At 33.7% G+C, this 57,671-nt stretch carries 58 protein-coding genes (2 of these 58 cut by a window edge); 22 read left to right on the top strand and 36 right to left on the bottom strand.

Annotated elements, in window-relative coordinates:
• The 3 genes in view from SJY30_RS14930 to SJY30_RS14920 are tightly spaced (at most 11 nt apart) and all read left to right on the top strand, a layout consistent with a single transcriptional unit that may run on beyond the window.
• Positions 1-1,252 carry the 3' end of a SusC/RagA family TonB-linked outer membrane protein gene (locus SJY30_RS14930; protein ID WP_396632933.1) on the top strand. 1,838 nt of this gene lie to the left of the window's left edge, so 1,252 of the gene's 3,090 nt are visible here — the last part of the coding sequence; the start codon falls outside the window, past its left edge; its stop codon occupies positions 1,250-1,252.
• 10 nt (positions 1,253-1,262) lie between these two features.
• Positions 1,263-2,990 (top strand): RagB/SusD family nutrient uptake outer membrane protein, encoded by a 1,728-nt coding sequence (locus tag SJY30_RS14925; protein WP_396632932.1) that lies wholly within the window; start codon positions 1,263-1,265, stop codon positions 2,988-2,990.
• An 11-nt stretch (positions 2,991-3,001) separates the two neighbouring features.
• Positions 3,002-4,600 carry a hypothetical protein gene (locus SJY30_RS14920; protein WP_396632931.1) on the top strand — a complete coding sequence of 533 codons (1,599 nt, stop codon included), beginning with the start codon at positions 3,002-3,004 and terminating at the stop codon, positions 4,598-4,600.
• Positions 4,601-4,990: 390 nt separating this feature from the next.
• On the opposite strand, the gene SJY30_RS14915 is transcribed toward SJY30_RS14920, so the two are convergent.
• Positions 4,991-6,574: a hypothetical protein gene (locus SJY30_RS14915; RefSeq protein ID WP_396632930.1), complete on the bottom strand. Its 1,584-nt coding sequence runs from the start codon at positions 6,572-6,574 to the stop codon at positions 4,991-4,993.
• Between the two features lie 388 nt (positions 6,575-6,962).
• Between SJY30_RS14915 and SJY30_RS14910 the strand changes: the two genes are divergently transcribed.
• Positions 6,963-8,219, top strand: a complete 1,257-nt coding sequence (locus SJY30_RS14910) for a glycoside hydrolase family 117 protein (protein WP_396632929.1) — start codon at positions 6,963-6,965, stop codon at positions 8,217-8,219.
• A 551-nt stretch (positions 8,220-8,770) separates the two neighbouring features.
• Here SJY30_RS14910 and SJY30_RS14905 read toward each other — a convergent pair.
• Genes SJY30_RS14905 through SJY30_RS14895 form a run of 3 tightly spaced genes read right to left on the bottom strand, consistent with a single transcriptional unit; the run spans position 8,771 to position 10,723 of the window.
• On the bottom strand, positions 8,771-8,932 hold the full coding sequence (locus SJY30_RS14905; protein WP_396632928.1) for a hypothetical protein: 162 nt from the start codon (positions 8,930-8,932) through the stop codon (positions 8,771-8,773).
• Between the two features lie 2 nt (positions 8,933-8,934).
• Positions 8,935-9,795, bottom strand: a complete 861-nt coding sequence (locus tag SJY30_RS14900; protein ID WP_396632927.1) for a beta-agarase — start codon at positions 9,793-9,795, stop codon at positions 8,935-8,937.
• Between the two features lie 19 nt (positions 9,796-9,814).
• Positions 9,815-10,723 carry a DUF1080 domain-containing protein gene (locus SJY30_RS14895; RefSeq protein WP_396632926.1) on the bottom strand — a complete coding sequence of 303 codons (909 nt, stop codon included), beginning with the start codon at positions 10,721-10,723 and terminating at the stop codon, positions 9,815-9,817.
• 305 nt (positions 10,724-11,028) lie between these two features.
• Here SJY30_RS14895 and SJY30_RS14890 point away from each other — a divergent pair, with 305 nt between their 5' ends.
• Positions 11,029-11,580, top strand: coding sequence for a VOC family protein (locus tag SJY30_RS14890; RefSeq protein ID WP_396632925.1), 552 nt, complete (start codon positions 11,029-11,031; stop codon positions 11,578-11,580).
• Between the two features lie 172 nt (positions 11,581-11,752).
• On the opposite strand, the gene SJY30_RS14885 is transcribed toward SJY30_RS14890, so the two are convergent.
• Both SJY30_RS14885 and SJY30_RS14880 read right to left on the bottom strand, forming a co-directional pair.
• Positions 11,753-12,481, bottom strand: coding sequence for a hypothetical protein (locus tag SJY30_RS14885; protein ID WP_396632924.1), 729 nt, complete (start codon positions 12,479-12,481; stop codon positions 11,753-11,755).
• 295 nt (positions 12,482-12,776) lie between these two features.
• Positions 12,777-13,037 (bottom strand): GIY-YIG nuclease family protein, encoded by a 261-nt coding sequence (locus tag SJY30_RS14880; RefSeq protein ID WP_396632923.1) that lies wholly within the window; start codon positions 13,035-13,037, stop codon positions 12,777-12,779.
• A 525-nt stretch (positions 13,038-13,562) separates the two neighbouring features.
• Here SJY30_RS14880 and SJY30_RS14875 point away from each other — a divergent pair.
• Together SJY30_RS14875 and SJY30_RS14870 are read left to right on the top strand one after the other, a co-directional pair.
• Positions 13,563-14,816 carry a phage integrase SAM-like domain-containing protein gene (locus SJY30_RS14875; protein ID WP_396632922.1) on the top strand — a complete coding sequence of 418 codons (1,254 nt, stop codon included), beginning with the start codon at positions 13,563-13,565 and terminating at the stop codon, positions 14,814-14,816.
• Positions 14,817-14,941: 125 nt separating this feature from the next.
• The gene (locus tag SJY30_RS14870; RefSeq protein WP_396632921.1) at positions 14,942-15,544 is read left to right on the top strand and encodes a hypothetical protein; all 603 of its coding nucleotides are present in this window, start codon (positions 14,942-14,944) and stop codon (positions 15,542-15,544) included.
• A gap of 107 nt (positions 15,545-15,651) precedes the next feature.
• Here SJY30_RS14870 and SJY30_RS14865 read toward each other — a convergent pair whose 3' ends face one another.
• The 3 genes from SJY30_RS14865 to SJY30_RS14855 all read right to left on the bottom strand — a co-directional run bounded on the left by SJY30_RS14865 (position 15,652) and on the right by SJY30_RS14855 (position 18,845).
• A complete protein-coding gene (locus SJY30_RS14865) occupies positions 15,652-17,187 on the bottom strand; it encodes a hypothetical protein (protein WP_396632920.1) in 1,536 nt (511 codons plus the stop codon).
• A gap of 31 nt (positions 17,188-17,218) precedes the next feature.
• On the bottom strand, positions 17,219-18,094 hold the full coding sequence (locus tag SJY30_RS14860) for a hypothetical protein (RefSeq protein ID WP_396632919.1): 876 nt from the start codon (positions 18,092-18,094) through the stop codon (positions 17,219-17,221).
• Between the two features lie 226 nt (positions 18,095-18,320).
• Entirely contained in the window at positions 18,321-18,845 is a 525-nt protein-coding gene (locus tag SJY30_RS14855; RefSeq protein WP_396632918.1) for an outer membrane beta-barrel protein, read from the bottom strand.
• A 213-nt stretch (positions 18,846-19,058) separates the two neighbouring features.
• On the opposite strand from SJY30_RS14855, the gene SJY30_RS14850 reads away from it, so the two are divergent.
• From SJY30_RS14850 to SJY30_RS14790, 13 genes are all read left to right on the top strand, one after another.
• Entirely contained in the window at positions 19,059-21,308 is a 2,250-nt protein-coding gene (locus tag SJY30_RS14850) for a lantibiotic dehydratase family protein (protein ID WP_396632917.1), read from the top strand.
• Positions 21,292-22,161, top strand: coding sequence for a thiopeptide-type bacteriocin biosynthesis protein (locus SJY30_RS14845; RefSeq protein WP_396632916.1), 870 nt, complete (start codon positions 21,292-21,294; stop codon positions 22,159-22,161). The genes SJY30_RS14850 and SJY30_RS14845 overlap by 17 nt, the downstream gene beginning before the upstream one ends.
• A complete protein-coding gene (locus tag SJY30_RS14840; RefSeq protein ID WP_396632915.1) occupies positions 22,115-23,842 on the top strand; it encodes a helix-turn-helix domain-containing protein in 1,728 nt (575 codons plus the stop codon). The genes SJY30_RS14845 and SJY30_RS14840 overlap by 47 nt, the downstream gene beginning before the upstream one ends.
• Positions 23,843-23,931: 89 nt before the next feature.
• The gene (locus tag SJY30_RS14835) at positions 23,932-24,087 is read left to right on the top strand and encodes a hypothetical protein (RefSeq protein ID WP_396632914.1); all 156 of its coding nucleotides are present in this window, start codon (positions 23,932-23,934) and stop codon (positions 24,085-24,087) included.
• A gap of 76 nt (positions 24,088-24,163) precedes the next feature.
• Complete coding sequence (locus tag SJY30_RS14830) at positions 24,164-25,825, top strand: S8 family serine peptidase (RefSeq protein ID WP_396632913.1); 1,662 nt, start codon at positions 24,164-24,166, stop codon at positions 25,823-25,825.
• Positions 25,826-25,830: 5 nt separating this feature from the next.
• Positions 25,831-28,017: a peptidase domain-containing ABC transporter gene (locus SJY30_RS14825; protein ID WP_396632912.1), complete on the top strand. Its 2,187-nt coding sequence runs from the start codon at positions 25,831-25,833 to the stop codon at positions 28,015-28,017.
• A gap of 1 nt (position 28,018) precedes the next feature.
• Positions 28,019-29,311, top strand: coding sequence for an HlyD family secretion protein (locus tag SJY30_RS14820; protein ID WP_396632911.1), 1,293 nt, complete (start codon positions 28,019-28,021; stop codon positions 29,309-29,311).
• 771 nt (positions 29,312-30,082) lie between these two features.
• Entirely contained in the window at positions 30,083-30,436 is a 354-nt protein-coding gene (locus SJY30_RS14815) for a single-stranded DNA-binding protein (RefSeq protein ID WP_396632910.1), read from the top strand.
• An 86-nt stretch (positions 30,437-30,522) separates the two neighbouring features.
• On the top strand, positions 30,523-30,972 hold the full coding sequence (locus SJY30_RS14810) for a RadC family protein (RefSeq protein WP_396632909.1): 450 nt from the start codon (positions 30,523-30,525) through the stop codon (positions 30,970-30,972).
• 17 nt (positions 30,973-30,989) lie between these two features.
• Complete coding sequence (locus SJY30_RS14805) at positions 30,990-31,187, top strand: hypothetical protein (RefSeq protein WP_396632908.1); 198 nt, start codon at positions 30,990-30,992, stop codon at positions 31,185-31,187.
• Between the two features lie 377 nt (positions 31,188-31,564).
• On the top strand, positions 31,565-32,125 hold the full coding sequence (locus tag SJY30_RS14800) for a BfmA/BtgA family mobilization protein (RefSeq protein ID WP_396632907.1): 561 nt from the start codon (positions 31,565-31,567) through the stop codon (positions 32,123-32,125).
• A gap of 2 nt (positions 32,126-32,127) precedes the next feature.
• Positions 32,128-33,147, top strand: a complete 1,020-nt coding sequence (mobB, locus tag SJY30_RS14795) for a MobB family relaxase (RefSeq protein ID WP_396632906.1) — start codon at positions 32,128-32,130, stop codon at positions 33,145-33,147.
• 14 nt (positions 33,148-33,161) lie between these two features.
• Entirely contained in the window at positions 33,162-34,748 is a 1,587-nt protein-coding gene (locus SJY30_RS14790) for a type IV secretory system conjugative DNA transfer family protein (RefSeq protein WP_396632905.1), read from the top strand.
• 141 nt (positions 34,749-34,889) lie between these two features.
• On the opposite strand, the gene SJY30_RS14785 is transcribed toward SJY30_RS14790, so the two are convergent.
• From SJY30_RS14785 to SJY30_RS14705, 17 genes are all read right to left on the bottom strand, one after another.
• Positions 34,890-35,477, bottom strand: a complete 588-nt coding sequence (locus SJY30_RS14785) for an ASCH domain-containing protein (protein ID WP_286827718.1) — start codon at positions 35,475-35,477, stop codon at positions 34,890-34,892.
• Positions 35,478-35,542: 65 nt separating this feature from the next.
• Positions 35,543-36,073: a hypothetical protein gene (locus SJY30_RS14780; protein WP_396632904.1), complete on the bottom strand. Its 531-nt coding sequence runs from the start codon at positions 36,071-36,073 to the stop codon at positions 35,543-35,545.
• 57 nt (positions 36,074-36,130) lie between these two features.
• Positions 36,131-36,406: a hypothetical protein gene (locus SJY30_RS14775; RefSeq protein WP_396632903.1), complete on the bottom strand. Its 276-nt coding sequence runs from the start codon at positions 36,404-36,406 to the stop codon at positions 36,131-36,133.
• Between the two features lie 222 nt (positions 36,407-36,628).
• Entirely contained in the window at positions 36,629-37,249 is a 621-nt protein-coding gene (locus SJY30_RS14770) for a hypothetical protein (RefSeq protein ID WP_116772499.1), read from the bottom strand.
• A 173-nt stretch (positions 37,250-37,422) separates the two neighbouring features.
• The gene (locus tag SJY30_RS14765) at positions 37,423-37,656 is read right to left on the bottom strand and encodes a hypothetical protein (RefSeq protein WP_116772498.1); all 234 of its coding nucleotides are present in this window, start codon (positions 37,654-37,656) and stop codon (positions 37,423-37,425) included.
• A gap of 519 nt (positions 37,657-38,175) precedes the next feature.
• Complete coding sequence (locus tag SJY30_RS14760; RefSeq protein ID WP_394799853.1) at positions 38,176-38,346, bottom strand: hypothetical protein; 171 nt, start codon at positions 38,344-38,346, stop codon at positions 38,176-38,178.
• Positions 38,347-38,452: 106 nt separating this feature from the next.
• On the bottom strand, positions 38,453-38,896 hold the full coding sequence (locus SJY30_RS14755) for a nuclear transport factor 2 family protein (RefSeq protein WP_396632902.1): 444 nt from the start codon (positions 38,894-38,896) through the stop codon (positions 38,453-38,455).
• Between the two features lie 17 nt (positions 38,897-38,913).
• Positions 38,914-40,125, bottom strand: coding sequence for a DUF6596 domain-containing protein (locus SJY30_RS14750; RefSeq protein ID WP_396632901.1), 1,212 nt, complete (start codon positions 40,123-40,125; stop codon positions 38,914-38,916).
• The gene (locus tag SJY30_RS14745; RefSeq protein WP_396632900.1) at positions 40,115-40,462 is read right to left on the bottom strand and encodes a YciI family protein; all 348 of its coding nucleotides are present in this window, start codon (positions 40,460-40,462) and stop codon (positions 40,115-40,117) included. Before SJY30_RS14745 ends, SJY30_RS14750 begins: the two co-directional genes overlap by 11 nt.
• Before the next feature lie 246 nt (positions 40,463-40,708).
• Positions 40,709-40,912 carry an antitoxin Xre/MbcA/ParS toxin-binding domain-containing protein gene (locus tag SJY30_RS14740; protein ID WP_396632899.1) on the bottom strand — a complete coding sequence of 68 codons (204 nt, stop codon included), beginning with the start codon at positions 40,910-40,912 and terminating at the stop codon, positions 40,709-40,711.
• A gap of 50 nt (positions 40,913-40,962) precedes the next feature.
• Positions 40,963-41,382, bottom strand: a complete 420-nt coding sequence (locus SJY30_RS14735) for a hypothetical protein (RefSeq protein WP_396632898.1) — start codon at positions 41,380-41,382, stop codon at positions 40,963-40,965.
• A gap of 3 nt (positions 41,383-41,385) precedes the next feature.
• A complete protein-coding gene (locus SJY30_RS14730; protein ID WP_396632897.1) occupies positions 41,386-41,544 on the bottom strand; it encodes a hypothetical protein in 159 nt (52 codons plus the stop codon).
• 72 nt (positions 41,545-41,616) lie between these two features.
• A complete protein-coding gene (locus tag SJY30_RS14725) occupies positions 41,617-41,961 on the bottom strand; it encodes a hypothetical protein (RefSeq protein WP_396632896.1) in 345 nt (114 codons plus the stop codon).
• Between the two features lie 14 nt (positions 41,962-41,975).
• The gene (locus tag SJY30_RS14720; protein WP_396632895.1) at positions 41,976-42,617 is read right to left on the bottom strand and encodes a hypothetical protein; all 642 of its coding nucleotides are present in this window, start codon (positions 42,615-42,617) and stop codon (positions 41,976-41,978) included.
• A gap of 233 nt (positions 42,618-42,850) precedes the next feature.
• Positions 42,851-43,054, bottom strand: a complete 204-nt coding sequence (locus SJY30_RS14715; protein WP_286827712.1) for an MbcA/ParS/Xre antitoxin family protein — start codon at positions 43,052-43,054, stop codon at positions 42,851-42,853.
• 283 nt (positions 43,055-43,337) lie between these two features.
• Positions 43,338-43,736: an NUDIX domain-containing protein gene (locus tag SJY30_RS14710; protein ID WP_027066603.1), complete on the bottom strand. Its 399-nt coding sequence runs from the start codon at positions 43,734-43,736 to the stop codon at positions 43,338-43,340.
• A gap of 22 nt (positions 43,737-43,758) precedes the next feature.
• Positions 43,759-43,923 carry a hypothetical protein gene (locus SJY30_RS14705; RefSeq protein ID WP_396632894.1) on the bottom strand — a complete coding sequence of 55 codons (165 nt, stop codon included), beginning with the start codon at positions 43,921-43,923 and terminating at the stop codon, positions 43,759-43,761.
• 303 nt (positions 43,924-44,226) lie between these two features.
• Between SJY30_RS14705 and SJY30_RS14700 the strand changes: the two genes are divergently transcribed.
• Positions 44,227-45,282 (top strand): IS110 family transposase, encoded by a 1,056-nt coding sequence (locus SJY30_RS14700; RefSeq protein ID WP_396632131.1) that lies wholly within the window; start codon positions 44,227-44,229, stop codon positions 45,280-45,282.
• Positions 45,283-45,655: 373 nt separating this feature from the next.
• Here the strand turns inward: SJY30_RS14700 and SJY30_RS14695 are convergent, their stop codons facing one another.
• The 6 genes from SJY30_RS14695 to SJY30_RS14670 form a co-directional block, all read right to left on the bottom strand.
• A complete protein-coding gene (locus tag SJY30_RS14695; protein ID WP_396632893.1) occupies positions 45,656-46,120 on the bottom strand; it encodes a hypothetical protein in 465 nt (154 codons plus the stop codon).
• A gap of 297 nt (positions 46,121-46,417) precedes the next feature.
• A complete protein-coding gene (locus SJY30_RS14690; RefSeq protein ID WP_396632892.1) occupies positions 46,418-47,341 on the bottom strand; it encodes a hypothetical protein in 924 nt (307 codons plus the stop codon).
• Between the two features lie 314 nt (positions 47,342-47,655).
• Positions 47,656-48,471 (bottom strand): tetratricopeptide repeat protein, encoded by an 816-nt coding sequence (locus SJY30_RS14685; protein WP_396632891.1) that lies wholly within the window; start codon positions 48,469-48,471, stop codon positions 47,656-47,658.
• Positions 48,468-48,989 (bottom strand): hypothetical protein, encoded by a 522-nt coding sequence (locus SJY30_RS14680; RefSeq protein ID WP_396632890.1) that lies wholly within the window; start codon positions 48,987-48,989, stop codon positions 48,468-48,470. Before SJY30_RS14680 ends, SJY30_RS14685 begins: the two co-directional genes overlap by 4 nt.
• Before the next feature lie 120 nt (positions 48,990-49,109).
• Positions 49,110-50,498: a carboxypeptidase-like regulatory domain-containing protein gene (locus SJY30_RS14675; protein WP_396632889.1), complete on the bottom strand. Its 1,389-nt coding sequence runs from the start codon at positions 50,496-50,498 to the stop codon at positions 49,110-49,112.
• Between the two features lie 191 nt (positions 50,499-50,689).
• Positions 50,690-51,091, bottom strand: a complete 402-nt coding sequence (locus SJY30_RS14670) for a response regulator (RefSeq protein WP_396632888.1) — start codon at positions 51,089-51,091, stop codon at positions 50,690-50,692.
• A gap of 709 nt (positions 51,092-51,800) precedes the next feature.
• Between SJY30_RS14670 and SJY30_RS14665 the strand changes: the two genes are divergently transcribed.
• Positions 51,801-53,690, top strand: a complete 1,890-nt coding sequence (locus tag SJY30_RS14665; protein ID WP_396632887.1) for an ATP-binding protein — start codon at positions 51,801-51,803, stop codon at positions 53,688-53,690.
• Positions 53,691-53,916: 226 nt separating this feature from the next.
• Here SJY30_RS14665 and SJY30_RS14660 read toward each other — a convergent pair whose 3' ends face one another.
• The 4 genes from SJY30_RS14660 to SJY30_RS14645 form a co-directional block, all read right to left on the bottom strand.
• Positions 53,917-54,525 carry a hypothetical protein gene (locus SJY30_RS14660; RefSeq protein ID WP_396632886.1) on the bottom strand — a complete coding sequence of 203 codons (609 nt, stop codon included), beginning with the start codon at positions 54,523-54,525 and terminating at the stop codon, positions 53,917-53,919.
• Positions 54,526-54,774: 249 nt separating this feature from the next.
• A complete protein-coding gene (locus SJY30_RS14655; protein WP_396632885.1) occupies positions 54,775-56,709 on the bottom strand; it encodes an OmpA family protein in 1,935 nt (644 codons plus the stop codon).
• Positions 56,710-56,712: 3 nt separating this feature from the next.
• On the bottom strand, positions 56,713-57,645 hold the full coding sequence (locus SJY30_RS14650) for a type IX secretion system membrane protein PorP/SprF (RefSeq protein WP_396632884.1): 933 nt from the start codon (positions 57,643-57,645) through the stop codon (positions 56,713-56,715).
• Between the two features lie 25 nt (positions 57,646-57,670).
• On the bottom strand, position 57,671 holds a 1-nt sliver of the coding sequence (locus SJY30_RS14645; RefSeq protein ID WP_396632883.1) for a gliding motility-associated C-terminal domain-containing protein. Its footprint extends 7,415 nt past the window's final position; only 1 of the gene's 7,416 nt is visible here; the start codon falls outside the window, past its right edge; its stop codon straddles the right edge of the window (only 1 of its three bases is visible, at position 57,671).

Raw genomic sequence — 57,671 nt, 5'->3', positions numbered from 1 at the left:
CTGGTTTAACTCCGGTACCGTAAACAATTTTAAAATTCGTGGTAGCTGGGCCCAAGTAGGTTTTAACGGTATACCTGATTACTCTTACATACCAGTAATAGAGCCTGGTGTAAATTACCCATTTGGCGCTGATGAAGATTTACAGAACGGTCTAGTACAACGTAGATTTCCTAACGTTAATGTACAATGGGAAACCCAAATTTCATCTAACATCGGTTTTGAGTTAGGCATGTTCAACAACAAGTTAAACATTACGGCAGATGTCTATAGAAATGACAAGAAGGATATGTTAATTAATGAATTATCCCCTCCTTCAGCCGGTTTATGGCAACCACGAGCACAAAGCGTTTATGGTGCCGTAGCGGTTAATGCCGGTAACATGCAGAATAAAGGTGTTGAGGTAGCCGCGAATTACAAAGGTAGCATAGGTGAAGATTTAACCTTTGGATTTTCAGGTACTTGGACACTTAACGATAACAAGATTACCAATTTAAATGGTAAAACACTTGGTGCTTCTGGCGGTACGCTTACCAATGCAGATGGTAGTACAGGTAATGAACCAACTACTTTTTTAAGCGTTGGAGACCCAGCGGGATCTTTCTACTTGATTCAGAATGACGGTGTAATTAAAACTCAAGAAGAGTTAGAAGAGTACCAACAATTAGATCTAAGCGCAGTTAGTAGCCCACAATTAGGGGATATAAAATATGTTGATGCCAACGGTGATGGTGCTATTAATGATAGTGACCGTGTCTTCTCAGGTTCTGGTATTCCACAATGGGAAGCCGGTTTAAATTTTGATTTAGGTTATAAAGGATGGGATTTTGGTGTGCAAAGTTACTTGGCATATGGTTCAGAAATTTATAACGGTGGTAGGCAAATAGCTTTTGCCGGTGGACGCCATCAAGATCAAGTATTTCAATGGACACCTCAAAACCCCGATTCTGATATTCCTACCTACAGACAAAGTGGTACCCACTCTAATGTTAGGGCATTTTCAGATTATTTCCTAGAAGATGGAACCTACCTACGTATTCGTAACATATCTATAGGATACACTATTCCAAATACACAGGATTTCGGCGTAGATAAAATAAGACTGTATTTAAATTCAGTAAACCCTTTTACGTTTACAAATTATACAGGGTATGATCCAGAAGTGGGTGGTGACAACCTATTTCAAAGAGGTGTAGATAATGGTAATTACCCTATTACGCGCCAGTTTATAATGGGAGTTCAATTAAGTTTCTAAAAAAAAGACTATGAAATCAATAAAAAAAATAATTGTAAAAAGTTTTGTTCTTCTTACGCTAGTCGGCGTTAGTTGTAACGAAAACACATTTTTAGACGAACCAAATCCAAATGCTCTTACAGAAGCTAGCTTTTGGAAATCAGAGAGCCATTTTAACTCTGCACTTACATCAGTATATGGTGCGTTGCAATACCGTTCTGTTAGTGGCTCTGAATTGGTACAGGAATTTGTAATGTCAGATTTAGCTGGTACAGAACCTTGGTATAGACCGTTTCCGTTTAGAAATTTAACCTATACAAATGGTCAAAATCACTTATCGGAAAAGTGGCAAGAGCTATATGTTGGTGTTTTTAGAGCCAATACGATACTTACTCAGTTAAAAACAGTTGACGAAGACATTTTAGATGAGTCAACTAAAACTGAAATAGAAGCTCAAGCCCGCTTTTTAAGAGCATTCTTTTACTTTCAGCTTGTACACACCTATGGTGGTGCAATGATACATGATGAGGTGGCACAATCTCTAGAAGAGTTAAGTAAAGAACTATCTTCTACGGCTGATGTAAACGCACAAATTATTATTCCAGATTTGGAATTTGCAATGAGCAATTTACCTGGAACCTGGGAAAGTGCCGCGGCAGGTAGAGCTACTTGGGGCGCTGCCACTTCACTTTTAGGTAAAGTATATCTTTATGATGAACAATGGCCGCAAGCTGCTAGTTTGTTCAAAGAAGTCATAGATTCTGGTATATATAGTTTAACCAGAAACATCGAAGATAACTTTACGCATTTCAATGAGTTCAACGAAGAATCTATTTTTGAGGTCAACTATTCTTTTGATTTAAACCCAGGAAATAGTGGTTTTGCAGAAGACGATACTTCTACCGGTGGAGCAGGTGCAGAATCTACCACACTAAGTACAGAAGTCGGTCATATTCAATATGGTGCTTTTAATACCGTATTGGCTTCGTACAACCTTCATGAAATGTTGGTAAACGATGAAGTTGATCCTGATAATTCCATCAATGACGGCAACCTAGAGTCTCGTAGAATGAACTATACCATCGCTCCAAGAAACGGTGAAGGAGATTGGTACCTAGCGCCTTTTTCCGAAGCAAAAGCAACCTGGGGCGGTGGACAAAGTGCGTACGTTAAAAAACACTCTAACTGGTATCATATGGACGGAGAACCGGTACGTGGACGTAGCGGTATCAACTTTAGACACATTCGTTATGCAGATGTTTTATTAATGTATGCAGAAGCAGTAATCAATGCTGACGGTGATTTTGCAACAGCTATTAGATACGTTGATATGGTGAGAAGTAGAGCAGGTGTTGTTACATTACAGCAATATATGGACATGAACGGTGGTATGTTTCCACAGCTTCATGTTAGTAAACAGGTAAATGGCGATCAACCAATGGTTACCGCTAACGCGCAAACTGTTTTAACACATATTCAACGTGTGGAAAGAGCTATCGAGTTATGCTTTGAAGGACATCGTTATAAAGATTTAGTGCGTTGGGGTATCGTAAAAGAAGTTTTTGATGATTTACGTGCCGATGAAATTTGGAGAGAAGAAAACCTAGATATTACAGGGCAAGGTGTAGCACCATTATTTATATCAGGAAGGGTGAGACCAGATTTTAGTCAATCATCTCAAAACTACAAACCTGAAGAGCACAACTATTTCCCTATTCCTTCAGCAGAGGTATTAAACAATCCAAACTTTAACAACTAAAATTACTAGATATGAAAAAATGTAAGTTTTTAAGTATACTTTTTGTTTTCACCTTACTTCTAGTAAGTTGCGAAAAGCAAGAAGAACTAAATTTAAATGACCCTAACCACCGAATTATCGTTACCTCTGAAATGGACTTTGAAAACAAGGTAATTGTTGGTGGAGACATTGATTTTGGAGATATTTCACGTGGTGTAGAATCTAGAACATGGACCTTACCTAGCAATGCTCGTATTGTTGGGGGAAGCGGAACAACCTCATCTGAAAAAGTCGTTAAGGCGATATTCAATAAAGCAGGAGTTTACGATGTGGTGCTAAACCAAACATTTAAGGGTAATGTATACCCTAATGATGATAGTACAGAACCTATTGACTCTAGACAGTTGGATACTACCATTGTAGTAACGGTTATTGACTCTATACAATCGGTACTTAAGGCTTTTAGAATAAACCCTGATGGTACTACCGGTGCTGAAATCAACTTGGCAGACGGTGCCGAAAACGAATTGGAGGCCAGTAACTCCATTCGTTTATCTTATACGGCTATTGGAGAGCCGCAAAGTGTAACTTGGAATTCTGTAGGTGGTAAGCCAAACGCTGTTACTATTAGCGACGATTCTGAAGTAGATATGAGATTCAATAGATTGGGATCTTGGGATATTGAATATATTGCTTCTAGGTTTAGACCAACGGATGCAGACACTCTTTCTTTTGAGAAGGTAATTAAAGTGATTCCTTCTACTGCGCCTGTTACTTTAGACAGAGTAGCGGAAAGAACCGATAAGGTTATCCTAGAATTTAGTAGAGAAATAGATGGTACCTCTATCAATTCCGATGATTTTACTGTTAGAATAGAAAACAATAGAGATGAAATGAATCCTATAGTACTTAATCCTACCGTTGTTTCTGCAACCTTAGATAAAGATGAAGCTACTATTGTTATTTTAGAACTTGATGGTGAACAGCTTTATAATGACGATCAAGTTTATGTAAGTTATACCCCAGGAGCTTTAAGAACAGTTGATGAAGTAGAGTCTGAAGCTTTTACAGATGCGTTATTAACAGAATTTGACGCACTTGACAACCTTTATACTACTTCTTCTTATGATTACGGTTTTGAAACTACAAATGTTAGTAATTATGTTTATCAAGGATGGGGAGCGCCTTGGGATGGATTTGATATAAGTATGGACTTATTGAATACCCATACCGGATCGCAAAGCCTTAAGGTGAACTTAAGACCTAATGGTGGTATGATCATTAGACCTGAGTCTGGTGGAAACCCAATTACTTTTACCATAGAAACTGGTAAAACATACGAATTTGGCTACTGGCTATACATTGAAAGTGATATATCTAATCTACCGACCGGAACACAATCTGCAGATATTCAACTTTATGCAGATGACTGGGGCGGGCCAGGTTTAATACCAACAACATTTACTTCTGACATGCCTACAGGCAAGTGGATATACCAAAAGCAAATATTCACAGCAGGAGCTGGTCGTGATATCTCTTGGTTCATTAGAGGTTATAACGAATTTCACGATAACAACCTTGTCTTCTACTTAGATGACTTTTTCTTAGCAGAAGTTCCTGTTAGACCATAAATACAATGTTGCGCCATATTAGGTGTAATTAATATGACAAGGGGCAGCCTATTTTAGGCTGCCCCTTTTTTTATGCCATAAAACAAACCTATCGATAACTAAATACTATCCAGATCTTTTCCGCAAGAAAAAAAGCCTTACTCATAAAGCCTATAATGTAATTATCAAATGCTTTATCCTAAAACTTAAAAGAGTATAATGTGATAGCATCTATTATATATCGCTCTATTTTTAGGTGAGTAACGATTTCTTAGAACCTTTATCAATGCCAGAGTTAATACATACCGATTTTAAAATCGATAAATACAACTCTACCATAATATGGAAATTTGCTTGAAAAGCATTACCTATATTAAAATATCACCCAAAAAAGTAGCAGTTAAAAAGAGATTAAATGGTGGCCATAAAATCTATAAGGTTTTCTCCTTTTTCCAATTTCAATTTCTTTCGCAACCTGTATCTTGAGGTATGTACGCTTTCTATAGTAATACCCAATAACGATGACATCTCTTTACTTGAAAACCCTAATTTAACTAAAGCACAAAGTTTTAAATCGGTTTGACCTAAATTTGGATATTTAGCTCTTATTTTTTCATAAAAGCTTTGGTTTATAGAAGTAAAACGCGCCTCAAATTCTTTCCAGTTACCTCCTGGGGTATTTTGAAAGCCTTTCAACATATTATGTATCGCTTTTGTATCTATTGCATCTCCTTTAGAGATGTTTTGCTTTAATTTGGTAATAAATTCTTCTTTTTCGATCAGCTGTAAGGCAGAGGAAGTTAGCTCTCGATTCTTTAGCATCATTACTTCATTGGTCTTTTGTTTTTCCAATTTGTGCTTTCTTCTTAAATTTCTAAAAAACAATATGCCGTACAAGAACATAAATATGACTACGACACCCATTAAGATGTTTTGTAAAAAACCTATCCTTTTTTGATCTTCCAGCTTCTCTATACGCACCTCTTTCAGCAGGGCTTTTTCCTTTTCTTTCTGAAGCCTGAACCTATCTTTTATTTCAAATAAATGCTTGTGGTTTTTACTTCTTCTACCAAAAATGTTTTCGTTTAGTTCTTGGGCTTTATCCTTGTAAAAAAATGCTTCTTTGTAGTTGTTTTGATTATAATACAACTCAGATAAAACTTCATAATTGAACAGTTTGTAGCCCAAGTGCTTATTATACATTTCTGAAAATCTAAGCGATGACTTATAGTATTCTATTGCCTGTTCAGAATCGCCTTTGAACCTATACACCTCCGCTATTAAGAAATGAATAATTGAAAGGTATGAAGGGTTTTCATTTTCAAAGAAAAGTTTTGTCTCGTTCAGTTTGCTTAAGGCCTCTTCATAATTTCCTGCTAATGCATCAAAGTACCCTTTTTCTGACTCGACATAATACGATTTTTTATTAGGATTTATCTTTTTCAAGGACAGCTCACAACTATCTAGATACGTTTTTGCCATAACAAAATTTTGGTTTACCCTATAACAGTTGACAATGGCAAAATAGTTGCTCACTACATAATCCCTACTTATCTTTTTTTCTTCTAAAAGCTTCTTTTTTAGTGCTAACGCCATGTTAAAGTAGCGTAACGATTCTTCTTCCTTTCGGTAGGCGGTATACAACCAGCCCAGTTCTTGATAAATACGCGATTTAGAAATATCGTCATTTGAAAGGTCTGCCAAAATCAATGCCTCCCAATATCCATCATAAGACTTGCCGTAGTCTAGTACATTATCATATATTCCAGACAACTGACAAAGACTATTAATTAAATTAACGGTATCCTTCTCAATTGAATAATGATCAATCCCCTTTTTTAAATGATAGATAGCGCTATCTAAATTTTTTGCAGTGAGTTCGTTGGCTTTTTCAATGTATTTATTTGTGCCATAAGGCTCTTGAGACCTAAGGCATAAACAGAAAAGCAACGCAATAACATTTACCAATAATTGACACTTTGAACGTCTATTCATAACATGAAAAAAAATTAACTGAAAGATTTAAACAGACTAAACACTTTAAAATTATGACTGAACATACAAGAACGTGTACCTGTTAATTTCAATATAGTATTTGCTCAGCTTTAATACATCTAAAATGGCTCGATTTTTAGGTATGTTCAGTTTTTATTCATTAGTAAATAGCATATTTTAAACACATATAGCCAATATTTGTCAATATAAAGGCGACATATTTATTAAATCAATATTTAATCGTTCAAGATTGTAAATTATTACAATTGCATACAGATATGAAAAACGAAATCAAAAGATATGATCTCATATGCTGTTCAAGTCATATCAGTAAAATAGAATTGCATTAAAATCTTAATAAAGCACCAAAACATATAACATATCATCTATGATGTACAACCTAACAAATCAAATAACCAGAAATAAAATGATGTCAAAAACAAAAACAATCTTATATACCTTTCTTTTTATTGTCGTGCTTACCTACCAAGGTATTGCCCAGGGCGTAACCTATGACCAAAGTACATTAGACTCTTTAGGTGTAACACAAGAACAAATAGACCATTTGGGAATAACCGATATCAACCACTTAAGTGCCGCTTCTAAAAGAGCTTTAAAATGGCGTGTAGACTTAGGAAACGAATGGTTTATTCAGTTTTCTAACTTACAACCATTAAAAGGAGATCTAGCATACGAAGAAGGTGTTGTACGTAGAGATCCTAGTGCCGTAATCAAGGAAAATGGAAAATACTACGTATGGTACTCAAAAAGTACGGGCCCTACACAAGGATTTGGAGGAGATGTTGAGAATGACAAGGTATTTCCGTGGGACCGTTGCGACATTTGGTACGCTACTTCAGAAGATGGTGAAACTTGGAAAGAAGAAGGCCTGGCCGTTGCTAGAGGCAAAGCCGGAGCTTATGATGACAGATCTGTTTTTACAGTTGAAATCATGAAGCATGAAGATAAATATTACTTAAGCTACCAAACGGTAAAATCTCCATACACCGTACGCGTTAAAAACCAAATTGGTTTAGCCTGGTCAAATTCTCCTGATGGTCCTTGGACTAAAAGTAAGGAGCCTATACTTAGCCCTGCTGACAATGGTATTTGGAAAGGTGAAAAACAAGACAGATTTGCCGTTGAGCGAAAAGGTGACTTTGATAGTCACAAGGTACACGACCCTTGTATCATCCCCCTAAATGGCAAGTTTTACCTGTATTATAAAGGCGAGCAAATGGGTGAGGAAATTACGTTTGGTGGAAGACAGATAAGACATGGTCTTGCCATTGCCGATAAACCTGAAGGACCGTACGTTAAAACTCCATACAACCCTATTAGCAATAGTGGTCACGAAATTTGTGTTTGGCCATATAATGGCGGGGTTGCTGCCTTGATTACGACCGATGGTCCAGAAAAGAACACCATTCAATGGGCTGCAGACGGTATTAATTTTGAAATTATGTCTGTTATACCAGGCGTTAGCGCACATGCCATTGGATTAAACAGAAGTGCCGATACCGAAAAGGAACCAACGGAAATATTGCGTTGGGGATTATCGCACATGTACAATAGCTGGGATTACCAAAGTATTATGAGCTTTACCTCTGAAAGAAAGACCCAACATAGGGCTAAAGGAGAATAAAACAATAGTTGAGTTTGTTTAGATTAGGACAGTACGCTACATGTAGATGCTGTTCTTTTTGATAAGTGGAATTTATGAGTAAAGCGTATTACCAATATAAACACCACCCCAGGAAAAGGCATTACTTGGGGAATTAGCCACGAATTGTACCCTAATTATCATTTTGTACGTTTTGAGTGTGACTTGTAATTAGAGAAGGCAACAGAGTTTTGAAAGAATACCAGATGGTAAAAGATTATATGAAAAATAAATCTTATGATTATCACCCAAAATTGGATAGCACTAACTAGTAGCACCCTATAGCTTACTATGTTTTTTAAGGAGTTATTCAGTAGCTACGTATATTCTACATGCAGTATGCAATACGGTTTTACTGTGTAAGAAATAGCTTTGGAACATAGCTGAAGTAACCTTTAATCCTACTAACTATATAAATTAACACCAATACCGAAGGGTGTTGACCCAACCTGCTTGAAAAAGGGATCAAATAGGAAAAGGCACAGTATTAACCATGCCCCTGTTCCATTTTAAACTAACAAACTGCTTCCTTATTACCTAGTCTTTACGAGAGAGTTAGAGTTGATATTTGATTCTAGTTTCCAAGTACGTATCCAATCTACACGCATCGTATTTTTAGAGTCATCATTTAGCTCTTCCTTTTGTGGTAATCCTCCTAAATAACACTCTTCTGATGTCCATAAATCAAATATCAACTCTAACTCTCTCGTAAAATCTTGGTTTGTGGTGACTCTGCAGGTTCTCCATTTAAATAAAATTGAACCGTTCTTTCATCTTTCCACCAAGCACCGACTATGTGGTACGTTTCATCCCAAGTCTTTCCCTTGTTAGGGTTTGCATCCGACAGCATTCTGGTATCAAAATTATCTTCATGCCTTTCAGTTACCCCTCCCTTTGCAATAAAGAACTGAGAGTTCATTTGGGTAGAAAAATCCCACGGTGTCCAAGGGTAATTACTGGGCTTGGTTGTCTGATCACTACATTCTTCCGTTGGGTTGGCATTGCTTTCAACAATATCGATCTCATCTCTATCATTTATATCGCCATTGTTCAACCAAAATGTATTGAACGCAGAAATGCTAGAAGTTTTCATACTACATTCTGTATACATTGGGTAACTTATTTTGGTCTTAGAATGTACTCTTGCCGTTTGAAACCATTGAGAACTATTTTCATCTAATGTAGCCTGTATATTAAGTTTACCATCTACAACGCTAGAGTTTTCACTGCGCATTGAAACTGGAGTATTACCGTAATTCCAAAAAGAATTAAACCACTTTTCGTCGTTCCATTTGTCGAACTCATCAGACATTGCTTCGACCTTTACCCATTCCATATCTTCTGGAGTTTCGTCTACCACAGAAACAAAAGAGGGTAGATTTGGGTCTAAATCAGCAAGTTCAAATGGCTCGATCGCATCTTCCATGTCCTCATCCTTATCATCTACTTGTTCTAGATTTTCTGGGTCTTTTTCCGTTTCTTCATCATCACCAGAATTTGACGAACAAGCCACAAATGCACTGACAATACTTAAAATTAGATATACCTTAAATTTCATATGACGCTAGTTTTATATGTTAAACTGATTTAAAAAGTGATTTTTGCTGTTGTGTTAGCGAATCTATCTGCCTTATTTTTATGTCCTTGAAAAATACCTCTGCAGCTTCGCTTTGTAATTGGATCTTTCCTTGAATAAGTGGTATTTCCTTACCGCTTTCATCAACATACCTTGAATCTTTAAGTATCATTACCACCTCACCGTTCACGATATGCAAGCTTTTACCCTCATAGCAAACTAATTCAAGGGTATTCCATTCATCATCTGGTTTTTCATAATTACCGCTACGCAAACAATAATTGTTGTATGGACTACCCATGCCAATCGGTAAAAACTCTTGCGATTCATGCGCAAGCGGATCTAGAACAGATTCTGGTTTGTATGCCTTGATATCTATTAAAGAATTAGCTTGGCTCCAAAAATCTCCGGTATGCCCTTCCATAATCTGAAATTCTTGAGAAAGTATCCAAGAGCGCCAGTACTCAACGGCCATTGGGCCTACTGAATGGTATAGTATACCTGAATCTTTTAATAATTCCTTACGGTAAGCATACGTTTTGTCTCCCCATTTGTACTTTAACTGAAAATGGTAATTCTTATATTCATTTTTTGTTATAAGACATCCGTAATATTCTCCCGTGTTTTTTATAATAGTATCTTCTCCATCTTGTATGGTTGAAAAAACGGTATAATCACTATTGTTAAGACCAATAGGTGCAATTTCTTCTCCGTTTTCGTCTAGTGGTACAGAGCCATCGTAACCTGGCTGGTGCTGATAGCTTAGATAAGTATCCCATTGGGTTAGGTTTTGATTTATCAGCTCTTCCCACTCTACTGTTTCTTCCTGATTTTTTTGCTCCTCTTTTTTTACCTGAGAACAAGAAATCACAAGAAAGAACAGGGGTAAATAAAGTGTACATTTTTTCATATAAATTGTTGTTGATTATAGTTGTTCGCCTTGAAGATTACCAATTGAAAATGTGAACGTGTTACACTTAAACAATGGGTTTAATGAATCTTTCAAAGCATGTGAGTATTGTAATTTTACAAAGAAATATTTATCAAAAGATAAGATTGAACAAGCAAAACTTCATTGTTCAGTTTTTATTGAAGCTCTCAGCAAAATGGCAATGAACAACAGTAATAGGGATTATCAATGTTCAGTTTTTGTTAAGCTATTTTGAGCCTAAGGTTATCGCTTAATATCATAGTTTTAACAAAACGATTTTTATTATGAAACTTAAGCATAACCACAGCACAAAAAACCACAATTTTCAACGTCTAATCTGGAAAACGAGCTTTCTTCTTGTTTTTGCTTTAACAAGCTTAAATTTTGGTTTTGCGCAAACATCCAATTCATTGCCAAATGAAATTGAAAATGTAAATTCTGAGAAGGCAAGGGTTACAGGTTTAAAGTACCTTAGTGTACATGTACTGGAACTTGAGAAAACCTTAAAACTTTATCGTGAAATACTTGGTTTTAAAATGGCTGATGCCGAAGTACTTCACGGACCCGGACTTGAAGGTATGTTGGTAATGAAATTAAAGGCAGATGACCTAACCATAGGACTATCACTTACCGCACCTGAATTTATTGATACCATAGGGCCAATAGGAAACACTAACCATAACCACTTTATGCTAAAGGTCAATGATATTGGCCCCATTGGTGATAAATTGAAAAAAGAAGGTTACGAATTGGAAAATGAAAACTATGCTCGTGACAAATACACTTTTTTTGTAGGACCAAACGGAGAAATAATCGGTCTTTCTGGATGGGATTGATTTAGAATAGCACTTTAACCATTGGTCGGTTTAAGTTTATTCATTTTCGTTTATGATTTTAATAAAAATAACGAAATGCATACAGTAAATAATAAATAGTTTACCAAATAACCAACTAAAAAGGCTCCCAAAACTGGGAGCCTTTTTTAATATATTTTTAAAAACCATTTATCTAATTGCTAGCATAAACCGCTTTATTACCAGAGTAATTTGTAAAATATAATAATCCATCTTGTTCTATCTCTACTACCAAATCTTGTGTACTGTTCTGGTTCACTGGGTAATTATCTGGGCTAGGTTGTATAGTTACTAATTCCAAATAATCATTTCCAAGTAGTCTAAAGTGTAATTGATATGCTACTCCGTCATACGTTTCATATGAAGTAGCCGTATATTCTTTGTTAATGGACAAAAACAGTTTATCCGTTCTTTCTTCATTTTCATTATTGATTTGTTCATAGGATAAAAAAGACCAATTACCCACAAACCTTCTATGATCCGTCATGTTCACCGTAGAATAAGACTCATTGGTGTCTGTAGGAGAAAACTTTATACTATTAGAAGCGTCTAAATCTAGATTTATTACTTCCCAATTACTTAATACTTTATCTTCTGTATAAATATCTACATAGTAACTCTTTTCTTGTAATTCTTCTGAAATTGATATTTTGCCCGTAGCGTCTATGTTACCGGAAAAAACAGCGTTTACTTCATTGAAATAATCTTCTTTAGAACTATATACCTTAACTATAAAGTCTGTATACTCATAATCATTTGAGTACTCCTCTACTTCACTTAAGTCTATTTGAATATTAATAGCGCTTAATTGTTCTTCTGCTTCATCTGTCGCGCAACTAAATAAACAAACAACAAATAGATAGATGAAAATAATTTTTTTCATGTTAATATTTTTCTTTTGTGGGTTGTACATATCATCAATAATCATGTACTAATAACTTTTTAATCACCCTGATATTGTATAGCTGAAAAAATGTAAAATAGCTTAATGTGAGAGTATATGTGTAGAGTATTGTTTTGTAAATGGATTTTATTACAGAAAAACTCTATTCTTTTGTAATCCCCTGAAATTATATTTATGATATTATCTCTGAAGTATTGTAAAATAAAAAAGACTTCCATTTTGGAAACCTTTTGTTTGGAGAACCGGTGACCTTCCCGAAAGCCTTCGGGACGCTTTATTCCTTCTTATCAATCGAAATTAAATACTCAATATATTTTCGGCTTTTCTTCTTTTTAATTAAATGCTCTAAAGAAGAAGCTTCAGATCTAGTTTCAAATTCACGTTTCCAACTAAGTTCCCAATCTTTAGCCTTTTTCGTATATGTTGATCCATTACCCTTATTATGTCGAATAAGTCTATCATTAATATCTGCCGTACTCCCAATATAATAACGGTCTAAAGTCTGACTATAAATAATGTATGTAGTAAATGACATATCTAAAAATAATCAAATAAAAAAGACTTACATTTTAGAAGCCTTTTGCTTGGAGAATACCTGATTCGAACCAGTGACCTTCCCGAAAGCTTTCGGGACGCTATTCCTATGATAACGAAACTTACTCTGAAGTATAAAAAAGCCTTCACTTTCGTGAAGGCTTAACTAATTTGTGGAGAATACCGGATTCGAACCGGTGACCTTCCCGAAAGCTTTCGGGACGCTCTATTCTTTTAATATCTGATCAATTTAATACGATCAATAATCGCCTAATGACTACAAATAAAAAAGCTTCCAAAATGGAAGCTTTGCGTGGAGAATACCGGATTCGAACCGGTGACCTCTTGCCTGCCAGTCTTGAAATTACAATTAGTTAAAAAATAAAATTGCGTATATATTATTGATATTCAGTTATTTATGATTTTTAATTTTATTTGAAATCATTTGATTTCGTTTGATTCCAAGAAAAAGTGTGCAAAAAGTGTGCAATTTTTTGACTAACTTAATAGAAGAATAGAACGAAAAATGGCTATCGCAAGAGTAGTATTAGACACTAGAAATAATTCAAAAAAAAAGGATGGAAGTTATCCAATAGCATTGCGTGTTCATCATAAAAAGACAAGATACATTGCACTTGGATATTCAACTTCACTACATGGATGGGATGATAGAAATGGTAGGTTGAAAAAATCTGATATCTGTAATCAGTTTAAGGACTATGATTCTATAGAAGATGAGATTCATGACAAATTATATCTTGCCAAAAAGAAAATTAAAAACTTTGGAGACGACATTAATAAAATTGATGTTAGCCAACTCGTTAGAGAAATAAAAAATTCGTGGGACAAGCAGATTCAAACAACCGAAAGACATCGAATTGACAATAGCATTAGTTTGGTAGAATGTGGAAATAAAATTATTGAAAGAAAGCGGAAAATGAATTCTCCTTCCACGGCAGAATGGTATCAGAGCTGTATGAACAGGTTTTTAAAGTTTATTAAATCCGAAGATATTCGACTTGATGAAATTACCGTTAGTATATTAAAAGATTATGAAGTTGAATTTGTTTCTAGAGGAAATAAGCCTGGCACAATTAATTCATATATGCGCGGAATACGTGCCATCTATAATAAAGCCATTGAGGAAGACGAATTCAAACCTTTGAGTAATCCTTTTAAAAAATATCGAATACCAACTAGCAAGAACACAAAAAAAAGAGCTACCTCAAAGGATAATTTTTTAGAAATTAGGAATTTGAGGTATCCCGAAGACTCTATACTTTGGCATGCCAAGAATTATATTTTGATAATGTTTAATTGTCGCGGAATGAACCTTGTCGATTTAGTAAAACTTAAATTAAAAAATATAAACGGGGATAGACTATATTACGGTAGAAGTAAAACCGGTGACCCACTTTCAGTAAAAATCACGTCTGAACTATCAGACATTATAAGCTACTATATTATTAATAAAAATTCGGAAGATTACTTATTTCCTATCAATTATGACGGGAGTACAGAACATTACGAAAAATATAAATCTATACGCCGCCGTGTGAATGAACGTTTAAAAATAATCGCAGCAGATGCAGGTATCGAAGAAAAATTTACAACATATACCATAAGACATTCTTGGGCTACAATCGCAAAATATTTAGGTATTTCTACTGAGTTAATTAGTGAAGGTCTTGGACATAATTCTTTGAGGACTACAGAAGTTTATTTAAAGAGTTTTGAAAATGAAAAATTGGATAATGCTAATGAAAAAATTGTAAATTGAACAGTTTTACCAACTTCTAAAAATTTTAAAATATACTTTGACAAATAATACCATCCTGTGTTTAAACATAATTAATACATCAACAAAAAGCTTGCACCCTAACATATACACTAAATTTTATTTACATGAAAAACCTGTTTAAATGTTCTGTATTTTTATTTTTAGTAATTTCTTGCAATACTCCAAAATACACTTATTATTTCGATACTGGTAAGTACTTAGATTTTTCTCAAGGAAAATGGTTACTGAATAAATCAAAGTCAAATTCTACAATATTTGATAAAGAATTATATCAACGCTCAAAGGAAGAGTTTGAAGTGATACTTGGTGACTCTTTAGTTGAAATTAACGATTTGAGAGTTGATAAGTTAATACCTTCAAAAATTGATTTTGAAATTACAAAACAAGAGTTAAATGAGTTATACAGTCTAACTGAATGTACATACTTAATCAACATAAAAGGAAATATAATTACGGAAGGACTTGGGTCAATAGCCGTTTCTAATTCAGATTTAAGTACTAGTAATCAAGCATCTGTTTTTATTTGGATTTACAATTTAAAAGTTGGGGAATTAATTTCTTCTTCCCAAGTATATGCAGAAGTAAACAGTCAAGATTCACAATTTGATAATAATTCAAAATGGAAATTATCCACTAGTTCACACACTGGCATGGTAAATGGAGTCAAGAAATTAATAGGAAGGTATAATAAATATAAAGCAAAGTGAGAGTTTTCCAATCCCTCATTTTGCTTTATATATTTAAAACCATAAAGGTATTTTCATTTCACTATTTATAATCTTAAAGTTCTGAAAATACAACACCTAAAATTGAATTAATCTACTTTGCCTCTTATTTTTTTGCCTTTCCATACATTATTTCTAAGAGCTGCACCGTACATATCAATTTCAATTTTATCATATTTCTCAGCATTTAATTGATTTGCTACTGTTTGAAAAACACCAGAGGAACCCGAATTAAAACTGAGTAAAAAATTAAAGTCAAAAGTTTTCTTTGCTTTAGAGCTATTTTTTAAAAGTATATCTGTTTGAGTAACTTTAAAAGAACTTGGTAGAAATTTAACAATTTGGACTCCTACTTTATCGTTATTCATATCATTTGATAAGCCTCTAATAGCACCTCTTGCTTGACTTAAAAGATCGTTTATAGTTTTATTTGCTTCTTTGCCAGTTAATGGGAAATATTGATCATCACCGAATATATAAATTTCAATTGCTCCTAAGGTTTCATTTTGAGGAAATGGCCACGCGCTGGAGTTTATAGGATAACTTGTGACTACATTCCCATATTGATTGTAATTAACTCCCTTATATTTAAAAATCACTCTTTTAGGATCTACAGCATTATATGGACTTACTGAAGAATTATAAGTGTATATCGCGTGATTAATTCCTAACCTTACTCCATCAGAAGTTGATGATTCTGACCAACCAATCAATCTTTTTTTCTGATATTTAGCAGATGCACCTACTGAAGCCCATAATAACCAATTCTCATTCCAAACTTTGGTTTGAATTCTATGAGTACTATCGTGATAATCATTACACGTAACCGTATTACCAAATATTTGTTGAAATATACTGTTTTCAGTATATGAACAACTTCCAAAGTTTTGAGGTACAAGTAAAGGTACGGTTGTAGAAGTTGTAGTACCGCCACCTGTGCTTCCGCCACCTGTGCTCCCTCCTCCACCTCCGCAAGAAGAGAAGAAATTAATGTCTTCATCAAGAGCAATAATACTTCCAGAAGGTGAATTAAGATTCATAGCTTCACTACTGACCTTATATATGTTTTCACATTCAGGTAAGTCATATCTAGCTTCTAATTTTGAGGTAGTACTATTTTCCAAGGTTTCCAATAAACTTTTTAATTTCTTGCGTTTAGACTTTTTGCAAAAAAATAGACCCTTAGTTGTGTAAACATAATAGTTTTTTCCCACAAAAATTTCGCGATCGTCATTCAAAATTTTAGCGAATCTCTCATCAGATATAAGTTCATCATCTAAGTCAATTTCGTCATCAGAATTCTTACTAGAATATAAGCTTCCTTTATTTTTTATTTTTGATGATTTTGATACTAAAAACTTTTCTACTTCCGGACCCTCTAAATCATTAAAAATAGGTCTTAAAGAAGAAAAACCTGAAACCGCCAAAGTTTGTAAAATATTATCGGTTGCTTCTACATCTTCGTTTTGCATAAAGTTCCTAAGTGACTCCTCGCTATCAAATGATAAAGTATTTTCCTCCACAATAATCTCAGGAATGACAGTTTCAGAATAATCCATTTCAGTTATTGGTTTTGATTCCTCTTTATCACATGAGGCAGCAAGACCAATAATCATTGTACTCATTATTAAATATTTATATAATCTCATAATTTTTTTAATTACAGTTAATAGTTATTGTTTTTTTTCTTAAAATATTATCAGTCTCAGATTGAGCCCAGAACTCTATGGAAAAGTTGTAATCTTTCAATCGTCGACTAGAATAGTAAGGGCGATATGATTTATTCGCTTTATTAAAAATAGTAGATTCATATGGACCAATATTCCCATTTGTTATCTTATTAATCCAGAAGTTATTAGTACCGTTGGTTTTTAAAAACATTCTCCAATTACTGTCTCCTGAGAAAAACTCTTCTTCAATTTTACTTTGTAGAGAATTTAAAAATCCAGCTTTTTGATAGACTACCTTAGCGTGAATTTTATTAGGTAATGAATTAAAATCTAGATTCCACGAAATTTTGCTTTTATCACAGTAACTAGACCTTAATGAAATAGTTTCTTCTTCATTTCCTTCAAGAATATCTAGAACATTATCATTAATACTAAAAGTTTTCGATGATTTAGAAGATAAAATCTCACTATTGTTTTTATCAATTTGATTAGCATAAACCTTTTCTTCAATAGCGTCAAGATTCAAAATATAATCACCAATTTTAATTTGACCTTTAGAATTAATTAAAGTAGCTAGTAAATCATCATAAATGCCGAGACTTTCTCTCTCAGACTCTGTAAGTGTTATTTGCATCGATTTAAATCCTACAGTGTTACTCCATTCTTCTAGTTCTTGTGTAGACATCTGACCTAAGCGATTTAAAGCCTTTTCGTAATCATCTCTTGTTGGAAAATCAAGAAAATCTTTATTTATTTTAAATTCAAAGGAGTAAACTTCTTGAAGGGTAGTTTCCGGTTCATTTTTGTTGCAGGATAATATTATGCAGAATAATAAAATCCCAATAAAATAAGTTTTTTTCATAAATTTGTTTTTTCAATTTTTATAATGCGGATATCCGCGTTTAAGAGAGGTGTTATTTCATAGGCATTTTATTTTAAATTAGACAATAGAAATTTCATTGATTATTAGAGTAATCAAGTAAATATTTGATTTAAAGGTGTTTATTAGGCACCTCTTTTAAATTAGTTAGGCTAAATTTTAACTCATGGAAGTGATATTTAAAATATCTTTGAATATTATCAAGAAGCTAGAAACTATAGCCAAGACCAATAAATAACCAATTAAATCTGGCTTTTAAATCTGAATTTTGATTAAACTCCTTGACTCTATTAGATAATTCAAATGAATATCTTGCGTGAAGGTTGAAGTGATTAGTAATTTCATATCCCAAACCTAAACCCAAATCAATACCAGCTTTATTAATATCTGTTGGTGTTGTATCTTGAAGTAAATAAGATATTTGAGGTCCAGCTTGAATATTAAAGTTGTCGGTCATTCGATATCCTGCTCTAAGTGATAAGAATCCAAAACCATTTCCATTTATTGCGCCATAGTCCAAAGCTGGCATAAAAAAGATTTTTTCATTCAGACCTAAGTTATAGTAAAGTCCAAGGTAAAATCCAGAATCTGACGTTGAAGCACTCCCGCTGTCTTCAGTTACTCTAGCATATGCACCCAAGTATCCTCCGGATAATCCAAACGTATTATTTTGAGCATTGGTGGTTAGTGTAGCTAAAACTAAAATAATAAGTGTTGCAAGAAATCTTTTCATTTTTAATTGTTTTGGTTGAAGAAAAATTAATTTTGTACTAATTTACTTTCAATTCTTTCTGATTACAATTTATCTATATCGAAATTCTTAAAATTAAGGTCTAGATTCATGAATCTAGAGGTCAAATTTTATTCAAAATTCCTTTGTTAAGTAGGCTTATTAAATAATAAATAGGATAGATGTATATTTAATGCAAAATCTATTTTCGAATTAATGAAAACTAATTTAAACACTAAGTTTCCATATAAACCTTTTGCAACCTATTGTATCAGAACTCCAATACTTCCCCTAGAATATTATACAACCTTGGTAAGTAATAGTAAAATTTCTGATGAGTATTTAAAAAGTCAACTTGATATTCCTGTAATAGCTGAAGCCATCTATTTAGCATCCCCAACTTTATATTTTCAATTAAAGAAGTGGTGTAATAATGAAGATTTTATTGATAAAAAATCTAAACGTCTTCGTTTAGCATTAATGAAATACTTAGTACGAATGTCTACCCGATGTACTCCTTTCGGTTTATTCTCGGCTGTTGGAACAGGCGAGTTAAATTCAAAAACTGAAATAAAACTTCATTCTTTAAATGAATTTGAAAAACATTCTAATTATGATATGCATTTTTTGGTGTCCTTGGCTAACAACTTAGCTGACAATCCAAAAATAAAGAAGCAATTAAAATTTTATCCCAACAGCTCTATTTATAAGATTGGCGATACTTTTCGTTATATGGAATACGCTTATGAAAATAAAAGGCGTGTGTATTCATTGCAAGCAATTACTTCCAGTGATTATTTAGAAATAATTCTTGATCAACATGGTGGTAACACAATTAAAGTTTTAAGTGAAAAACTTGAAGATGTGGGTATTAATATTTTAGAAGCTGAGGCATTCATTGATGACCTAATTGCTAATCAAATTTTGGTTAGTGAATTTGAGGCATCGGTTACTGGAAAAGATTTCTTAGAAGATTTAAAGCAAAGACTTTTATGCTTTTCTGGTGTAAATAATGAAATCGAGTTAGTTGAAAACCTACGAGCAAGTCTTAAAAAAATGGACAAAATAATTGGAAACCCCATTAAAAATTATCAATCTATTACAGATTTGGTTTTAAAACTAGATGTCCCCTATGATATAAAATATCTAATCCAAACCAATACATATAGTAGGTTTGAAATTAATAAATTGAGCTATAAAATTCTCAAAAAAATTAATCAAGGAATCGCATTTTTAAACAAAGTTTCCCTTCTAGAGAAAAACGATACACTAGAAAAATTTAAAAAGGATTTTATAAAACGTTATGACCATGAAAAAATGCCTTTGTCTAAGGTCCTAGATATTGAAACAGGCATAGGTTATATTCAAAATTCCAATTCCTTAAACTCCACACCTTTTTTGGATGATATTATAGATGCAACTAACTCTTATAAGGCTATAGACGAAAAAATAAATCTTGCTCCTTTTCAAAAAATATTAGCAAAAAAACTACCCTTAACTTTATCAAAAAATTCCTTTGTATTAGAATTATATGATGAGGATTTTCCGAATGTGGATTTTGATTGGAGTTATGCGCCAGACACTTTATCAGTTATGATTGAAATACTTATTGAAGACGGCAAAGAGAAAGTTATTATGAATTATTGCAGTAATCATGCTTGTAAATTACTTGGAAGGTTTGGGACTGATAATAAAGTCATAAAAAATTTACTTGAAGAAATAGTGGTTAAAGAAAGTTCGATGAATTCGAATGTTATAATGGCAGAAGTTGTTCATCTTCCACAATCTAGAACAGGTAATATTTTGCGAAGACCACAGCTAAGAAAACATGAAATACCTTATCTAGGAAAATCAAATATTCCTGATAGTCAACAAATCAAATTAGATAATATTCTTGTAGCGGTTGAGAATAACTCTATTAAATTATATAATAAAAATACTAATCAACAGATATTAGTAAGATCATCAAATGCCCATAACTTCAGCACTAATTCTCTGCCTATTTATCACTTTTTATGTGACTTGCAATCACAAGAGCATAAAGGATTTGGCTTTAGTTGGGGAAATTTATTTGCTGAGAATACATTTTTACCCAGAGTAGTTTATAAAGACTGTATTTTTTCTTTAGCTAAGTGGTACTTAAAAAAAGAGGATGTAGCTTTTTTATTTACACCTCCACTAAATGAAATAACTCAATTACATACTATACGTTCATGGAGGAAAGAAAACAAAATACCTATTCATGTAAAAATAGTAGATGGTGATAATACTTTACCTATAAATTTTGATAACTATGACAGTATTGAACTTTTTCTAGAGATCATAAAAAATAAAGATAAATTTGTTCTAGAAGAATTTCAAGTTCAAGCTGAGGCATTTATTAAAAATTCTACAGAGAGTTTTGCAAACCAATTTGTTTTTTCATTTTACAACCAAAAAAGGCTTGAGGATGTCAGAAATAATTAAGCGTGACTTTATACTTGGTGATGAGTGGCTATATTATAAAATTTATTGTGGACCAAAAGTTGCAGATCAAATTCTAATCCATGAATTAAAACCATTAACTGAAGAACTATTAAAGGAAAATCTCATTGATAAATGGTTTTTTATTCGATATAACGACCCTGATTTTCATCTACGGATAAGATTTGAACTAATAGATATTCGAAAATTAGGAGCTGTTATTCAAAAAGTGAATCAATTATTTTCACCATATTTATCTCAACATCTTCTTTGGAAAATACAAACGGATACCTACAAAAGGGAATTAGAACGTTATGGTAGTAAAACAATTACCACTTCTGAAAAACTTTTCTTTTATGATAGTGAATTGGTTTTGAGTATATTAGAAATTATTAAGGATGAAGAAATCTTTTTTTTATTCATTTTGAAATGCATTGACAGCTTTTTAACTGGATTTGCGTTCAATAAGACTGAAAAATTATATTTTTGCCATGAAAATTCTTTACTTTTCAAAAAGGAATTCGATTTAACTAACCTTGCTAAAAAAAACTTAGCCATAAAATATCGAACAACTAATATTAACCTAATGAAAATCATGTCAAGTGAGGGTGTTACCAAAAAGTTTAAGCTTCTAGAAAATAAGGTTCTAAAAAGAGATAATGCTATAAGGCCATTGGCAAAAAAAATACTAGAGCTTAATAAAACTGAGATTTTAGAAGTAAAAATCAATTCCTTTGTTACTAGTCATATTCACATGTTCGTAAATAGAGCTTTTAGTGACAAACAAAGGTTTTACGAAATGATTGTTTATGATTTTCTTTTTAGATTTTATAAGCAACAAACATTCAATAGTTAAAATTATTTCAATGCTTATTCAAAGGGTTTGTTTTTTGTTTTTTCTTCTACTTTTTTCAAAAGAAGTTCTTCCTGGACAACCTTATTATTTTCAAAATGATTCTTTAATTAATTATTCTATTGAAGATTTAATACAAAAAATAGGCGCTTCAAGTAATAATTCCTTACGTAAACTTTACTGCAAAACTCTTTTACATAAAGCAAAAACAGAAAAAGACACAACACATATTATCCTTAGTTATGATTTATTGGCATTTTTTGATGATGAAATTTATCGAATCAACTATTTAGACAGCTTAATTTCATTATCCAAAATTAAATTTAATGATATTACCCTTTCGCAAGGATTAATAGATAGAGGTAATACTTATTATAAGAATCGACTATTTACAAATGCATTAGACGATTATTTACTCGCTTATGAATATGCATTGAAAACAGGTGACTTAAAACTTACTTACTCCGCCCAACATGGTATAGGTGTGCTTAAAAAAAGAATAGGCGATTTGAAAGAGGCTTTAAAAATACACATTAATAACTTAAAATATTTTGAGAACCCCTCTTCAAATTTTACAGAGCAGAATCACTTAAATACCATTTTTTCACTGTCATCCACTTATAAAGATTTAAATGATTTAGATAGCTCAACAAAATACAATATTTCGGGTATCAAACTTTCTAAGCAATTTAAAAATGAAGAAATGTACAATCTTTTCGTTTTAAATGAGGGGACTGTACTTTTTCATAAAAATAAAATTACTCAGTCATTAGATAGTATTCTAAAAGCTAAGTTATATTTTGAAAAACAAAATTTCAAAAGAGATTTAGCCTTTGTTTATTTTTATTTAGGAAAAATATATTTATCAAAAAATAAGAATGAGCTAGGAATAGGTTATTTAAAAAAAGTTGATACAATTTTTCAACAAACTAATGATATTCACCCGGAATTAACTTCAACATATAAATTGCTTTCCAATTATTACAAACAACAGAGAGACACTCATAATCAACTACATTATTTAAATCGTCTAATCACATTAGATAGTACGTTAAACAGTTATCAAACTTATTTGGGAACCAAAATAAAAAATGAATTTGACATGCCTGAATTGATTGCTGAACGAAATCAAATCATAAATTCCCTAGAGAATAAAACAATAAATTTAGAATACATTGTATTTCTATCTTTTATAGTATTAGTTTTTAGCTATTTAATATTTATGTACCGTCAAAAAATACTAAAACAAAGATTTGATAAGATTATAAATTCGAACCAACAATCTGTAAATACCAGCAATGAAAAAAATGAAATCTCAACTCAAGTAATTCACGATATCATTTCCAAATTAGAAAAATTCGAAAAAAATAATAATTTCACAAATTCCAAACTTACGTTGTTTGAACTAGCTAAATCCTTAGATACAAATTCTAACTACTTGTCAAAAGTTATAAATACAAGTAAGGGAGTTAATTTTTCTACCTATTTAAATGATTTAAGAATTGAATTTGCAATAAATAAATTAAAGAATTCCAAATCTTTCAAAAATTATAAAATTAGTGTTATTGCAAAAGAAGTAGGGTTTAATAATTCTGAAACTTTTTCAAGACTTTTTAAAAAGAAAACGGGTATATATCCTTCATATTTTATTAAGCAAATTTCTAAAATTGAAAAACAAGTCTAGATTTATGAATCTTGGGTTAGCAATTCAATTCTAACTATACATTAACAATTTATTTTATATATTTAAGTCAATAATTAAAACTGAAAATTATGGAAAACACTAAACAAATGAAAAAATTGAAATTGGATAAAATAACAATTTCGAAAATTCGCAATTTAAATTCCATTGTTGGCGGAACTGGATGTAACGGAGGTGGTGACGGCACTGAAGAAAGAACTTTGGATAGAACCTATGGAAAAAAATAGTAGAGGGATAAGTATTCGAAACATTACACTTAAAATAACCTGAATATTTCAGGTTATTTTTGTTTTTACAAAAAATATGAAAAAGATCCTAGCTGTATGTTTTTTATTATTTATTATTTCCTGTGATGAACAGAATAATCAAATAATTTTAAATTCTCAATCTATCGTAATTATTAATAAAACTTATAATAAAAATATAAATTTTAATATTAAAAATTGGTTGATTAGAGATGTTCAAGAAGATACTATTCCAGGAATTAGTTTATTAAAAGCAGCAAAAAATTTGCTTAAAGATAAAGATGGAGAAACAGTAATTGTTGCTTTGATAGATATGCCTGTAGATATAAATCATGAAGAATTAAGCCCTCATATTTGGCAAAATAAAAATGAGGTTACGAAAAATAATATTGACGATGATAAAAATGGATATACTGATGATGTTAATGGTTGGAACTTCATCGGAAATTCTACAGGGAAAAATATAGTTTTTATGAATTATGAATATACCCGTATTTTAAAGGCTTATAATGATAGTGCTAATTTGGATTCTGGTATTTTACGACAATATAAAAAAGCCAAAATTGCCTTTGAATTAAGAAAACAATATGCAATTGAAGCATATCAAAAAACTAAAGCAATGGATAGTCTTTATTATCAAAGCAAAAGCACTATTAATTCGTTGTTACATAAAACAAAAATTACATCAGATAATTTAGATAGTTTAATCGAAAAAAAACCAAATAATGAAAGCCTTAAAAAGTCTGTTGAATTATTTAAATCCTATCAAGAAAAAAATATAGACGATGCTTATATAGATGAAAGTATATTAATGGCTAAAAACAGATTAGATATTCATTTGAATACTGAATATAATGATAGAAAAGAAATCGGAGACGATGTAAACAATATAGATGATACCAACTATGGAAATAACATCGTCAATCATAATCTTAATTTAATGACTCATGGTACTAAAATGGCAGGCATTATTGTTTCTAACTATAATGAAGCAATATTAGAAAAAACTATGAGTAAAATAAAAATCATGCCTCTATGTGTTTCAGGATATGGAGACGAAAATGATAAAGATATAGCCCTAGCTATTAGATATGCTGTTGATAATGGTGCTGCTATTATCAATATTAGTTCTGGAAAATACTTTTCTATGCATCAGAATTGGATTCATGATGCAATTAAATATGCCGATAATAAAAATGTTCTAATTGTTACGTCCTCTGGAAATGATGGATTAGATTTAAATTCTAAAGGAATTTATAAATATCCGAACGACTTTTCATTTTCTACGAATTCAGAAATTTCAAATAATTTTATTAGAGTTGCAGGTTCTAATTATAAAATGGACAGCACTTTTGTTCATCCCGCCACGAACTATGGAAAAACTCAGGTTGATATTTTCGCTCCTGGAGAAGAAATTTACACCACTTCTTCTTCAAAGGATTTAAAATACACATACAGCAGTGGGACTTCTGCTTCAGCAGCTGTTGTTTCAAAGTCCGCTGCCATTTTAAAATCATACTATCCCAATTTAAAGGCTTCAGATTTGAAAAAGATTCTTATGACTACAGGTGATGAGTATTATTTAAATGTAAGAATGTATGACTCCCTTGACCACAAAATTAACATTCCTTTTAAAGAGCTGTCTAAATCAGGCAGAGTAGTTAATATTTATAATGCACTGGTATTAGCAGAATCCCTATCTAAAGATAATTCAAATTAAGTAATTTGAAAAATTTCCCATTTTTCAAACAACTCGATTCTAAAGATTGTGGTCCTACGTGTTTAAGAATTGTCTGCAAACATTTTGGTAAAACTATTTCGATTCAATACCTACGGGAATTATCTGAAACAAAAAGGACAGGTTCATCATTAATGGGCTTAAGCATTGCAGCTGAAAAAATTGGAATCAAAACCTTACCCGGTAAAATAAGCTATCAACAGTTAGATTCAATTCCCTTACCTTGTATTTTACACTGGAATAAAAAACACTTTGTAGTTCTTTATAAAGTTAAAAAGGATATCTGTTATATTTCAGACCCAGCATTTGGACTACTAAAATATTCAAAAATAAAATTTCTAAATCATTGGATTGGAAATGAAAGTAATACAAACACTAAAGAAGGTATTGCACTACTTTTGGAACCTACACCAAAATTCTATAAAAGTGAGTTTGATGACATACAAGATAAGCTTAATTTTACGTTTCTCTCAAAATATCTAATTAGATATAAAAAATTTTTATTTCAATTAATTTTTGGACTTGTAGCAGGAAGTTTACTCCAATTAATATTTCCCTTTTTAACACAAAGTATCGTAGATGTAGGTATAAAAAATCAAGATATTAATTTCGTGTATCTGATTTTAGCTGCCCAATTATTTTTATTCTTGGGTAAGACTGCTGTTGAAGTTATTAGAAGTTGGATTCTATTACATTTGAGTACTCGTATAAACATATCCTTGATTTCGGACTTTTTTATAAAATTGATGAACCTGCCCATCGCTTTTTTTGACACACGGCTTACAGGTGATATATTACAACGAATTAATGACCACGAACGTGTAGAACGCCTTTTGACCTCATCCTCCTTAAATGTAATGTTCTCAGTGATGAACCTTATAATTTTCGGGTTGGTACTAGCTTACTATAACATATGGATTTTTACCATATTTCTATTGGGTAGTTTATTATACTTTGCGTGGGTGCTGATTTTTCTAAAAAAAAGAAGGGCCTTGGATTATAGAGAATTTTCGCAGGTTAGTCAAGAACAGAGCAAAGTAATAGAGCTCATTAACGGTATGCAGGAAATAAAACTTCATAACGCTGAGAAGCAGTTCCGATGGGATTGGGAGCATCTTCAAGCAAGGTTATTTAAAGTTCATATAGAACGTCTATCCTTAAGCCAATACCAAGACGTTGGTTCCGGATTTATTAATGAGTTCAAGAATATATTAATTACTGTAGTCGCAGCAAAATTGGTAATCGATGGTGACATTACTTTGGGAATGTTATTAGCCATATCATATATTGTAGGTCAACTGAACTCTCCGATTGCCGAATTGGTATTTTTTATCCGCGATGCCCAAGACGCAAAAATATCGCTAGAAAGATTATCAGAGATTCACAATAAAGAGGATGAAGAAGCACATAACACCTCAGCTGTTGATATTCCATCCAAAATTGATTTCGCATTAGAGAATGTCTCTTTTCGATATTTGGGAACAGAACAGCTTGTTTTAAAAAACCTAGACCTTATCATCCCAGCCAATAAAATAACTGCCATTGTTGGAACTAGCGGGAGCGGAAAGACTACCCTCTTGAAATTACTTTTAAAGTTCTATGAACCCCAATCTGGAAGTATTACAGTGGGAAACATACCTTTAAATAAATTATCTCATAAAAGTTGGCGTGAAAAATGTGGCGTAGTCATGCAAGAGGGATTTATTTTCAGTAATACCATCGCCAAAAATATTGCTATCGGCGAAGAAATTATAGACAAGGAAAAATTAAGCAGAGCTGTTGATATTGCAAATATTCGTGATTTTATTGAAGAATTGCCCTTGTCTTATAATACTAAAATAGGAACAGAAGGCGTAGGTTTAAGTGTTGGTCAAAAACAACGAATTTTAATTGCCCGTTCCGTTTATAAAAACCCACATTGTCTTTTCTTTGATGAGGCTACTTCTGCTTTAGATGCTAATAATGAAAAAACAATTATGAGTAAATTACAAGGATTTTTTCAAAACAAAACTGTAGTAATCATTGCACACCGACTAAGCACCGTTAAAAACGCAGATCAAATTGTTGTGTTGGATAAAGGACAAATATCAGAAATTGGCAATCATAATGAATTAAGCAAATTAAAAGGTGCTTACTATAATTTGGTCAAGAATCAATTGGAACTAGGAAATTAAAATGTCTGACAATCTAAATAATATAGAATTACGAAGTGAAGAGGTCAAAGATATTCTGTCCAAAGTTCCCCATTGGATGATTCGTTGGGGTAGTCTCCTATTTCTATGCTTACTTCTATTAATTCTAGCCTTGACTTGGTTCATAAAATACCCAGATATTATAACTGCTGATGCTATACTTACAACAGAAATACAACCGCAAAAGGAATACGCCCGTATTTCTGGAATGATAGATACTATTTATGTTGTAGACAATCAATCTGTACGTAAAAATAGTGTCTTAGCAATCTTAGAGAATACGGCTAATTATGAAGATGTTTATTTTTTAAAATCAATCTTGGACACCCTCAAAATATACAAGGAAAATGTCTCTTTTCCTTTTGATTATCTTCCAATTTTATTCTTAGGAGACATTGAGCCAGACTTTGCGCAATTTGAAAATAGTTATTTCCAATATTTGATTAATAGGGATTTAGAACCTTTCTCAAATCAGGCTAAGGCAAATGAAGTATCTATGGAAGAGTTAAATAGAAGATTGCAAAGTTTACTGACACAACGAATTTTGGGTAGAAGTGAGTTAGAATTTAAAAAGAAAGACATTGATCGTAGCGGATCATTATTTGAAAAAGGAGTTATCTCTACACAAGAATATGAGAATAAACAATTGGAGTATTTAACTGCACAAAAAAACTATCAGAATCTTAGCATTACCATTTCGCAAATAAGGGAATCCTTAGGTAATGCAGAAAACACTTCAAAAGGAACAGAATTCAATACGGCTAGGGAAGAAATTCGGTTATTGAAAAATGTACTACAAGCTTACAATCAACTCAAAAAAGCGATTAAGGAATGGGAATTAACCTATGTTTTAAAATCAAATATCGAAGGTAAGGTTTCCTTACTAAATTACTGGAATACCAATCAGTCCGTTAATTCCGGTGATTTAGTTTTTACTATTTTACCTGAAGAGGATTCTCCTTTTATTGCCAGATTACAAACTCCAAGAGCTAATTCAGGTAAAATACGCCCTGGGCAACAAGTGAACCTTTCACTCTACGATTATCCAGAATATGAATTTGGTGTCATAAAAGGTACCGTAACACAAATTTCATCAACTTCTAACCAAGAAGGTACTTATATAGTTGATGTGTCAATCCCAAAAGAGTTAGTAAGTTCTTATGGCAAACCCATAAGTTTCAAGCAGGAAATGAAAGGAGAGGCAGATATTATAACCGAAGACCTACGTTTGTTGGAACGTTTGTTCTACCAATTTAGAGATGTACTAAGAAGGTAAATTTCTTTAATAAATTTCAATAAGATACAGTTTTAATGTTCCTAAGGCAGATGATGCAATAAAACTAAATTACCTTTCCCAAATCTTACCATAACTTACCTTGCGCTTGGTTCCTGTTGGGTTTTTGTAGTGTTCCGATAGATAAACGTTTTTCAAAAACTCAATAGGGCGCATGCTACTTTTCTGCTAAATACCCGTTCAGCACATTCCCCTCCATTCCGTAAACTCCATTTTGGGGAATAAGCTTCACTCCAATATCTTGGACACAATTACGAATTTTAAGCACACCTTTTTATACATTATCGTTTTCTCTGATGAATTCTTTATATCGATTAACCTTTAGTAAAATCCGTAATTAAGTCCGCTTGAAAGGAATTAAAGGTATTTGCATTTTGTTCCATTTCAAGAGGTTTTTGAATTTCATAATTCAAGGTTTTAGACCTACTGCCCGTACCTCCACTTACCTTTTTTTGACAGCAAAATAACAACATTCAAGCTTGGACATCGGCATAAAGCCGCTATGCTTTTTATACGCCTTACCAAGCTTGAATATTGAAAAGGCTAAGCAACAAAAAAAGGTAACAGCGAAGGCACTATGGGAAGTAAATCTAAAACGGAAATCATGAAATCATATCAAATCCTCAAAAATGAATCGGAACAAAAGTTAAAAAACAAAAAAGAGGAAAACGCTCTGGATATAATAAGTAAATCGATTTTAAAGACTGACCGATAATCGGGTAGGTTATAGTATTAATTCTAAATTTTTCAATTATGAGTACCATTAGAAACAAAGTGCAATTAATAGGCAATGTGGGTAACGACCCTGAAATGACCGTTTTGGAAAGTGGTAAAAAAGTAATCCGTTTTTCATTGGCGACAAACGAGAACTACAAGAACAGTAAAGGCGAGAAGGTGCAAAACACCGACTGGCACAATATTGTGGCTTGGGGCAAAACTGCCGAGATTATCGAAACTTATGCAAGTAAGGGTAAACAAATTGCCATTGATGGCAAGCTGACCTCCCGAAGTTATGAAATGAAAGATGGCGATAAACGCTACATCACAGAAGTAGTTGTCAGTGAAGTTTTGTTATTAGGTTTCAATAATGAAAACAATGTAGCCTAATGACATGATTATTTAAAATCAAAGAGGGCATCTCTCGGAAAAGTTCTGCCCTCTTTTTTATACCCATAATCCTAAAATTATAAGTAATGAAAGACAAAGTTAATGAAATACAAATAAGCTATAAGGAGCGGATAACCTCCCCATTTTGGCAAAAGATAAATTCTTCAAAAGATGCAGCAGATCTTCTTTTTCTGCATTGGGATAAAAATACAATCGGGCTGCACGAATCCTTTAAAGTTGTCTTACTGAACAACAGTAACAAAATAAAAGGCATCTACCAACTTTCAAAAGGTGGCATAACAGGAACTTTGGTAGATATCCGTATTCTTTTTGCGGTCATATTAAAGTCTCTTTCCGTTGCAGTTATTCTAACGCATAACCACCCAAGCGGAACATTGAAAGCTAGCGAAGCAGATAAGAAACTTACTGATAAAATTAAAAAGGCTGCCGAACTTTTTGACATAAAGGTTTTGGACCATATTCTAATTATGCCCAATGGGGACTACTACAGTTTTGCCGACGAGGGTATTTTATAACTTTTATTAAGCATATCATGGTAAAGCTAAACTTTAATAATCTCGATATTGAAACACAAGAAAAATTATTGACAACCTCTAAAGCTGAAATTGAAAAACGATTTGGTAAAGATTTGAAAACCTATGCTTTAGAAAATGGATTGAATTTCGACGAACTTTTAAACGAAGAAGCCATCCGAAATTTATACAACTATCAATTCATGTTCAGGCTTTAAATATTAGATTTTATTGGACAAGGCGACTTTTAAAAGTTGCCTTGTCCTTTTTATGTATTGCCAGAACTTTAAAACTTTAGCTATCAAATCCATAAAAATGAGGCTTCTAAACTCTTAAAAAAGATTGATTTATATCGATTGGTAACAAGAGCCTTTACCTTGAAGGGAAAGGTATTTATTTTTCCCCTGCGGGGGAAAAAGGAATAGCAAGACGGTAACACGCTAAAGCGATGTTACAGGGTTTGATTTAATGTTCAAGTAATTGAATGTTAATGGTTTAAACAGGAAATTGGAGAAAATAAAAATTATGAAAGCTATAAGAGTTTATAGAAAACAACCTCTTACAAACCATAAACATTGAAAAAGTTTATTGAAAAATGAAAGTAAAAAATAAATATAGCTATGATTATCTATCCATCTGTTTAAAGAAAACTGTGGTAGTTCGCTTTCGTAAACTTTGTCGCAAACTGTCCAAGCCTCAATCCGAAACTTTGGATGCTATGATGGATTTTTTTGAATGGCACGGTTTCTCGCCATTCGCAAAGAGAGATAAAAGTTTCTTGAACGAACTCCATAAAAATAGAAAACGTACCGAGGCAGTTATCGCTATAATAAAAGACATCGAGAAGAATCATGACAAACCTACAACGGCAATGCTGCAATCTCTTTTTCAAGGTGTGGCAGAAAAAGAAGAACCTGTTAGAAAAGAAAAGCTATTAAGGGAGAGACCGAAGTTAACAGAAAAGAAAACCGAAGCATTCGTTTCTCAATTTGTACATGAACGAACAGAATTAAAATTGAAAGAAGTCCGAAAAGAATTCGGATATGTTTTGGAGCATATTCAATTAGTCAAAAATAGTTTTGGAAAAGATTATCTCAAATTGGAACTATCCCAACAAGAGTATCTACGCATTAAAAGGGAACTAGAAAATTACTAAAAATGTATGTAGCTATAACAAGACAAAAAATAGGAAACACTTATGCAAATAGCGTAGCAGATTATGTTGCTTATTTAGAGAAGGAAAACCAAGAACTTGCGCCTGAAATGCAAGAACATTTCTTTAATCAATATAATGATAGAATTTCTCCTGAAAAAGTCATTCAAGAAATTGATGGTAATACCGCAAAACTAAAAAAGAAAGAACCCAAATTCTATTCCATCATTGTAAATCCTAGTCAACGGGAATTAAAGCATATCCAAAATAACCCTGAAAAGTTAAGGTCGTATACAAGGGAGTTAATGAAAGAATATGCCAAATGTTTTTATCGCGATGAGGTGATTACTGTAGACAATATTAAATATTATGCTAAGATAGAGAAGGATCGCAATTATAGGGGCTTTGACCAGAAGGTGAAAGAGAATCAGGAATATATAGGTAAGATAGCAAAGCTCGAAAATGACATTCGCAAAGTAGAACGGGGCAAACTGAAAGGGAATACTTCCCAGATAAAAAATGAGATTGAAAACCTGACAGCTCAAATTCCCCATAGGGTGGATGGCGAAATACTGGTTTCCGGAATGAAAAAACCAGGAATGCAGACCCATATACACATTATCGTTTCTAGAAAGGACGCCAGCAATTCGAAAAGTCTTTCTCCTGGATCAGTATATAAAGCATCTGAGGTAATACTTAATGGGACTAAACAAAAGAGAGGTTTCGACCGTGACAAGTTTTACGAGGCTGCCGAAAAAACCTTTGATAGTACCACAGGATACAATCGAAATTATGTGGAGAGTTATAATGGGCAAAAGCAGTTCATTAAAGACCCAAAACGCTTTTACGCAAAGCTTTTGGGATTACCTGTTTCGGAAAGGGCGATAGCCTTTAAATTGATACGGAAAACTGGGCTTGACATTCCTATCATTCCAACCTCTACAGCGCAATTAGCAGTAACGGCTTTTAGAAAATTAAAACGAGGGTTAGAAATTGCTTTGCGTTCTGGTTCAATTGGATATTAACTTAAAATCACACCATGGAAAAATTTGTCTGGGAAATTGCATTATTAATTATAATAGGCGGTATACTTATATATCTAGTAGTTCGCTTAATTCGTTTTGGATTCTTTTTCAATCTATTTGGGTTGCTTATTATATTACTTGTTCAATGGTACACGATACTGGAATTAAAACATTTTTTACAGTTATTGCTTATCGGATTTCTGCCTCTCTTTTTATTGAACATTCTCTGTTATGTATTTATTGGGATTGAGAAGGAAAACACTTCTGTAGATCCTAAATACCGAGTCAAATTTAAAGTGAGACAAGGGAATCTAGTTTTGGAAAATATCCGGAGGGGAATATCCATTATAGGTTCTGCTGGGAGTGGAAAAACGGAAAGTGTAGTATATGGACTTTTACAACATTTTAATACACATAATTTTTGTGGAGTAATTCATGATTATAAGGATTTTGAGATTACCGAAATGGCATATCCTATCTTTGGAAACGGAGAAACACCTTTTTATATCATTTCCTTTGACCCCATTTATTTCAAGGTAAATCCCATTGCGGCGCGCTATCTTCCTGATGAAGAAAGTGTGCATGAGGTTTCTAGAGTGCTAGTAGAAAATCTTTTAGAACTCAAGGAAAGTGGTGGTTCAGGAAATTCGCGTTTCTTTAACGATGCTGCTGAAGGATTGGTGGGTGGAATGATGTGGAGGCTTAAAACAGATTATAAACAATACTGCACTTTACCACATCTTATCGCCTTATATCAATACCTAAGCACAAAAGAGCTTGTTGAGTTTTTAAGCGCGGATATCACCTCTAAGGCAATGGCTGATGCCTTTATTAATGGTGCGGATTCTGAGAGGCAGACTGCTGCAGTTAAAAGTACCCTGTCCAATGCCTTTAAAAAGATAAGCACGCAACGTATTTTTATGGCATTGTCCGATGACAAAGTACCGCTTAATATTAATTCTGGTAAAAATAACTCGGTTGTCTGTGTGGTAAACAATCCTAAATACGAGACCTCATTGTCTCCGATTATCGCCACTATTATTCATACCATAACGAAACAAATGAGTGTTCGTAAGGGCAAATCCTCTTTTTTGCTAATGGAGGAGGCGCCAACCATTCGAATGTTGAATATGCATCGTGTTCCTGCAACCCTGAGGAGCTATGATATTGCTACCGTTTATGTAATGCAGGATAAGATACAGAACGATATGATGTATGGGGAGAAGGGTAGCCGTGCAATTTTGAGTAATCTCTCCTATCAGTTTTTTGGGAAGACCAACGACCCTGATACCGCTAAATATTACGAACGCTTTTTTGAGATTATAAAAAAGGAAACCAGAAGCATAAGCAAAGGGTTTAACCTCAATTTTGATACCCGAGTAACCAAAGGCGAGAAAGAAGTATCCAAAAATCGTGCAGATACTTTTTTTGGACTGCGACAGGGTGAATTTGTTGTTTTTGCAGACGGGAAGGATAAAAAAGTACGTTTTAAAGAACCGCATATAAAGAGGGAATTACCTCTGCCTGAACTGAATTTAGAAAAGGAGCTAAAGGAGAATTTTGAACGAATTCATGAGGAAGCGAAAGAGATTTTTAGTTGAAAATAACATGTTATTGAAATTTTGGTAAGTCTACTATAAATCATAATTAGTTCTTTGCAATGAGTGGATTTTGTATAGAATGCATCCTTTAATTGAACTTTTAATTTGACTATAGATTTTCACAGGAACCATTTTTGCCATTTACTTCTTTGGCCATATTTTTTTGAACTCCACAGCTACTATAAGCATTTCCTCGGTTGGTTTTTCTCCACTTTCCCTTAAAAAACTTTCAAAAAAGTCCCAATGGGCTTTTTTCCATTTTTCGAGAGGTTCAATATCAGTTCCCATATCCATTTCAGCATATTCTTGGGATATTTGGTTGAATGGAATAGTGTCAACATTTACATTTTCTATAATCACTTTTGCATTTCCGTTGAAGTCTGTTACTATTTGCTTTGTTCCAACACTAGGTAAATCAGCGTTGTATTGTTCGTACAAACTGTAAAGTCCAGATGAAGCTCTCTTTTTTCCAGTCAGAGTCAATTCAGCCAACCGGTTTGCATCTTTCTCATTGTTGTGGAAAAAGTCCGATTCGGGTATTGAGTCGCTTTTAAATTCAGGATTGGATTCGACAAACTCGTTCCACATCTCAGAAACTGACTTTTCAAATCCATACTCGGTTTCAGTTGTCAATTCTGACTGGATTTCAGTTCCGATTTGACTTTTACCTTTGTTTTCGTTTTTGCAACCGAATAAAATCAAAAACAGGAAGATTGAAATATTTCTCATAGTTTCTCAATATTAATGACAATGCTTATGCTGTATCGTTTATTTGAACTTTGAAAATACAACTTCTACAGCCAATACTTTTTTCTTAATTTTTTCAACTTCAAATTTCCTTCACATTTGTTTTCTTCAAGGTTTGAATAGTAGCTATCCAAATAAAGCGGCATATTATCCCAATTTGAAAACCTTTGATAATCTTTACTTGAATCGAATGTCCTAGAAACTTTAAGTTGTCCGATTACTTCAAATTCCGTTATGGCTTTCTTGAAGAATTGTGCTTGATACCAATGTATTTGCGCAATAGGAACGTATTTAGATGACAAGCTTTCGTTCTTAAAAGCTATCGTTTCTTCCATCGAAAAATGAACACCGGCATCTTCGAAGTCTTTTACAATTGGTTTGTTTTTTGATTTTATTCTCGTAGTAGCAATAAGATTTAAACCATATTCTGTCCCTTTTTCACTCTCGAGAACAAAGGCTCCGCAATAATCTCCATTCGATAGCTTAAACACCAAGCATTCTCCTTTTTTAAATATAGATTCTCGGAACTTTTTTTTTACTCTTCTCCTCGCATTCTTCTTTTCAGTTTGGATTTTCAACAGAAATGCTTGCAGAACTTTCCGCCTTTTATTTAAATCACTCTGACTAGCATCTAACTATTTCCAAAGTTCAATATCATTGTCCGAATCAACTATTGTTTGAACTCTCTCTAGAACTTTTGAATCCAAAGCTTTACACTCCCATTGAGCCTTTGCTATAGTTAACCAAAAATTGTTTTGATCCTCACGAGATGCAATTAGTTCTTTATGATCAGTAATTAACTTTTTCGTAATTTCTGATACATCAATCCCCTGATTATACAAATCAAAAAACTCATAATTTATATCTTCATAAATATCGTTTGAAGAAATTCCTGTTCCCCAAGTTCCCATAAGCGATTTAAGCTATTAATATCATAATGTAATACATCCTTTATTTAAACTTTGTTCATCCAAGTCAAAATCTGAATCGCCTCCAGATTTATTCCTATACCTGTACCCTAAAATAAGTATTATTATGATCGCTATTATAATAGGCTAATACTTCATCTTATTATTTGAACTTTATAGGACTGGACTAAGGTTTTTCATAGGAAGTTTTGCTGTGGGCAGTATTTATTCCACCATTCTGGGTCTTAACCCATCTTCGGCTTGCTCTAATCTTAGATATGCAAAATTCAAATTTTTCAATTCAGCATACTTAATAAGAAGAATATGTCCAATAATTGGATAATATTTATCTGAATTATCCGATTTTGCTCCGTCCTCATCTATTGTACTATCATCGGATAATTTTCTTCTTTGAGCATTTTTTAAGCTTATTGTTTCAAGGCCACCATCGCTTCTTAGTTCATAATCGACTAATATGCCATCATAGAGATATGATTCGCCACCGATTTGGACTATTGCGTCTATAAAAACTAATTCAATATCCTCTACTTCATCTGTTTCAAGTGCAATTTCTGCTCTTGGAAAATCAAAAAACTCTCCTTTCAAAATATAATGCCAAGAATTTTGATATCTGAAAATCTTAAAACGTCTGTCCCACTTGTTATTCCTAATTATTTGTTTCCAGTAATATCCAGAAATACCTGAAAAAAGGAATAATGATAAATTATAACCTAAAATTTTTAATGAGTTATTTTGAACATTAGAAAAAGTTTCTTCTAGAGGTTTTGCTGATACCAAATCCGACAATATATTTAAATCAATATGCTGACCTATTAATCTTGCCACGAAAAACCAAATTAATTGGAATATAAGGCTTGGAATTATAGTTGAAATGAAGACTTCAAAAAAAGTTGATTTAAAATATTCTCTAGAAAATTCTTCACTATAATAAAATCTCCTAAAGAGTATTCCCGGTATTAGAAGGAAAAACAGCACTATTGTGGAGAGTGCAATGTTCACTATGCTTGCTGAAGTTTAATTCTCTCTTTTTCGATAAGTTTTTCAGTTCTTGGAGACAATTTGAAAGTAGTTTTACCTTCTCCTTTATGTCTAAGAGCACGAACAGCGTTTGCTAATTTTTTAGAATCAACAGGACTGCTTAAAATAATACTTACTCTCTTACTCGTTAATGAAGAATCCGAGTGTTTGTACGTAATTATTCGCTTCGTTATTTTTTCTTTTGACATGGACATACTCAAATATACTCGGTTTTTAAATCTATTCCAAAGACTTTCTAAAAAGGTTAACGTATTTTCCTACTGATTGTTCTAACTAAAAGTATGTTTTACATCACCCATAACAATTGGATATCATCATTGATGATATGTTGTATATATATCTAATTTAATAAATCGTAGAAAAAGAATCTTTCCAGCTAATTAAACAATCCTTTAATTAGCTTTTCAAACTACGACATGGTGTCCTAACTTATCCTTTATTTAAACTTTAGTTTTTGATTGTTTGATAATGATTTTAGTCATAAAAACGAATATTAGTCCGAAGACTATTAAAATTGGAGTGCCAAAGATATATAATAGATGAATCATACAACCATCTCCAGAACAAGGCATATTCCCAATGATAATTAAAACTATTGAAAATAGTAGTACTAAAATAGTAACTACATAAAAGAACCAAAAAGCTATTCTCATCCTTTATTTGAACTTTACGACTTACGACATGGTGTCCTAACCCATCCTTTATTTAGACTTTTATTTGCGAAAAAGTTTGTTGAAATTTTTGAATTTTAATGCGTCAGCTATTTCCAGAAACACGTCAAGTTTAATAGAGTAAGTATCTTGTTCCCATTCGCAAATACGTTCAGGGCGCCTATTAATCAATTTCCCCAAATCGACTTGTGACAGTTTTTTTTCCGTGCGCATCTGTCTAATATATTTGCCAGTCAAACGACCCTCTTTCATAGTTGGAAATTAATTAATCCTTTATTTAAACTTTGGCTTCATTCCAGTTATTTATTATGTACTGTTTTTATTTCTCAAAATTGTCGAAATACGAAAAGTCCTTTGTTATTTTCCCATTTTCGATTGTGAAAATTGTACAAATTGGCAATTCAAATTTCGAGTTGTCAGGTGCAGTTCCACTTGATGCAAATTCTACGACTATATTTTTCTCTCCGGATGGATAAGTTTTAATTACTTTATCGTGTATGTCGGTAAATATTCCATTCAGTTCCGAATACTTTGCAATTATTTCTGCTCTTGTCATTTTCACAATACCATCTCCCAGAGTTGGGTCTTTAAATTCAGCCTTTTCAATGTACATTTCCGCCATTTCTTGCCATTCGTGTTTATTGAAATGTTCAAAATATTGTTCAACTATTTTTTGATTTTTGTCCGCTTGTTCGGTAGAAGTGGTTTTTTCTGTACAAGATATTGTTAATGATAATATCAGGATTATAAATATTGTTCGCATAATTTTTAATGTTTTGTTCAGAAGTCCGTTGACATATTTTCCAATATGTATTCTCGTCTGATTTTTTGGTTTATGTTTTTTAGTACTTGGTCTATGATTTTTTCGGATTCCAAGGTTTGAGTGTTTTTAAAAATATTAGCTTTTACCAATGAAAGATAAATATGTTCGTTCGGCAATTCGTTTTCTACTATTTGCAACAATTTTTTTGCCTCGTCCATTCTTTGTGCTTTGCTTAAAGAGTAACAAAGGTTCAATTTCATAATTGGCGAATTTGAAAGCGAAAGCATTATTTTATAGAGTTTAATAATCTCGTTCCAGTGTTCAATGTCATTTTTTGTCGCTGTCATATGTTTGCTTGCAATTAATGCCTCAACATAATACTTATTCAGCTTTTCAGGTTTTTCCAAATAATGGAAAGCCAACTTTATAAAGTCATTGTTCCAATTCCTTCTGTCTTGTTCAAAAAACGAAATGATTTTGTCGTTTTTAACCTTTGAGGGAATTCTTGCAAGATGAAAACAAAATAAGGCGAGAAGGTTTTTGGTGGTAGTTCGCTCGAATTGGTCAGACAATACTTTTGCAAGTGCCAACGCCTCCATACATAAATCTTCATTTATAATTGACTTTATTTTTTCGCTGAAAGAGTCGAAACCGATATTAAAAACTGCATAGAGAATTTCTTCTACGATTGCAATTTCATTTTCGGACACTTGTTTGAAAGTCAAATCAAAATCTTCGTCCTTAGTTGCTTGTCGAAAGTCCTTTTTTGCTCTGCTTATACTTTTATAAATAGCATCTTGTGATAATAAAGTGCATTCACTAATTTCTTTGATATGCAGACCGAAAATATTTTTTAGAATGAAAATCACTTTAACTTTTGAAGAAACGTTTTTGGACTTGGCTAAAAATAAAATAGTTTTCAGCCTTAAATCCTCGTTTGGGTTTTCTGTTTCTTCGGTAGATTTAAAATGATTTGCCGACTTTAATCGGTTTTCTCTTTTTATTTGGTTCAAAACGTCATTTCGGGCAACAATAAAGAGCCAATTTTCCTTATTGGTCGGAACTTGATTCGGTTTCCAGCTTTTTAATGATTTGTAAAATGAATTTTGAATCGCATCTTCTATTTCGCTAACATAGTTTGCACCAAATTGGCTGAAAAGAGCTGAAAATAATTTACCGTAAAAAGTTCTGTAACTCGATTCTACAAATGAAGAGTTTTTATTCTTCATATTCCATAATCGGTCTTATTTCTGTAGTTCCGCCATACAAATGGCAAGGACAACCTTTTGCCAATTCAATAACGGTTTTTAAGTCTTTTGCTTGCAGTAAATAATAGCCTCCAATCATTTCTTTGGATTCCAAAAATGTTCCGTCTTTTACGATACTGTCTTTTCCAGAAATCTGAACGCTGTTTTCTTCAAGTCCCTCGCCCGAAATCAGATGTCCCGATTTTCCTAATTTTTCAGCCCAAGCCATATGGGAATTCCCTAATTCCTCCATTTCTTTTGGCGAAAGTTGTTGCATTTTCTCGATGTCTTCGTGAAGTAGTAATAAGTATTTTTTCATTTTAAAAGTTTTAGTTCACTATAAAGACATTTCGCACTTTCTTTTTTGGACATTTTTATGCTAAAATTTCGAAATTAGTTCAAATATTGAATTTTAGCACGATTTTCAGCTTTCCCATAATAATTGAATAGCCTCATTAATATTAATCTTTATACCTTACAGATTACGACATAGTGTACTAACTCATCCTTTATTTGAACTTTACGAATTACGACATGGTGTCCTAACTCTTGCTTTATTTGAACTTTAAGCCAAGATACCGTGTTCAATTCTTCCTAAAGCATACATAACCTTCTGTACGCCTCTTGAACTCTTTAAAAGTGATTCAGGGGTTATCCCGCCCAAGGCTTTTGACTTTGTCTTTAACCACTTTTCAAAGTTAGTTTTATCTTCGAAAACTGATTCGCCGTATTCCTTTAATCGAATTTGTTCTTTCTTTAAGTTTTCCATTCTATAATTTGATGGTTATGATTAACGACGTGGTGTCCTAACTTATCCGTTTATTGAACTTTAATGCACTTTTTTATAAAATCTAAATCTTTAATACTGAATTCATGGGCCTCCCCATTTTCAATAGAATATTCTCCCGATTTAATCAACTTCGCATAATCTAATTCAAATGATTCGATGATATGCCCTAATTTATCTAATCCTTTCAGGTTTTTTTCAGGTACAACCAACAAATTTCCAAAGGTAAGATGATTAATATATGTCTTAGCTAAAATAAAATCTCTAGTCGTATTACAGTACCGCAACATAACTTCGCCATTTTGATTCTTTGAAATATCAATAATTAAATCAGATATCGTCCATGTTCTTGAACTGGGTAATAATGTCGAAGCACCAATCAAAAAAGGTATGGTTAAGCCTGTGGCTCCCTTGGATTTACATTCTAATAATTTATACCAATAGGTAATCATCCTTTATTTGAACTTTTCAATAAGTTTATTATATTTTCCAGAGACCTCAATAGAGTGATTTCCAAAATCACTTACCACCTTGAATTTTATATTGTTATTAGTTAGAAATGTACTTACTCTTTCAAGCTCTTCAGGGGAACCTGATATTTCAATTTTAGCCATGAGAATCTTTTGATTGGATATTTAGTTTTAAGCAAATAGTGTATTTAATCATCCTTTATTTGAACTATAGGGTTACCTAAATACTCGATTATTAATGTTGATTAAGAAGGAATCATCTGAACCTTTATAAATAAACCCTGAAAATTTTATTTTCACCAGATCTCTTACTCTTTTGTCTCTAAAGTCTTGTAGTCTAATTTTTGGATTATATCCTTTTGCTGGTACTACAATTGTGACTTGCTCACTGTTCTTCCCGTCAGAATTTTTTAAATCAAAAAGAAAATCGACTAAAGTATTCTTCAACATAATGGTATTCTCTTCAAGAAGAATTTCAGACAAATGGTTCTTTCGTCTTTCCCCAATCCTAACTACATCAAATTTCACATCCATATCGTATCCTTTATTTAAACTATTCATAATCTTAAAATAGATTAAATATTTGAATGAGTTTTTTTCTCTTGCTCCTTAATCGATTCTTTTCTGATTGATTTTTGTTCTTTCTGTTGATTAATTTTCTGTAAATAATCCGCAGTTAATAAATAATCAACCGAATAGCTATATTTCGAATTCTGTCTAAAAACAGCTGTCACTTGATTATTTTGAAAAATATATTCATTCTTATCATCGTATTCCTTGATTATAAAATCTAACAAATCCTTTGGCTCATTGACAATCCTTGATTTAACAGCAGGTTTTCCATATTTTCTTGTATAGAGGTTCAAAACTTGTTTTTTGTAATTCGCTAGAACTTGTTTGATATCTCTATTTGAATAGTCATTTGTGTCTAAAGGATTTATCATAGGGCCGTAAATACTAACCCCGATTATGAGACCGGAATTATCTCGTGATGGCTCAAGTTGAGTGAAATATTTACTACCGCCCACCACTAAAGGAAATATTATAGAATGTTGCCAATACATAATTTCCCTAGGATCCAAAATGGTATCTTTTACAAGAATATCAGAATCTTCAGTTATCGTACCAAAACTAAGTTCATTTGACCTATCATAGTAAAATAGATTATTAGATTCGATACTTTTAGTTAGAGCTATTGCATAATCCGAATAACTCATACCAGCATAAAAATTAAGAAACAATTTATCTGTCTCAGGGTAATTCTTTGATATGTAACTCTTTTAAGACTGTTCCAAGTAATCTTTTTCTTTGGAATCAGGATCCTTAGCTTGCCTACTTTCTTCACAAGAGTAGAAGAGTGTGATTACGAATATTAATGATAGTATTTTCATTCTTTAATTAAACTTTACGAATTACGACACGGTGTCCTAACTCAATCTTTATTTGAACTTTAAGCCAAGATACCGTGTTCAATTCTTCCTAAAGCATACATAACCTTCTGTACGCCTCTTGCACTCTTTAAAAGTGATTCAGGGGTTATCCCGCCCAAGGCTTTTGACTTTGTCTTTAACCACTTTTCAAAGTTAGTTTTATCCTCGAAAACTGATTCGCCGTATTCCTTTAATCGAATTTGTTCTTTCTTTAAGTTTTCCATTCTTTAATTTGATGGTTATGATTAACGACGTGGTGTCCTAACTTATCCTTTTATTAAACTTTACGAATTACGACATAGCGTCCTAACTCATCCTTTATTTGAACTTTAAAATTAAGTATGTTATCAATAAAATAAAGCAGATGGACACAATTACATTTCTTGACCAATTAATTTTTGCCTGCTCTAGCTCAAGTTTTGTTCTTCCAAGTTTGACAACTCCCCACCAAATCAAACCTCCAATATCTCTAAATACTCTCCACATTTAAAATCCTTTATTTGAACTTCAATTTAATTCCCCAATACTTACTAGATGGCGAAATATAAGTTTATCCACCTCTGATATTCTATCTGTATCGTTTGAATCCAACCACCTGATTTCCTCAATTTCCATATTAGGATGAAACGTTCCATTATACTGTGCTTTATAACAAGTCATTTTAACCATTACACCTTCTTTGGCACCATCAGACTGCGCCCTAAATGTTCCAACATATTCAATAGTATCAGGGATAATATTAACTGTAAGCTCTTCAGATACTTCGCGAACCAAAGTTTGTTTATCTGACTCGCCCATTTCTCTTTTTCCTCCTGGTATGTAATATTTGAACTTGCCTTTAGATTTCGTGCTCAATATTTTGCGCCCTTGGATTTCAATAAATGCAATTTTGTCTATTTCGGTCATTTCATTTATCCTTTTATTGAACTTAGGGTGTTGACATGTTAATAGCTCTTACCTCTCCTTCAGGCACGCAAACAGGTCCATTTTGACCTGGTACTTCTATATACCCATCTTCACAAGGTAGCGAGTCAGTTTCGCAACCTAAGAATACCACTCCAAAAATAGCAATCAATAAAATTCTTTTTAACATCATCCTTTATTTATACTTTACAAATTACGACATGGCGTCCTAACTCATCCTTTATTTGAACTTTGATAACGGTTCGGCTAAACGTAGTGCGGAAATAAGGAATCTTTTCGTTTCCGTCTGCGCACGAAGCTAAAGCTTATGGATTTAGTTTTATCTTTTCTTGTCCAAAGCTAAATCCATAAGATTTAGCAACTTTATAAATATACAAAGACCTTTCAATTTTGTCCTAAAGTCCGCATTACGTTAGCATCGATGAAAAAGCAGCAAGTCGAGTATCTTTAAAGTTCTCTAAAACAATAAGATATGAACACTCAACAAACTGCTTGCCCGAAGTTATACATTGGTATCGATATTCACAAACGAAGTTGGAAAGTACATTGTGCAACAGATCTGTTCGCTGGTAAGTCTTTTAGTATGTCACCCGACCCAAAGCAATTACATAGTTATGTTTCAAAACATTTCAAGGAGTATGAAGTTACCGTAGCTTATGAAGCTGGTTGTTGCGGTTACCACGCTCATCGTTGTTTTGAGAGTTACGGTTGGCGAAGTCTGGTAGTCAATCCAGCAGACATTCATAGAAAGGGCAAAGAGAAACATACCAAGACCGATAAGATAGATGCGCAGTTGATAGCGAGAGAGTTGAAGGATAACCGATTGCAGAGTATCATAGTGCCGGACAGGAAACGTGAAGAACTTCGTAGTCTGTTCAGACGCAGAAATGACCTTGTAAAGGATTTCAGAAGGGTCAAGAGCTATATAAAGATGCAATTGTTGTATTTCGGAATCAGGGAACCTGAAGAGTTCGACAATGACCATTGGAGCCATAAATACAGAAATTGGTTGGATGATATAATGTTCGAGTACCCAACGGCGAAGGCCACATTAGAGAGTAGAATGCGTTTCTTCCGTTTTGTGGACCAAGAGCTTCGCGATGTGTCCACACAGCTAAGAAGGTACTGTAAAGTGAATTATAAGAAGGATTATCTATTACTGAGAAGTATACCTGGTATCGGAGGTATCGTGGCCTGTGGCATATTATGTGAACTAGGGGATTTAAGACGTTTCAAAAACATTAAACATTTGGCAGGTTACGTAGGTCTGGCACCAAGTATGTATCAAAGCGGAAACAGTCAAAGGACAATGGGAATGACCCCACGTGCAAACCGCTTATTGAGAAGTTATTTTGTAGAGGCATCTTGGCAAGCGATACGTGCAGACCCCGTAATGCAGGCCTATTATCGTAAACATCAAGGCAAGAACGTAAAAAGTATCATTGTCAAAGTAGCTAGAAAGCTACTAAGTAGAACCTTGGCGGTAATTAAAACAGAAGTTCCATATACCATTGGGGTTATTGAATAATAAGCAGAAAAACTAATAAAATAAAAATCATAACAAAGCTCTAATATAGTAGTGAGAACCGTATCACAAAACAAAACCCGTGACCTGTACTATTTAGGATCACATTTTTAGCAAGTGACCGGTTTTATTATAATTTATAATCATACAGATGCCGGTGACGTTTCAAGTTTCGAACCGATCACACATAGGAGTGCGAGCAAGTTATATTAAAAGAAAAAAAGGTGGTTTAAGGCAAAAAAGAAAATATTAATTAACTTTAAGAAACTGGACTAAGGCTTTTCATAGGAGGTATTGTTGCCAACTGTTTTTCTCCGTTCGAGTAAAAGTCCATCAACACAACTGTTGCGTTTGAGTTGAAAGTCCGGCTTTTTGATTATTTCAATATGCTATAATTAGTGTAGTAAAATTCAACTTCACTGTTTGGGTCTTCTTCAAAGTATTCAATTCTTAAAAAAGGTTCTTCTTGAAAAAAATAGAAATCTTTTGGATTTAGTATTAACTGTGAACCGTCGGTTTTCGTAATCGTGAAGGAAAATTTTCCATTAGAGTCCTGATTCCATTCTCCTTCTATTTCCAGTTCAGGATTATCTCCACATTGCCCTTCAGCAATCTTAATACCATCCGCATAACGTAATCTTCCATTTTCATAAAAAGTATAGGTATCATACCACTCGCATATGTCTTCGTTAGTAAAAACGTCTCTCCCATCTTTGTAAACGATATGTTTAGAATAAGGTTCCCATCTTCCAAGAAGTAAAGTTTCATCTAGCAATTCGACTTCGTCTTTATTACAAGAAAATAAAATAATAACGGAAAGTAAGAGAAGGATATTCTTCATGATTAGTTGTTTTTAGTTCCAAAAACTTAATCAATTTTTGTGCCAAAAAACTTACAAATACAAAGGAGGTTTCTTAGGGAGAGAATTTTTCAAAATAGTTGGTAACAATTAAATAAATAACATTTTTTATTTACTTCCAATACGAGATATATGTAACGTATATTATACATATCTTCTATAAGTTCAAGTTAAAAATTAATAGGAAAGTATGTAACCAAGAACATTAAATAATCCTTTAGTTAAACTTTAAGAAACTGGACTGAGGCTTTTCATAGGAGGTTGTGTTGTAAAGAGTTTTTATTGTGTAATCCATTTCATCAAATCTTCTTTCTCTACAATAGACCAACTATGCGGATGTCTATCTCCGTTTTCTCGATATCCTTTATTTTCTGTTGGTATGTACTCTACTTGGTTAAATCCTGATTCTTTTAGGTCTTTAGAAAGTCTTTTGATATAGTAAGAGTTCAACTGGTCATAATCCGCCATTCTATTCTCTTTCCACCAAAGTGTATCTGGCTCAGTATAAAGTCTAATTTTTGTGTTTTTCAAGCCTTTTAGGTTATCAATATTGTTTGTTTCTGAAGTGTAGGTTGCGTACTCCTGATATTTTGAAATATTGTTGTATGGGTTTCCTAATCGTTTATCAAGAGTTTCTATTATCCAAGTACTTTCTGTAACTGATACTTCTGAAAAATTTCGTTCAAGATTCTTTTCAGAACTCTTGTAAAGTGCCGCCAAGTCAATTGGCGAGTCCACCATAAAAACTCCTTTTGGTTTGAAATTAAAATTCTTATTTTCATTTAGAAATGAACTGATTAAGAAAGAGATATTTCCTCCACTTGAATACCCGCCAATATAAACATCAGTTATTGGCAATTCATTTTTCAGTAATATCTTCTGTAGCTGTTCTGCGAGTTTTAGTTTCTCATCTTTAACAAGCCATAATTTTTGATTATAATTCATGTAAATAACTGCAATATTATTGTGCTTTGTAATCTCAATTATTTTGAATTCCCGCTTCGTGTCAATGGCTTTATTAGCAAAACCTGGAAAAAGTATTAAAACAGCTTTTATGTTTTCAGTCGGTTTACTTAATTCGTAATTGTCGGTTATTATTTCTTGAAATTCTGTTTTTGAAGGAGTTTGAGTATTTTCGCTTTTTCCGTTTTTACATGAAACTAAAACTGTAATTATTAATATAATTTCAAAAATTTTATTCATTGGTAAAATTATTTGCAAGGGCTGAGTTCGTATGTTGATTCATATATTATCGTTTATTTGAACTATTTATTACGCTTCAACTTTTTTTCTGAAAATTTCCAAATTGCGAAAGCATTAAATAGAAGTATCAAAATACAAAAAACGATTGCATCTGATTTTTCTGCATAGATACTATAGATAAGAAAAAAGCAGATGACAAAAAATGAAACTTTCCATCCAATAATTACAATTTTTAAGAGATTGGTGTTCATCATTTATATGAACTTTGCTTACGCCCTTGTTGTGTGTACTTCTTTACCGTTTGCGCCTTTACATTACATTCTATTCTGTAAATCTGTTATATCTTTTTCGTAAACTTGGTCTGCAAATTCATAATAGTAGCTATGCATTTTTTTATTACTTCTATATAGTTCCAAGGCACTTTCGATATTTTTCTTTGCCTCTGTTCGGTTCCCTTGTAATAGGAACGTTTTACCCAAATAATAACGAACTTCGGAAAGTTCATTTTCATCTACCTGTTTTTCCAATGATTCGATTGCTTTGTCTAATTGACCATTTTCTAGATAGAGAACGCCAAGATGCAAATAGTCGTAAAGGCCTACATAATAATCTTTATCGATCATTGCAGTTTCTATTATCTTGATTGCTTTTTCTTTTTGGTCTATAAATTTGTAGCTAAGAGCTAAAACCATTCGTAAATCGTAATCACCACTTTGTCCGACCCCTAAAAACGATTTGCCTTTTAGGTCAGACAGTTTTGTCAAATCCTTGATTGTCTCTTCGTAGTTATGCAAGAAAGAGAATTGGCACCAAGCCCTATAGGAAAGGTGCTGCTCCGGATTTAATTCTACAGCTTTGTCCATTAGTTCTTTCCATTCAACGAACATACCCCTTTTTAAGAATGCCACCGATTTTTCAAAATATGCGTTTGACAGGCTCGGGCACATTTCAATCGCATCGCTTAAATGTTTTTGGGATGCAAAGGAGCCTTGATGATGAAGGCTCTCTTGGTTCATTTTCAAACATGCTTCGTAACATTCGGGATCTTCTTTTAAAAGTTCACAATTCTGTTGACCGTACAATGCCACTTGAAATGTTGTCAGGACTAAAATAAATAAATACTTTCTCATGGCATTATATCTTTTAGTAATCCATTGTCAAATTTAAATGTTAGATATTGCTGATAATCCCACGTTTTTTCATTGTATTCAAATGCTTTCCATCCGTCCAATTCCTTTGTAATCTCCAATATTTGTCTAACAATATCCTTATTGAATTTTTTGGGCTTGAGGTCAAGTCCCATTTCCGTCGTTCTGAATCTGCCCGACTTTCCTTCGCAGTTAATTATAAATCGGACTGTTATATAACCCGTCTGCCCATCGATTTGGAAATCTTGAAATTTATTTCTAATAGTATCTTCCAATTTCGTTTTTTCACCCGTGTAAATAAGTCCAACACCTCCATAGTTAAAGGGAAAGGTGACGTCTTCATGACAGACTTTAAAATTTTCATCGTCCAGTTGTTCATCAAAAGATATTTCTCCTAAGTCGTTGAAATATTCTTTTTGATTTTTGGTTTCAGAACAGGATAATGTAATCGAACAAAGGATTATCAATTTCAATCCATTATATCCTAAATGTTTCGTCATAGTAAGGGTTCTTAATTATACGTAACAATTAAATATATATAGCATATGTCATATGTCTTTTATAAATTTCAAGTTAAGAATTAATACAAAGGAATGTAGTCAGATACTTTAAACAATCCCTTATTTGAACTTTGCAGATCGGTTCACTGAAGTCCGTTGAATGTCTTGAATGTTAATTCTTATCATTTTGGCAGACGGCTTCCTTGAATATCTGTTAGTAATCGACCCCCCTATTGCGAAAAGGAAACCTTTGTTGATTAGCAGTAAAGGGCTACTCACCATCGAAGCAATCAAATATTCGTTCAGTATGCCAAGTTCGGTGTCGTAAGTCAGTAATTTACCATTCTCCATTATATAAATTACTCCTTCCGAAGATGTAATACCGGGTCTTTCCATTCCTTCGAAAAGTTCGCCTTCAATTTTGGATGCCTCCGTGTTCAAATCGTATACTTCGATTTCCTTCAGGGGCCTCCCGTCGAATCCCCCGACCATGTAGACTTTGTCGTCAATCAGTGCTCCGTTGGTTTCCTTAGCTTTGGACATTCCTTTTAATTCGTACCAAAGCCCGGATTCAAAGTTATAAAGATGAACTTTATCGGAGTATAGCTTTTGCCCGTTTCGCAGCGTCTTGGTAGAGCCTCCAAAAAAAATAGTGTTATCCAAGTATATCAAGGAACCAAAATTGACCGCCTGATGGGGATTGGTATGGTCTACCAATAGTTTGTCCGCTTCCAAATCCAAAATTTCGATATCATCCGCCAAAAACTCAGATCTTCGGTTGCCCGAAAGTCTTTTACCGCCTACGACGAATATCCTATCTTCGAAAAGTATGGCATTATGGTAAGCCCTTTCTCCAAGGGTAGGCTCCAATTCTTCCCAAGTATCGAGATTGAAATCATATGAATAAATACTACCATTAAAATGTTGCCATTCCAGATTTGCTGTAGGGCGATCAGCAAGATCTGCTAAACTGGCGCCCAGATTGGAAAGTGCAGGGTCCTCTATCAACCTTTTTTTAGAGTTGTCCTCATAATAAGATTCGTCACCTCCCGTCAAAACTATTTTTTTACCGCTCTCGTTGACAATGGCACCGAAGCAGCACAAGGGCCTAGGCAACAGTGACATCTCATCGAACGGAACCTTATTGTGTTGGCTTACTTTGTCCGAGCTAATCACTACTTCTTCAAGGTTTTCGGTATGCTGCCTGAGATAGATTGGACTTGTTCCGTTCAGGATATGTTCGGCCAAAATCAGTTTGGTTTCATGGCCCACGTAGGACAATCTTAAGGTATCGGTACTTTTTACTTTGGAAATCTCGGATAATAAAAAGTCACCTTGGTTATCGGTGGTTGTTCCGATATTAGTGCCAATTACCCTAATATTCACTCCTTGAAGCGGAGCTTTGGTTTCCAAGGATAGCACCTTTCTTTTAGAGACTTGGGATTGGGCGGATAAAGATACTAACAGAATACAAAATAGATGAATAAGCTTTTTATTTGTTTTGGACATTGTAGAATCCTATTAGGATAAGAAGATAGTGATTGTTCTTCTAAGCAAGATATCATCCTTTATTTAAACTTTAAGGATTAAAACATGGAATCCCAATTCTTCATTTATTCTTAATCTAATTTAATATTATTAGCCTTTTAAGATTATTCTGTGATTGGTAGCAATTATATTTTGCAAAACTTGGTAATACATCATTTTACCGTAATTAATATTTCATGGATCTTTTCAAATTTGAAAGGCTTTGTAATGTACTCGGTAATTTCTTCGATTTCCTCGGCATTTTGCATATCATTAGGGTTTATCGATGAAGAGCACATGTAAATCTCCGCTATTTTATCGAGTTTATCCATTAAACCTTTATATTCAATCATGAATTGAAACCCGTCCATCAAGGGCATATTGATATCGAGAAAAATGACATCTGGAAGTTCTCCCCCTTCTATTATTCGCCTATTATAAAAATCGATGGCTTCCACACCATTAGAAAATTCTATGATACCTAAGTCATTAATTTCCAGCTTTCTTAGCATTCTTCTGAGCGCATACTTATAAAGCTCATCATCATCTATAATACTTATCAATAATTTTGACATATGTTCTCTTTTTAAAATTCGGCCCCGAAATATCTTTCCTTATTTGGTATTCCCAAAGGCAAGGATACTTCCTGCCAGCGTCTCCACGTATGACGGTACTATAAAAATAACATACCTTCGAAAACGGTATCACAACGGGATAATTAGCTTGGACTAAGGGTTAGTTACCATGTATACCCACATCCAATTCCATTCCAATAGGCAGATATCAAAATAATTCTTTTCTTTTTGTTCATTGATCTTGGATATTCTCAATAGATGTATAAGACTGAAACATTTATACTATCGCTCATCAGGTTCTGTAGAATAATATCAAGTTATAATTATTAAACATCAGGCCCTTTTCTATTTTATAAATAAGGTTGAACCTATTTTTAAAGAGATACAAGGTATTCCCCTTACATAAATATATACTAAAATTCGTACATTCTAAAAAATAAGTATATTACAAATTCTAAATTGCAATGTGCAGTAGTTTTATTGGAAGATTTATATAAAATCGGTAACTTTCGATCATAACATATGCAATTTGAATGAATTCTATGCATTTAATTATTTGGCTCATTATTCAATGATTCCGTTCAAGATTAAAATAACCACCTGATTTTAAACGCTATAATAACTTAAAAGCTATAGCGTTCTATAATTAATATCTCACAATACCCTCGCAAGTATGAAATCCCCCCCCTTATGCATTAAGGCATGTTTCTTGCTTTTATTTATACTCAGTGCATTATTTGCTCGAACTCAAACCGTCCAGGAACTACAATATTCCATTTCTCGACCCGAGCTTACCGAAAAAGAGCGGATCAATACCTTATATACCCTGAGCCGGGAATTGACCTACGTCGACAATATCAAATCACTGGAATACGCCGAAGAGGCTCTTACACTGGCGACCGATATCAACGATATCGATGGTATAGCCTATAGCTATAGGATTTTATCGAGCATCTATGCTTTGAACGATAATTATTTTATGGGCATGGAATATATACAAAAGTCCATCGATATTTTTGAAGATCGTGGGGATAAAAAAGGATTGGCAAATTGCTACATATCGTTGGGACATATATATCGCAGCCTGAACAATCGTGAACAGGAAATAGAATATCATAAAAAATCCTTTGAAGCCTTTACCATGCAGGGTATAAAGGAACGTATCGGGGTCAGTGCACATAATCTCGGGGAAAGTTATTATAACAACAAAGAATTTATAAAGGCAGAACAACTTACCAGGTTGGCTATACAGATCAACGATTCAATTGCCAATCTCCCCGTACTGTCAAGTTGTTACAAGGTAATGGGACTGATAAAAGAAAATGAAGGCCAACTTGACTCTGCCGGTCATTATTTTAATAAGGTCATAAAAATCTCGGATGAACTCGGGGACAACGCTCAAAAAGTAGCTACGGCAGAAGCATTTATACACTTGGCCACCATGGCGGGATCTGCAAAAAATGATGCCCTTGAATTTGAATATCTGGCAAATGCAGAAGCCTTTTGCAGAAAATACAATTTAAATAAATTCTTGCTTCGGGTATATCGCGAAATGCAAACGTTCTACTTAAAGCGGAACAATATAGAGAAAACAGGGTTATACCTCAATGAATACGATGTAATTTCCCAGGACCTGCAAAGAGTCCAACTTGAGGATCGGAACAGGCTCACGAAAAGTATGGCCTCTATTCATAATCTTAACAAAACCACCGATAAGCTCCTTAAAGAAAATCTGGCACAGGCCTCTAGTATATTTAATCGGAATGTAAGTTTACTGATCGGCTCTTTATTCCTGATCACGTTGGTCGTAGTACTTGGAAAGGTGAAAAACATCAATGGAAAACTTAAATCTCGAAACGCAACTATAAATCAACAGAAAGCCGAGTTGCAGGAACTTAATGCAACTAAAAATAAGTTCTTCAGTATTGTCGCACATGATCTGAGAAGCCCATTGACCTCCCTTAAATCCTTTAGCTCTGTTCTGGTCGAACATATCGATTTCATAAGCAAGGAGGAAATACAGGATATGGGCAAAGAACTTGGCAAATCCTTGGACAATACCCTGAAAATGGCGGACAACCTTATCATATGGGCACAAAGTCAGATGAATGTGATAAAGGATAAAAAAGAAGCGATATCTCTTAAAGTGACCGTATATGAGATTTGCGAGATATTCTCGGTAATTGCGAATAACAAGGAGGTAGAGTTGACAGCTTTGGTTACCGGCGACCCCCATATTATCGGGGATAGGGATCAGGTTGAATTCGTTATCCGCAATCTGGTCAACAATGCCATTAAGTTTACCCCAAGAAAGGGCTCGGTCAAGGTAACCGTAGTCCAAACTTTAGACCGCATTATAATAACCGTATCCGATACGGGCGTTGGAATGTCGCACGAAATCAGTGAAAGTCTTTTTTCAGTTCAAAAACCGAAAGGCATTAATGGAACGGAGGGCGAAAAAGGAAGTGGGCTTGGCCTTGTACTAAGTTATGAGTTCATTAAAAGAAACGGAGGTGAAATCCATGTTGCCAGTGAAGAAAATAAAGGTACCGACATTACGGTAACTTTTCCCCTTGGGCATAAGTTGCCTGATATATAATTCTACATTTAAAGAACTATTGCAGTAAAGAGGCTCCGATGATTGATGGCTTCCTCAGCTATTGAATGAATACTTTAGATGAATTTTACAAATTATGCCTTAGTGTCCCAACCTATCCTTTATTTATACTTAACGAATTACGAGATGGTGTCTTAACTCATCCTTTATTTGAACTTTACTAATTACGACATGATGTCTTAACTCATTCTTTATTTGAACTTGACTATTAATCCAAGCGGTTCCGACCATATTTCTTGATTAAATTTTTAGCAGCTTTCACCATTAGTGTTTCAGCACTACTATGAAAAGAAGGAACTCTATTTTCATTATCAAAATGAGAATTTTCCTCGGTAGCTTTTCCAAATGCCTGGGATGAAGAAATAATTATACCGCTTTTCAAATCATAAATTAAAATAAATACGGAAGATTGATTACTGGCACTGTAAAACCCATCTCCAGAATTGTATGATAATGTTCCTGCCCCATTACTAACTATACTGCCCCGAATATTTATTAGGTAGTCACATTCGGATTCTTTTCCAATTTGTTGCAGTTCCTTCTCATTAAGTTCAAATCCGATCTTTAAAGAAATTAATTTGTTTGCCCTTAAGGTATTTAATTCAAATAAAGAATCGCCAATTATTTCTTTAAATTCATTGTAAGCAGTGGTATTCAATTCTTGGTCGAAGACCTTGGAATTTGATTCTGTCCTGTTTAAAATCCATTTTCCTTGGCTGAAGTCCAACTCCTTACCTGTATCAAACAGATAGTTGTATTTTCCTCCTGCACACGAACAAAAGGAGACAGTAATAAAAATTATAAATATCTTCTTCATCGTTTAATTAGACTTTACGAATAATGACCTAGTGTCTTACTATTTTTTATTTAATGATCGTTAAGGCACATAGCTTACACAGATTATAGATTATGGTTGATATTAATTCAATTTTAAAAAATAATTATTGACTAAAATATTTGAGCTAGGTCGATAAAACCTTAAAGCTGAATCAAATTAAAATTTTATTCAAGCCAAGAAGAGCATGGAATAACATTCCATGCTCTTCTATAAAAGTATTATCAAAACTTAAGGAACTAGAATGAATTCAGTTCTTCTGTTTAATTCATGTTTTAGTTTGCTACAGGCACTTCCGTTAAAACAATCGTTCGCCAATAAATTTTCTCCATATCCTTTGGCCGACAGCCTATTTGCTTCAATACCTTTAGCCATTAGATATACTTTTGTGGATTGTGCCCTTCTTTCGGACAGGTCCAAATTATAAGCATCGTTACCCCTACTATCCGTATGTGACCGGATATCCAATTTTAATTCAGGATAGTCGCTCATATATTTCAGGATCTTTTCCAATTCCCGCCCAGCGTCCGCACGGATGTCGTCTTTGTCAAAATCAAAATAGATAACAGGAATGTCCAAACTTTTTGCTAAATCATCACCTATACCCGATATCATTTTCGATGGTGTAAGATTTACCGTAAAGGTATTAGTATCTTCATTTGCCGTAAAGTTGATTCTACCTTCCTTAAAATCTGTTTTTACCGCGATTGCAGTAAGCTCTTCTTTGCTACAGAGAATTGCTACGTTGAATTCTCCTTTTTCGTCAGAAATTGTTTTCGTCAGTTCTTCTCCGGCGCTGTTCAGAATTTGGACATCTACATTAGTCAGGATACTAGCGTTTTCTTGATTTCTCACCACACCGGTAATATCGACATTACAGACAAAAGTCGGAGACTCCAGCTCAATAAAGGAGTAAATGTCATCGTTACCCTTACCCCCAGATCTGTTCGAGGCAAAATAACCTTTCTTATTCTCTGCATCCACTACAAAAGAAAAATCATCCTCTTCGGTGTTTATGGGCGCCCCTAAATTGACTACCTGGTTTTTCCCAACACCTTTTTCGGAATTGGTCGCAAAAACGTCCAACCCCCCAAGACCTGGGCGGCCATCTGACGAAAAGTAAAGGATATCATCCTCGCTTATATAAGGAAAGGTCTCCCTACCTTCTGTATTCACATCGGCACCTAGATTCTGTGGTATACCGAAACCACCGTTGGCATCTATGGTTACATAAAAAATATCCGATTGCCCTAAAGTTCCCGGCATATCCGAAGCAAAGTAGAGCTTAGATCCATCCTTGTTAAGCGTAGGGTGAGCTAACGAGTATTCCCTTGCATTAAATGGCAATGCTATCGTTTCTTGCCATTTTCCATCAATCAAGGTAGACCTGAATATTTGTAGTCTACTTACACCTTCATCGTCCCTGCCAAATCCGTTGCTGAAATTATTCCTGGTAAAGTACATGGTTTTTCCATCAGCGGTAAACGTGGTAGAGGATTCATGTGCCTTTGTATTCACCTTCTTGGATAACGTAGAAACATCGACTACCTTTTCATCCAAAATGGTAGCCTTGTAAATATTTAGAAAAGACTGGCCGTTCCACTCGTGAATTTTTCTAGAGGTAAGTCCGGTGTCCCGTGCGGATGAAAAAATAATTCCCTGATCATAGAACATAGGGGCAAAATCCGAATATTCAGAGTTGAAGCTTACCATCTCAACTATATACTTTCCGGAATTATTTTTGATTGTATCCAGGTAGTCCCTGTTTTCCACATATTTTGCCGCCCTACCGTCCACATTGGAAACAGATATAAATTTTTCCATCCACTGATTGGAGTCTTTGTAGGAGCCCAAAGATTTGAGCGTTTGGGCATATCTGTAATAATAGTCCGGATCTATGGTCAGCCCTTCTATCCCGAACAATTTACCGTACCACTGCGAAGCGTTTTGGTAGTTTGCGTTCAAGTAGTTTGCGTTCCCCAATCTCTTATAGATTAACTCGTCCGAATATCCATCCTTAACAAGTTCTTCGTAACCGCTTATGGCATCTATATAAGCATAATCATCAAAACTTTTATCCGCTCTTTTTACTTTTACTTCCTGCCCTTGCGAGTAGAAGGTCATTAAAATCGAGATACCTAGAATTTTTATGGTGTTATTTTTCATGGTTTAAAAGAATCTTGGGGTGATCACCCGTTTGTACTTGTTCAGGAACTCATATCTCAGCATGATCTCGAAAGAACCGTCGTTGAACCTTGTCGCTCCTAGATCGGTCGTTTCCTTATCATAGGCAAGACCTAACATCAACTGGTCGTTCAGCTGAAAACCGAACAGTGCGCTCAATGCGGCGTCCCATCTATACGCCGCTCCCAAAGAGAACTTGTCGTTGAAAAGGAAGTTCGCACTAAGGTCTAACTGTAAAGGTGCTCCCTTTACTGCTTTGATCAATGCCGCAGGCTTGAACTTTACGTCGTTCCTTAGCTCGAACACATAGCCCGTGATCAAATAGAAGTTCATACGTTCTTGTGCGATAAGGCTAGAACTGTTCGTATCGGAACTATCAAAATGCTCGGTCTGTAAAAAGTTAGGTACCGATAGCCCTGCATAGAACTGGTCGGTATGGTAATAGATCCCTGCACCGAAGTTCGGCGAGAACTTATTATCAATGTTCGGAAGGTTCGTCTCCGCTCCGTAGTTACGTAGTTTCGTAAAGTCCACGTTAAACAGGTGTCCGCCGGCTTTCAGTCCGAAGGAAAGCTTCCCTTCTTCAGAGGTCTTTACCGTATAACTGAACGCCGCGTCTATATACGTATCCTGGTTGGTACCGTTACCAATCTCGTCGTTCACCACAGATAGCCCAAGGCCTACATGTTCCGAGACAGGGGTATGGAAGTTAAGCGTCTGCGTGGTCGGTGCGCCGTCAAGTCCCACCCACTGCGAACGGTGCAGTGCGGCTATGCTCAACACTCCTCGCGAACCCGCATAAGCTGGGTTCACCGATATCGTATTGTACATGTACTGTGTGTACTGCGCGTCTTGCTGGGAATATCCCATAAATAGTCCCGCTACGGTAATTATAATGGTTAGAAAATATTTGTTCATCGTATTGTTTTTAAGGGGAATTTTTT

The sequence above is a fragment of the Maribacter sp. R86514 genome, from assembly GCF_044597005.1.
Lineage (GTDB): Bacteria > Bacteroidota > Bacteroidia > Flavobacteriales > Flavobacteriaceae > Maribacter.
Note: the sequence above shows the minus strand (reverse complement) of the source record. Positions and strands in the feature narration are given on the sequence as shown.

What these genes read in the sequence shown, in the direction of transcription:
- SJY30_RS14800 (WP_396632907.1), top strand. Translation starts at nt 31,565, where the DNA reads ATGAAAGTAAAAAATAAATATAGCTATGATTATCTATCCATCTGTTTA.
- SJY30_RS14765 (WP_116772498.1), bottom strand. Translation starts at nt 37,656, where the DNA reads ATGTCCATGTCAAAAGAAAAAATAACGAAGCGAATAATTACGTACAAA.
- SJY30_RS14925 (WP_396632932.1), top strand. Translation starts at nt 1,263, where the DNA reads ATGAAATCAATAAAAAAAATAATTGTAAAAAGTTTTGTTCTTCTTACG.
- SJY30_RS14720 (WP_396632895.1), bottom strand. Translation starts at nt 42,617, where the DNA reads ATGAGTTATTCGGATTATGCAATAGCTCTAACTAAAAGTATCGAATCT.
- SJY30_RS14705 (WP_396632894.1), bottom strand. Translation starts at nt 43,923, where the DNA reads ATGTTAAAAAGAATTTTATTGATTGCTATTTTTGGAGTGGTATTCTTA.
- SJY30_RS14655 (WP_396632885.1), bottom strand. Translation starts at nt 56,709, where the DNA reads ATGAAAAATAACACCATAAAAATTCTAGGTATCTCGATTTTAATGACC.
- SJY30_RS14785 (WP_286827718.1), bottom strand. Translation starts at nt 35,477, where the DNA reads ATGAGAAATATTTCAATCTTCCTGTTTTTGATTTTATTCGGTTGCAAA.
- SJY30_RS14885 (WP_396632924.1), bottom strand. Translation starts at nt 12,481, where the DNA reads ATGAAAAAAATTATTTTCATCTATCTATTTGTTGTTTGTTTATTTAGT.
- SJY30_RS14790 (WP_396632905.1), top strand. Translation starts at nt 33,162, where the DNA reads ATGGAAAAATTTGTCTGGGAAATTGCATTATTAATTATAATAGGCGGT.
- SJY30_RS14685 (WP_396632891.1), bottom strand. Translation starts at nt 48,471, where the DNA reads ATGAGAAAGTATTTATTTATTTTAGTCCTGACAACATTTCAAGTGGCA.
- SJY30_RS14670 (WP_396632888.1), bottom strand. Translation starts at nt 51,091, where the DNA reads ATGTCAAAATTATTGATAAGTATTATAGATGATGATGAGCTTTATAAG.
- SJY30_RS14890 (WP_396632925.1), top strand. Translation starts at nt 11,029, where the DNA reads ATGAAACTTAAGCATAACCACAGCACAAAAAACCACAATTTTCAACGT.
- SJY30_RS14650 (WP_396632884.1), bottom strand. Translation starts at nt 57,645, where the DNA reads ATGAACAAATATTTTCTAACCATTATAATTACCGTAGCGGGACTATTT.
- SJY30_RS14820 (WP_396632911.1), top strand. Translation starts at nt 28,019, where the DNA reads ATGTCTGACAATCTAAATAATATAGAATTACGAAGTGAAGAGGTCAAA.
- SJY30_RS14715 (WP_286827712.1), bottom strand. Translation starts at nt 43,054, where the DNA reads ATGGAAAACTTAAAGAAAGAACAAATTCGATTAAAGGAATACGGCGAA.
- SJY30_RS14740 (WP_396632899.1), bottom strand. Translation starts at nt 40,912, where the DNA reads ATGGAAAACTTAAAGAAAGAACAAATTCGATTAAAGGAATACGGCGAA.
- SJY30_RS14775 (WP_396632903.1), bottom strand. Translation starts at nt 36,406, where the DNA reads ATGGGAACTTGGGGAACAGGAATTTCTTCAAACGATATTTATGAAGAT.
- SJY30_RS14725 (WP_396632896.1), bottom strand. Translation starts at nt 41,961, where the DNA reads ATGAATAGTTTAAATAAAGGATACGATATGGATGTGAAATTTGATGTA.
- SJY30_RS14680 (WP_396632890.1), bottom strand. Translation starts at nt 48,989, where the DNA reads ATGACGAAACATTTAGGATATAATGGATTGAAATTGATAATCCTTTGT.
- SJY30_RS14875 (WP_396632922.1), top strand. Translation starts at nt 13,563, where the DNA reads ATGGCTATCGCAAGAGTAGTATTAGACACTAGAAATAATTCAAAAAAA.
- SJY30_RS14915 (WP_396632930.1), bottom strand. Translation starts at nt 6,574, where the DNA reads ATGAATAGACGTTCAAAGTGTCAATTATTGGTAAATGTTATTGCGTTG.
- SJY30_RS14810 (WP_396632909.1), top strand. Translation starts at nt 30,523, where the DNA reads ATGAAAGACAAAGTTAATGAAATACAAATAAGCTATAAGGAGCGGATA.
- SJY30_RS14910 (WP_396632929.1), top strand. Translation starts at nt 6,963, where the DNA reads ATGATGTACAACCTAACAAATCAAATAACCAGAAATAAAATGATGTCA.
- SJY30_RS14840 (WP_396632915.1), top strand. Translation starts at nt 22,115, where the DNA reads ATGATTTTCTTTTTAGATTTTATAAGCAACAAACATTCAATAGTTAAA.
- SJY30_RS14805 (WP_396632908.1), top strand. Translation starts at nt 30,990, where the DNA reads ATGGTAAAGCTAAACTTTAATAATCTCGATATTGAAACACAAGAAAAA.
- SJY30_RS14700 (WP_396632131.1), top strand. Translation starts at nt 44,227, where the DNA reads ATGAACACTCAACAAACTGCTTGCCCGAAGTTATACATTGGTATCGAT.
- SJY30_RS14760 (WP_394799853.1), bottom strand. Translation starts at nt 38,346, where the DNA reads ATGCGCACGGAAAAAAAACTGTCACAAGTCGATTTGGGGAAATTGATT.
- SJY30_RS14710 (WP_027066603.1), bottom strand. Translation starts at nt 43,736, where the DNA reads ATGACCGAAATAGACAAAATTGCATTTATTGAAATCCAAGGGCGCAAA.
- SJY30_RS14750 (WP_396632901.1), bottom strand. Translation starts at nt 40,125, where the DNA reads ATGAAGAATAAAAACTCTTCATTTGTAGAATCGAGTTACAGAACTTTT.
- SJY30_RS14660 (WP_396632886.1), bottom strand. Translation starts at nt 54,525, where the DNA reads ATGAAGAAGATATTTATAATTTTTATTACTGTCTCCTTTTGTTCGTGT.
- SJY30_RS14900 (WP_396632927.1), bottom strand. Translation starts at nt 9,795, where the DNA reads ATGAAATTTAAGGTATATCTAATTTTAAGTATTGTCAGTGCATTTGTG.
- SJY30_RS14835 (WP_396632914.1), top strand. Translation starts at nt 23,932, where the DNA reads ATGGAAAACACTAAACAAATGAAAAAATTGAAATTGGATAAAATAACA.
- SJY30_RS14850 (WP_396632917.1), top strand. Translation starts at nt 19,059, where the DNA reads ATGAAAACTAATTTAAACACTAAGTTTCCATATAAACCTTTTGCAACC.
- SJY30_RS14895 (WP_396632926.1), bottom strand. Translation starts at nt 10,723, where the DNA reads ATGAAAAAATGTACACTTTATTTACCCCTGTTCTTTCTTGTGATTTCT.
- SJY30_RS14865 (WP_396632920.1), bottom strand. Translation starts at nt 17,187, where the DNA reads ATGAGTACAATGATTATTGGTCTTGCTGCCTCATGTGATAAAGAGGAA.
- SJY30_RS14860 (WP_396632919.1), bottom strand. Translation starts at nt 18,094, where the DNA reads ATGAAAAAAACTTATTTTATTGGGATTTTATTATTCTGCATAATATTA.
- SJY30_RS14870 (WP_396632921.1), top strand. Translation starts at nt 14,942, where the DNA reads ATGAAAAACCTGTTTAAATGTTCTGTATTTTTATTTTTAGTAATTTCT.
- SJY30_RS14845 (WP_396632916.1), top strand. Translation starts at nt 21,292, where the DNA reads ATGTCAGAAATAATTAAGCGTGACTTTATACTTGGTGATGAGTGGCTA.
- SJY30_RS14855 (WP_396632918.1), bottom strand. Translation starts at nt 18,845, where the DNA reads ATGAAAAGATTTCTTGCAACACTTATTATTTTAGTTTTAGCTACACTA.
- mobB (WP_396632906.1), top strand. Translation starts at nt 32,128, where the DNA reads ATGTATGTAGCTATAACAAGACAAAAAATAGGAAACACTTATGCAAAT.
- SJY30_RS14880 (WP_396632923.1), bottom strand. Translation starts at nt 13,037, where the DNA reads ATGTCATTTACTACATACATTATTTATAGTCAGACTTTAGACCGTTAT.
- SJY30_RS14675 (WP_396632889.1), bottom strand. Translation starts at nt 50,498, where the DNA reads ATGTCCAAAACAAATAAAAAGCTTATTCATCTATTTTGTATTCTGTTA.
- SJY30_RS14690 (WP_396632892.1), bottom strand. Translation starts at nt 47,341, where the DNA reads ATGAATAAAATTTTTGAAATTATATTAATAATTACAGTTTTAGTTTCA.
- SJY30_RS14695 (WP_396632893.1), bottom strand. Translation starts at nt 46,120, where the DNA reads ATGAAGAATATCCTTCTCTTACTTTCCGTTATTATTTTATTTTCTTGT.
- SJY30_RS14755 (WP_396632902.1), bottom strand. Translation starts at nt 38,896, where the DNA reads ATGCGAACAATATTTATAATCCTGATATTATCATTAACAATATCTTGT.
- SJY30_RS14920 (WP_396632931.1), top strand. Translation starts at nt 3,002, where the DNA reads ATGAAAAAATGTAAGTTTTTAAGTATACTTTTTGTTTTCACCTTACTT.
- SJY30_RS14730 (WP_396632897.1), bottom strand. Translation starts at nt 41,544, where the DNA reads ATGGCTAAAATTGAAATATCAGGTTCCCCTGAAGAGCTTGAAAGAGTA.
- SJY30_RS14735 (WP_396632898.1), bottom strand. Translation starts at nt 41,382, where the DNA reads ATGATTACCTATTGGTATAAATTATTAGAATGTAAATCCAAGGGAGCC.
- SJY30_RS14815 (WP_396632910.1), top strand. Translation starts at nt 30,083, where the DNA reads ATGAGTACCATTAGAAACAAAGTGCAATTAATAGGCAATGTGGGTAAC.
- SJY30_RS14830 (WP_396632913.1), top strand. Translation starts at nt 24,164, where the DNA reads ATGAAAAAGATCCTAGCTGTATGTTTTTTATTATTTATTATTTCCTGT.
- SJY30_RS14745 (WP_396632900.1), bottom strand. Translation starts at nt 40,462, where the DNA reads ATGAAAAAATACTTATTACTACTTCACGAAGACATCGAGAAAATGCAA.